The 55962-nt window shown below is 41.4% G+C and carries 51 protein-coding genes; 26 read left to right on the top strand and 25 right to left on the bottom strand.

Going from position 1 to position 55962, the window contains the following annotated elements:
- Positions 1 to 145: 145 nt before the first annotated feature.
- Positions 146 to 1378, bottom strand: a complete 1233-nt coding sequence (gene tyrS / locus B2727_RS09010) for a tyrosine--tRNA ligase (protein ID WP_096089485.1) — start codon at positions 1376 to 1378, stop codon at positions 146 to 148.
- Positions 1379 to 1439: 61 nt separating this feature from the next.
- Between tyrS and B2727_RS09005 the strand changes: the two genes are divergently transcribed.
- Positions 1440 to 2573 (top strand): anhydro-N-acetylmuramic acid kinase, encoded by a 1134-nt coding sequence (locus B2727_RS09005; protein ID WP_033134280.1) that lies wholly within the window; start codon positions 1440 to 1442, stop codon positions 2571 to 2573.
- Positions 2574 to 2622: 49 nt separating this feature from the next.
- Here B2727_RS09005 and erpA read toward each other — a convergent pair whose 3' ends face one another.
- The 5 genes from erpA to B2727_RS08980 all read right to left on the bottom strand — a co-directional run bounded on the left by erpA (position 2623) and on the right by B2727_RS08980 (position 7805).
- The gene (gene erpA / locus B2727_RS09000; protein ID WP_004656878.1) at positions 2623 to 2958 is read right to left on the bottom strand and encodes an iron-sulfur cluster insertion protein ErpA; all 336 of its coding nucleotides are present in this window, start codon (positions 2956 to 2958) and stop codon (positions 2623 to 2625) included.
- A gap of 122 nt (positions 2959 to 3080) precedes the next feature.
- On the bottom strand, positions 3081 to 4085 hold the full coding sequence (locus B2727_RS08995; RefSeq protein ID WP_004803366.1) for a putative solute-binding protein: 1005 nt from the start codon (positions 4083 to 4085) through the stop codon (positions 3081 to 3083).
- A gap of 289 nt (positions 4086 to 4374) precedes the next feature.
- Positions 4375 to 5382, bottom strand: coding sequence for a putative solute-binding protein (locus B2727_RS08990; protein WP_004803364.1), 1008 nt, complete (start codon positions 5380 to 5382; stop codon positions 4375 to 4377).
- Between the two features lie 216 nt (positions 5383 to 5598).
- Positions 5599 to 6600 carry a putative solute-binding protein gene (locus B2727_RS08985; protein ID WP_005201754.1) on the bottom strand — a complete coding sequence of 334 codons (1002 nt, stop codon included), beginning with the start codon at positions 6598 to 6600 and terminating at the stop codon, positions 5599 to 5601.
- Positions 6601 to 6797: 197 nt separating this feature from the next.
- Positions 6798 to 7805, bottom strand: a complete 1008-nt coding sequence (locus B2727_RS08980; RefSeq protein ID WP_033134279.1) for a putative solute-binding protein — start codon at positions 7803 to 7805, stop codon at positions 6798 to 6800.
- A 212-nt stretch (positions 7806 to 8017) separates the two neighbouring features.
- On the opposite strand from B2727_RS08980, the gene abc-f reads away from it, so the two are divergent.
- From abc-f to B2727_RS08960, 4 genes are all read left to right on the top strand, one after another.
- Positions 8018 to 9946: a ribosomal protection-like ABC-F family protein gene (abc-f, locus tag B2727_RS08975; RefSeq protein WP_033134282.1), complete on the top strand. Its 1929-nt coding sequence runs from the start codon at positions 8018 to 8020 to the stop codon at positions 9944 to 9946.
- Positions 9947 to 10288: 342 nt separating this feature from the next.
- Positions 10289 to 10846 (top strand): VTT domain-containing protein, encoded by a 558-nt coding sequence (locus tag B2727_RS08970; protein WP_005146304.1) that lies wholly within the window; start codon positions 10289 to 10291, stop codon positions 10844 to 10846.
- 243 nt (positions 10847 to 11089) lie between these two features.
- Positions 11090 to 12247 (top strand): PepSY-associated TM helix domain-containing protein, encoded by a 1158-nt coding sequence (locus B2727_RS08965; protein ID WP_033134278.1) that lies wholly within the window; start codon positions 11090 to 11092, stop codon positions 12245 to 12247.
- The gene (locus tag B2727_RS08960; RefSeq protein ID WP_164467934.1) at positions 12231 to 12407 is read left to right on the top strand and encodes a hypothetical protein; all 177 of its coding nucleotides are present in this window, start codon (positions 12231 to 12233) and stop codon (positions 12405 to 12407) included. The genes B2727_RS08965 and B2727_RS08960 overlap by 17 nt, the downstream gene beginning before the upstream one ends.
- 32 nt (positions 12408 to 12439) lie before the next feature.
- Here the strand turns inward: B2727_RS08960 and gyrB are convergent, their stop codons facing one another.
- From gyrB to dnaA, 4 genes are all read right to left on the bottom strand, one after another.
- Positions 12440 to 14908, bottom strand: a complete 2469-nt coding sequence (gyrB, locus tag B2727_RS08955) for a DNA topoisomerase (ATP-hydrolyzing) subunit B (RefSeq protein ID WP_033134277.1) — start codon at positions 14906 to 14908, stop codon at positions 12440 to 12442.
- A gap of 46 nt (positions 14909 to 14954) precedes the next feature.
- Positions 14955 to 16037 carry a DNA replication/repair protein RecF gene (gene recF / locus B2727_RS08950; protein WP_033134276.1) on the bottom strand — a complete coding sequence of 361 codons (1083 nt, stop codon included), beginning with the start codon at positions 16035 to 16037 and terminating at the stop codon, positions 14955 to 14957.
- A 23-nt stretch (positions 16038 to 16060) separates the two neighbouring features.
- Entirely contained in the window at positions 16061 to 17209 is a 1149-nt protein-coding gene (dnaN, locus tag B2727_RS08945) for a DNA polymerase III subunit beta (RefSeq protein WP_005201768.1), read from the bottom strand.
- Between the two features lie 90 nt (positions 17210 to 17299).
- Complete coding sequence (gene dnaA / locus B2727_RS08940) at positions 17300 to 18697, bottom strand: chromosomal replication initiator protein DnaA (RefSeq protein WP_004803339.1); 1398 nt, start codon at positions 18695 to 18697, stop codon at positions 17300 to 17302.
- 669 nt (positions 18698 to 19366) lie between these two features.
- Here dnaA and rpmH point away from each other — a divergent pair.
- The 5 genes from rpmH to mnmE all read left to right on the top strand — a co-directional run bounded on the left by rpmH (position 19367) and on the right by mnmE (position 23490).
- Positions 19367 to 19501, top strand: coding sequence for a 50S ribosomal protein L34 (gene rpmH, locus B2727_RS08935; protein ID WP_000831329.1), 135 nt, complete (start codon positions 19367 to 19369; stop codon positions 19499 to 19501).
- Positions 19502 to 19528: 27 nt separating this feature from the next.
- On the top strand, positions 19529 to 19924 hold the full coding sequence (gene rnpA / locus B2727_RS08930; RefSeq protein WP_004656857.1) for a ribonuclease P protein component: 396 nt from the start codon (positions 19529 to 19531) through the stop codon (positions 19922 to 19924).
- 9 nt (positions 19925 to 19933) lie between these two features.
- Complete coding sequence (gene yidD / locus B2727_RS08925; RefSeq protein WP_004803336.1) at positions 19934 to 20257, top strand: membrane protein insertion efficiency factor YidD; 324 nt, start codon at positions 19934 to 19936, stop codon at positions 20255 to 20257.
- A gap of 2 nt (positions 20258 to 20259) precedes the next feature.
- The gene (gene yidC / locus B2727_RS08920; RefSeq protein WP_004803334.1) at positions 20260 to 22020 is read left to right on the top strand and encodes a membrane protein insertase YidC; all 1761 of its coding nucleotides are present in this window, start codon (positions 20260 to 20262) and stop codon (positions 22018 to 22020) included.
- A 114-nt stretch (positions 22021 to 22134) separates the two neighbouring features.
- The gene (gene mnmE, locus B2727_RS08915; RefSeq protein WP_005186269.1) at positions 22135 to 23490 is read left to right on the top strand and encodes a tRNA uridine-5-carboxymethylaminomethyl(34) synthesis GTPase MnmE; all 1356 of its coding nucleotides are present in this window, start codon (positions 22135 to 22137) and stop codon (positions 23488 to 23490) included.
- 58 nt (positions 23491 to 23548) lie between these two features.
- Here the strand turns inward: mnmE and B2727_RS08910 are convergent, their stop codons facing one another.
- A complete protein-coding gene (locus tag B2727_RS08910) occupies positions 23549 to 24736 on the bottom strand; it encodes a PilT/PilU family type 4a pilus ATPase (RefSeq protein ID WP_005201774.1) in 1188 nt (395 codons plus the stop codon).
- A gap of 434 nt (positions 24737 to 25170) precedes the next feature.
- On the opposite strand from B2727_RS08910, the gene B2727_RS08905 reads away from it, so the two are divergent.
- Positions 25171 to 25869 (top strand): DsbC family protein, encoded by a 699-nt coding sequence (locus B2727_RS08905; protein WP_033134275.1) that lies wholly within the window; start codon positions 25171 to 25173, stop codon positions 25867 to 25869.
- Positions 25870 to 25924: 55 nt separating this feature from the next.
- On the opposite strand, the gene B2727_RS08900 is transcribed toward B2727_RS08905, so the two are convergent.
- The 3 genes from B2727_RS08900 to guaD form a co-directional block, all read right to left on the bottom strand.
- Entirely contained in the window at positions 25925 to 26176 is a 252-nt protein-coding gene (locus B2727_RS08900) for a GlsB/YeaQ/YmgE family stress response membrane protein (protein WP_004656846.1), read from the bottom strand.
- A 228-nt stretch (positions 26177 to 26404) separates the two neighbouring features.
- Positions 26405 to 26935 (bottom strand): hypoxanthine phosphoribosyltransferase, encoded by a 531-nt coding sequence (hpt, locus tag B2727_RS08895; RefSeq protein WP_004803306.1) that lies wholly within the window; start codon positions 26933 to 26935, stop codon positions 26405 to 26407.
- A gap of 212 nt (positions 26936 to 27147) precedes the next feature.
- On the bottom strand, positions 27148 to 28476 hold the full coding sequence (gene guaD / locus B2727_RS08890) for a guanine deaminase (protein WP_033134274.1): 1329 nt from the start codon (positions 28474 to 28476) through the stop codon (positions 27148 to 27150).
- A gap of 139 nt (positions 28477 to 28615) precedes the next feature.
- Between guaD and B2727_RS08885 the strand changes: the two genes are divergently transcribed.
- Positions 28616 to 29242, top strand: coding sequence for a nucleotidyltransferase family protein (locus B2727_RS08885; protein ID WP_033134273.1), 627 nt, complete (start codon positions 28616 to 28618; stop codon positions 29240 to 29242).
- 24 nt (positions 29243 to 29266) lie between these two features.
- Here B2727_RS08885 and B2727_RS08880 read toward each other — a convergent pair whose 3' ends face one another.
- Positions 29267 to 30223 carry a TerC family protein gene (locus B2727_RS08880; protein WP_033134272.1) on the bottom strand — a complete coding sequence of 319 codons (957 nt, stop codon included), beginning with the start codon at positions 30221 to 30223 and terminating at the stop codon, positions 29267 to 29269.
- Between the two features lie 398 nt (positions 30224 to 30621).
- On the opposite strand from B2727_RS08880, the gene B2727_RS08875 reads away from it, so the two are divergent.
- Positions 30622 to 31818 (top strand): low temperature requirement protein A, encoded by a 1197-nt coding sequence (locus tag B2727_RS08875; protein ID WP_033134271.1) that lies wholly within the window; start codon positions 30622 to 30624, stop codon positions 31816 to 31818.
- Between the two features lie 62 nt (positions 31819 to 31880).
- On the opposite strand, the gene B2727_RS08870 is transcribed toward B2727_RS08875, so the two are convergent.
- A complete protein-coding gene (locus B2727_RS08870) occupies positions 31881 to 32798 on the bottom strand; it encodes a LysR family transcriptional regulator (protein WP_004803298.1) in 918 nt (305 codons plus the stop codon).
- 105 nt (positions 32799 to 32903) lie between these two features.
- On the opposite strand from B2727_RS08870, the gene B2727_RS08865 reads away from it, so the two are divergent.
- The 4 genes from B2727_RS08865 to B2727_RS08850 are packed head-to-tail and all read left to right on the top strand — an operon-like array spanning position 32904 to position 36724.
- A complete protein-coding gene (locus B2727_RS08865) occupies positions 32904 to 34136 on the top strand; it encodes an acyl-CoA dehydrogenase family protein (RefSeq protein WP_033134281.1) in 1233 nt (410 codons plus the stop codon).
- Between the two features lie 11 nt (positions 34137 to 34147).
- Positions 34148 to 35269: a phosphotransferase family protein gene (locus tag B2727_RS08860; RefSeq protein WP_033134270.1), complete on the top strand. Its 1122-nt coding sequence runs from the start codon at positions 34148 to 34150 to the stop codon at positions 35267 to 35269.
- Positions 35266 to 35964: a histidine phosphatase family protein gene (locus B2727_RS08855; RefSeq protein ID WP_033134269.1), complete on the top strand. Its 699-nt coding sequence runs from the start codon at positions 35266 to 35268 to the stop codon at positions 35962 to 35964. The genes B2727_RS08860 and B2727_RS08855 overlap by 4 nt, the downstream gene beginning before the upstream one ends.
- Before the next feature lie 16 nt (positions 35965 to 35980).
- Positions 35981 to 36724 (top strand): SDR family oxidoreductase, encoded by a 744-nt coding sequence (locus B2727_RS08850; RefSeq protein ID WP_004803292.1) that lies wholly within the window; start codon positions 35981 to 35983, stop codon positions 36722 to 36724.
- Positions 36725 to 36969: 245 nt separating this feature from the next.
- Here the strand turns inward: B2727_RS08850 and mpl are convergent, their stop codons facing one another.
- The gene (mpl, locus tag B2727_RS08845; RefSeq protein ID WP_033134268.1) at positions 36970 to 38331 is read right to left on the bottom strand and encodes a UDP-N-acetylmuramate:L-alanyl-gamma-D-glutamyl-meso-diaminopimelate ligase; all 1362 of its coding nucleotides are present in this window, start codon (positions 38329 to 38331) and stop codon (positions 36970 to 36972) included.
- A gap of 222 nt (positions 38332 to 38553) precedes the next feature.
- On the opposite strand from mpl, the gene B2727_RS08840 reads away from it, so the two are divergent.
- The 4 genes from B2727_RS08840 (at position 38554) to B2727_RS08825 (ending at position 42584) form a co-directional block, all read left to right on the top strand.
- A complete protein-coding gene (locus B2727_RS08840) occupies positions 38554 to 38907 on the top strand; it encodes a DMT family protein (protein ID WP_033134267.1) in 354 nt (117 codons plus the stop codon).
- A 136-nt stretch (positions 38908 to 39043) separates the two neighbouring features.
- The gene (gene purE / locus B2727_RS08835) at positions 39044 to 39556 is read left to right on the top strand and encodes a 5-(carboxyamino)imidazole ribonucleotide mutase (RefSeq protein WP_033134266.1); all 513 of its coding nucleotides are present in this window, start codon (positions 39044 to 39046) and stop codon (positions 39554 to 39556) included.
- Between the two features lie 11 nt (positions 39557 to 39567).
- The gene (locus B2727_RS08830; RefSeq protein ID WP_033134265.1) at positions 39568 to 40689 is read left to right on the top strand and encodes a 5-(carboxyamino)imidazole ribonucleotide synthase; all 1122 of its coding nucleotides are present in this window, start codon (positions 39568 to 39570) and stop codon (positions 40687 to 40689) included.
- A 596-nt stretch (positions 40690 to 41285) separates the two neighbouring features.
- Positions 41286 to 42584: a lytic murein transglycosylase gene (locus B2727_RS08825; protein ID WP_033134264.1), complete on the top strand. Its 1299-nt coding sequence runs from the start codon at positions 41286 to 41288 to the stop codon at positions 42582 to 42584.
- Positions 42585 to 42635: 51 nt separating this feature from the next.
- Here B2727_RS08825 and B2727_RS08820 read toward each other — a convergent pair whose 3' ends face one another.
- The 5 genes from B2727_RS08820 to B2727_RS08800 all read right to left on the bottom strand — a co-directional run bounded on the left by B2727_RS08820 (position 42636) and on the right by B2727_RS08800 (position 47037).
- Complete coding sequence (locus B2727_RS08820) at positions 42636 to 43019, bottom strand: hypothetical protein (protein ID WP_162180594.1); 384 nt, start codon at positions 43017 to 43019, stop codon at positions 42636 to 42638.
- 109 nt (positions 43020 to 43128) lie between these two features.
- Positions 43129 to 44037, bottom strand: a complete 909-nt coding sequence (locus B2727_RS08815) for a matrixin family metalloprotease (RefSeq protein ID WP_033134263.1) — start codon at positions 44035 to 44037, stop codon at positions 43129 to 43131.
- 385 nt (positions 44038 to 44422) lie between these two features.
- A complete protein-coding gene (locus B2727_RS08810; RefSeq protein WP_033134262.1) occupies positions 44423 to 45334 on the bottom strand; it encodes a matrixin family metalloprotease in 912 nt (303 codons plus the stop codon).
- A gap of 381 nt (positions 45335 to 45715) precedes the next feature.
- The gene (locus B2727_RS08805) at positions 45716 to 46624 is read right to left on the bottom strand and encodes a matrixin family metalloprotease (RefSeq protein WP_005201806.1); all 909 of its coding nucleotides are present in this window, start codon (positions 46622 to 46624) and stop codon (positions 45716 to 45718) included.
- Entirely contained in the window at positions 46621 to 47037 is a 417-nt protein-coding gene (locus B2727_RS08800) for a hypothetical protein (protein ID WP_033134261.1), read from the bottom strand. Before B2727_RS08800 ends, B2727_RS08805 begins: the two co-directional genes overlap by 4 nt.
- 201 nt (positions 47038 to 47238) lie before the next feature.
- Between B2727_RS08800 and B2727_RS08795 the strand changes: the two genes are divergently transcribed.
- Complete coding sequence (locus B2727_RS08795) at positions 47239 to 48117, top strand: MBL fold metallo-hydrolase (RefSeq protein WP_033134260.1); 879 nt, start codon at positions 47239 to 47241, stop codon at positions 48115 to 48117.
- Positions 48118 to 48279: 162 nt separating this feature from the next.
- Here the strand turns inward: B2727_RS08795 and dnaK are convergent, their stop codons facing one another.
- The 3 genes from dnaK to B2727_RS08780 all read right to left on the bottom strand — a co-directional run bounded on the left by dnaK (position 48280) and on the right by B2727_RS08780 (position 51973).
- A complete protein-coding gene (gene dnaK / locus B2727_RS08790; RefSeq protein WP_005201812.1) occupies positions 48280 to 50223 on the bottom strand; it encodes a molecular chaperone DnaK in 1944 nt (647 codons plus the stop codon).
- 151 nt (positions 50224 to 50374) lie between these two features.
- A complete protein-coding gene (grpE, locus tag B2727_RS08785; RefSeq protein ID WP_004803267.1) occupies positions 50375 to 50920 on the bottom strand; it encodes a nucleotide exchange factor GrpE in 546 nt (181 codons plus the stop codon).
- Between the two features lie 159 nt (positions 50921 to 51079).
- Positions 51080 to 51973, bottom strand: a complete 894-nt coding sequence (locus B2727_RS08780; protein ID WP_033134259.1) for a LysR family transcriptional regulator — start codon at positions 51971 to 51973, stop codon at positions 51080 to 51082.
- Between the two features lie 107 nt (positions 51974 to 52080).
- On the opposite strand from B2727_RS08780, the gene B2727_RS08775 reads away from it, so the two are divergent.
- The 4 genes from B2727_RS08775 to B2727_RS08760 all read left to right on the top strand — a co-directional run bounded on the left by B2727_RS08775 (position 52081) and on the right by B2727_RS08760 (position 55685).
- Positions 52081 to 52935: an MBL fold metallo-hydrolase gene (locus B2727_RS08775; protein WP_033134258.1), complete on the top strand. Its 855-nt coding sequence runs from the start codon at positions 52081 to 52083 to the stop codon at positions 52933 to 52935.
- 388 nt (positions 52936 to 53323) lie between these two features.
- Positions 53324 to 53563, top strand: a complete 240-nt coding sequence (locus tag B2727_RS08770; protein WP_005201819.1) for a hypothetical protein — start codon at positions 53324 to 53326, stop codon at positions 53561 to 53563.
- Between the two features lie 360 nt (positions 53564 to 53923).
- A complete protein-coding gene (locus tag B2727_RS08765) occupies positions 53924 to 54994 on the top strand; it encodes an alpha/beta hydrolase (RefSeq protein ID WP_201772401.1) in 1071 nt (356 codons plus the stop codon).
- A 133-nt stretch (positions 54995 to 55127) separates the two neighbouring features.
- The gene (locus tag B2727_RS08760; RefSeq protein ID WP_005201825.1) at positions 55128 to 55685 is read left to right on the top strand and encodes a peptidylprolyl isomerase; all 558 of its coding nucleotides are present in this window, start codon (positions 55128 to 55130) and stop codon (positions 55683 to 55685) included.
- Positions 55686 to 55962: the final 277 nt, after the last annotated feature.

Raw genomic sequence — 55962 nt, 5'->3', positions numbered from 1 at the left:
TTTCACATCCAACACAACCCCCTTTTTTATTATTTTCTTTTGCATGTTTCTTTTTTCTACAAAATCAGTGTTTTCGTTGTTTTTATCAGCTATTTACGTATAAAAAGCAGGCTCATGGCCTGCTTTTTATTATTTTCATTTCGATTTAGTCAGTGAAAGTCACTCGTGCAATGGCTTTTTTACCTGATTGAATGATTAAAGTGACATTCTCTTTTACAGAGTAGCTCATATCAACCACATTCCAGTCAACTTTTACTGCACCACGACCCACGGCGTCTTTCGCTGCTGCTGCATTCGGGTTTAAGCCTGCAACACGAAGAATGGTTGCAATAAATAACTCACCACCAAACTCGCCACGAGAAATGGTCACTTCTGGGGTATCTTCTGGTACTTCGCCTTCAGTTACACGGTTACCTGCACTCTTATGTGCATTTTCCGCTGCTTCTGCATCATGGAAACGTTCAACCAACTCAAGCGCCAAGATACGTTTGATTTCCTGTGGGTTACGACCCGCTGCCATTTCATCAAGCAGTACTTTGATTTCATCAAGTGACTTGAAGCTCAATAGATCAAAATAACGTTCAATCAAGCTATCTGGCATCGACAAGATTTTTTGGTACATCGCACCGGGAGTGTCAAATACACCAATATAGTTGCCCAAAGATTTAGACATCTTATTCACGCCATCAAGACCTTCAAGAATCGGCACAGTAATACACACTTGCGATTCTTGACCGTAACGACCTTGTAGGGTACGACCCATTAACAAGTTAAAGGTCTGGTCTGTCCCACCTAACTCGACATCTGCCTCAAGTGCAATCGAGTCATAGCCTTGTACCAATGGATACAAGAACTCATGAATTGCAATCGGTTGATGGTTATTATAGCGCTTAGTAAAGTCATCACGTTCTAACATACGTGATACAGTTTGCTGGCTCGCCAATTGAATTAAATCAGCTGCTGTTCTTTGATTAAACCATTCCGAGTTAAAACGAATTTTGGTTTTATTTGGATCTAAGATTTTAAAAACTTGTTCTTGATAGGTTTTCGCGTTGGCTTCAACTTGCTCACGAGACAACGGCGGACGTGTTGCGCTTTTCCCAGACGGGTCACCAATCATGGCCGTATAGTCACCAATCAAGAAAGTAACTTCATGTCCCAAATCTTGGAAGGTTTTTAATTTATTAATTAGAACCGTATGTCCTAAGTGTAAATCAGGAGCCGTAGGGTCAAAGCCTGCTTTTACACGGAGTGGACGATTCTCTTTCAATTTTTTCAGTAAATCTTCGTCAGAGATAATCTCGTGCGTGCCTCGTTGAATGAGAGCAAGCTGTTCTTCGGCTGGCAAGAAATTTGACATCACAAAACCTAAACACATCAGTTATTCAATTTGTGCGATATACTAACATTTTTTCAGCATCTTGCAGGATAAGTTGTATATGAGCGCGATCTATATTGGTGTAATGACAGGCACGAGCATGGATGGTGTTGATATTGTTGCAACTTCATTCGACCCTTTAACGCTGCATGCCACGCTGACTGTGCCTTTTGAACTTGAATTACGCGATGAGTTGATGGCATTGACACTGCCTGATGACAATGAAATTGATCGTATGGGTAAAGCTGATGTTGCTTTAGCGCAAATGATTGGGCACGGCATTAATGAACTGATTGAAAAGAATAATTTAGATCGCACTCAAATTAAAGCCATCGGTTCACATGGACAAACCATTCGCCATCGTCCTGAGCATGGTTTTACCTTACAAATTGGTGATCCCAATATCATTACCGAAATCACGCAACTGCCTGTAGTGTCTGATTTCCGTCGTCGTGATATGGCAGCAGGTGGCCAAGGTGCGCCTTTGGTACCCGCCTTCCATCAAGCCTTATTCCTACATGACAGTATCCACCGTGTCATTTTAAATTTAGGCGGTATTGCAAACGTCAGTATGCTGCCTGCAAATAATTTAAACGGCGTATATGGCTTTGATACAGGCCCTGCCAATATTTTGATGGATGCTTGGTGTCATCGCCACACTGGACATCCTTATGATGAAAATGGCGACTGGGCGGCATATGGCAATCCAATTCGTTCTTTATTGGATCGTCTACAGAATCATGAATTTTTTGCCAAAGAACCACCGAAGAGCACAGGTCGCGAAGACTTTAATTTAGAATGGTTGGATGAGCAGCTCAGCGATTGGCGCAATGATCTGGAATATGATGAACTGGAAGATACGCCAGAGAATGTTCAAGCGACCTTAATGAAACTCACCACACGTGCGATTAAAAAAGCAATTTATCGTAGCAAGGAATGGATGCCGACAGGTGAAATCTATGTCTGTGGTGGCGGTGCCTATAACTCACATTTACTTGAACAACTCCGTTGGCGCCTACGTAAACATAATTGGTCAGTGCAAACCACGGATGCGCTTGGTCTAGCACCAACTTGGGTAGAGGCAACTGCTTTTGCGTGGTTGGCTATGCGCTTTGTACAACAACTGAGTGGCAATTTACCTGCGGTGACGGGTGCAGCAGGTGATCGTATCCTCGGAACAATAACCACGGTATAAAACAAAAAAGCTTCTCAATTGGAGAAGCTTTTTTTACATCAAAAATCGGTTAGATCGAGAACGATGAACCACAACCGCAAGTGGTGGTCGCATTCGGGTTTTGAACTACAAAACGAGAGCCTTCAAGTCCTTCCAAATAATCGACCACTGACCCAACAAGATATTGATAACTGAGGGAGTCAACCAGCATTTTAACGTCGCCATTCATAAATTCAGCATCATCTTCATTGATGCTTTCAGCGAAATTAAAGCCATAAGAGAAGCCTGAACAACCACCGCCTGTTACATAAACACGTAACATAAGATCGTTATTGCCTTCACTTTCGCGTAGTTGGCGAACTTTGTTAGCAGCACTATCTGACAATTCTAGAGCTTGGGCGTTCATGATGGATATTCCTCAGACTTCAATACGTCTTTAATAAATAAAAGACCTGATATTCAGTATAGCATACTCAATATCGGGTCTGTATTTGAAGTTTAAAGTGCTGTTAAAGACTTTTTATATGATTATTTGTAGTTCTCATCCTGTAAACCGCACTCAAAGTTTTTGGCATCTTCACGGCAACGGAATTGCCATAACAATTTCATCATGCGCTTGTCATAAATTCCTTTAGCGGTCAGATTAATACGTGCTTCACGCATTAATTTTTGATAGCCTGGTTTGTCAGAAGCAGGAACTTCCATCCAATATTTTTGTGGAATGTCTGCTTTCATTTTTCCAAGAATGGTAAATGCCCGTGGTAATTGTGCTTTCACCCATTCTCTTGACTTTTGGCCAAAACCAGCAGGGAATTTATCCGGATGAATGATTAAATTACCAGTTACTTGTAAAATTGGGTAATTCACAATCGCGCCTTTGGTTCCCAAGCCCTTATACAGTTCTAAAGGTTTGAACGCTGCCGCTGGCGCACCAATAATATCCACCTGACCATTGTTAAACTTCGCACCAAAGTTGGTGATATCTGAACTGACCGCTTGTGCACCGACTTGTGACGCCATAATTTTTTGGGCTTCGTCATAATCTAAAACGGCGATTTTCTTACCTGCCGCCTTGGCAACTGTATTGATATTACGGTCATTCACCAATAAATAGGCATCACCCACAGGAATAACACCAACCACCTCATATTTTCCATTCACCATCGCTTTGGCAAAGGTTGGGCTGGCTAAACCCTGCATCACTTTAACGGCCAATTTAAGGTCGGTAATCGCCCCGATTGCATCCAATGAACCCGTAAATTGGTTAAACTGACGACCACGCATTCCTGTGATACTCACGCCATCACATTTTCCTGCTTTAAAGTCTTCTGCAATGACCGCTTCATTGGTTCCAACTTTAAGCTCAATATCAGCGCCCCAAGTTTTTGCAGCGAGTTGATAATCCTTCATTAATGCATAAACATCGCCACTTTTGCCCACGATATCAAATACACAAATTGTTTGTTTTGCCTGAGTGCCTGCAGAGACCGCGGCGATCCCAGTCGCAAGTAATAAAGTTTTAAACCATTGCATGTTATTTTTCCTTTGCATCTATGCTGATTGTTGTTGCATCCCATCCAAAATCAAAAGACTGGCGGTATATCTCTAAATAGGGTTTACCAATGAATCATTGTTTTTAATACAGTCATGTTTAATCGTCCTGATTGAAACATCTTTTAAATCTTCAAGATTCCATTTGGTTTTTATATCTTTATATAATTACGATCTTTGCACATCAAGACAATGGCTTAAATGACATCTGCAAAAAAACAAAAAGCCTAGATAAATCTAGGCTTTAGGTCTTGATTATGGCGATTCAGGATTATTCACCTGGTAATGCACATTCAAAGTTTGCTTTGTCTACTGAACAACGTGCTTTCTTCAATACAGACATCATGCTTGCATCGTAAATACCACGTTTAGTCAGATCCATACGACCATCACGTAATAATTTTTGATATTTCAAGTTGTCTTCAGCACTCAAGTTCATTTTGTATTTAGCTGGAATTTCAGCTTCATAACGTTTGATCATAGCGAATGCTTTTGGAAGTTGCTTCACAAAGTAATCACGAGATTTTTGACCAAAGCCAGCAGGGAATTTCTCTGGACGAAGAACAAGATCCGCAGTCACTTGAAGTACTGGGAAGTTAAACATTGCACCATTTGAACCTAAGCCTTTGCTTAATTCTAATGGTTTGTAAGCATAAGCAGGTGCACCGACCATATCGACTTGGCCATTATTAAATTTAGCAGCAAAGTTAGAAATATCAGAAAGTACCGCTTGCGCGCCTACACGTTGAACCATGATTTTTTGTGCATCGTCATAACCCAATACCGCGAATTTTTTACCCGCTGCCTTTTCAATTGAGTTAATGCTCTTGTCACGTACGAAAATGTAAGCAGCGCCTAATGGTGCAATACCGCCGATTTCATATTTGTTACCACCCAAATTAGTGGTCATTTTGGCTGCATTACGTGCATCCAATACATAAGTAATCGCACGTTGTGCAACTTCATTGCTCGGTGCACCGCCCAATGAATCGACTGAACCTGCAAATTTGTTATATGGACGAGCACGCATTGCTGTCATCGCAACAGCAGCACATTTGCCCGCTTTAAAGTTATTGTCTGCAACCTGTTCATCCGTGATTGCAAGTAAGTTGACATCAGCGCCCCAGCCTTTCGCTGCGAGTGCCCAGTCTTGCATCATTTTGTATGATTCACCTGACTTTCCTAATAAGTCGAATACACACACATCTATTGCTGCTTGAGTAGAAGCAGACACACCAAAGATCGAAGTTGCTGCAAGAGCAAGTGCAATTTTTTTCATATTTTTCATCCTTTCACAAACTTTATGTTTGTCTCCTTGTTCGAAGCAAATATTAATCATGTTTTTTGAAAAAAAATAGAGCTTATACTCTATTTTTATGACTAGATTGTTTACTTTTTACCCTCTTTTATCTATTTCTATTATTTTCATAGGCAATTTTGTTATATATACCTAATTTTATGTATAGATTTAGATCTATTCAGTTATTCTCCTTTTTTATTCACCACTCAAAGTACACTCAAAGTTGGTCCGTTCAACCGTACAACGGGCACGCTTCAGCACATTCATCATACTCGCATCATATACGCCTTGCTTGGTTAAATTCATGCGTCCATCCCGTAACATTTTTTGATACCGGGTTTTATCTTCATTGGTCAAAGTAATCTTTTTGGCATTCATCCCTGCTTCTAAACGTTGCACCATGGCAAAGTTACTTGGCAGTTTATTCACGAACCATTGTCTAGACTGGGTTCCAAAACCACTTGGGAATTGTGCAGGACGAATAATCAGGTCACCGGTAATATTCACCACAGGGAAATTAAACAATGCCCCATTGGCCAAGCCTTTACTGATTTCTAAAGGTTTATAGGCATAGGCAGGCGCTGCAATCACATCCACCTGTCCGCTATTAAATTTTTTCACAAAATCAGAAATATCCGATGGTACCGCTACCAAATCGATGCTTTCTACAATGGCCTTCTGCGCTTGGTCATAATGTAAATAAGCGAATTTTTTGCCTTTGGCTTTTTCAATGGTATCGATCTTTTTGTCACGTACAAAAATATAAGCCAACCCAACTTGAATAATACCAGCAACTTCAAATTTCTCGCCGTTCATCGTTGCCGTTAAACGATGCTGATTACGTTTATCCAGTACATAGGTAATCGCCTTTTGCGCAATGGCATTGCTGGTCACAGCCCCAACTGCATCAACTGAACCTGCAAATTTATTATATTTACGGGCACGCATCGACGTCATATAGACCCCATCACACTTGCCTGCATCAAAATCTTTTTCCGCTTTTTCTTCGTCTTGATAAGGAATCAGTTCAACATCGCCCTGCCATGTTTTAGAAGCCAGCTTCCATTCCTCAATCAGTTTATAAGACTCCCCAGCCTTACCCAATAAATCAAAAACACAAATTTGTTGTTTTGCCTGTACAGGAGTGCTCATGACAAATAGAGCTGTAGCACTCAATGCCCAAAGTCCTTTTTTCATCTTGTTTTCCCTTACTTTGCTATTTTTGCACAATTTTCCATCAGCGCTTATTCAATATAGTCAGATTTTGACCAAAAGAATAGCGCTTTTATATACATATGTCGGGTTTTCATCTGTTTTACCCATCTGCATCACAGAATCAAATTCAGAGAGGGCTAGACATGAGTCAACGAGAAAACATGCTCTGTTATCCCGATTTACTCTCCGCCCAAACTACATTCAAAATTGGTTCGGTCGACCGTACAGCGCGCGCGTTTCAGTACACTCATCATGCTGGCATCGTAAATACCACGTTTGGTCAATCCCATACGTGCTTCACGCAAGATTTGCTGATAACGGGTTTTATCCTCGTTACTGAGGTTGATTTTATATTTGGCAGGTAATTCTGATTCAAGACGCTGGATCAGTGCGAAATTGGTATTCAGACGGCTTAGAAACCACGCTCGAGAGTTCTGTCCAAAATTGCTGGAGAATTTTTCAGGACGGATAATTAAGTCCATGGTCATGTTCACCGCCGGGAACGTAATAATCGCGCCCTCATTTCCCAATCCCTTTGACAATTCTAAAGGCTTATAGGCATAGGCAGGTGCCGCCATAATATCGGCCTGACCAGTATTAAACTTTTTGGCGATATCAGAGATATCTGCAAGTACGGCTTGTCCACCTAGGCTTTTCACCACGATCTTTTGTGCTTCGTCATAGCCAAGCACTGCAAATTTTTTCCCTTTGATTTGCTCAATAGTATTCATCTTCTTGTCTTTGACAAAGATATAGGCCAAGCCAATTTGTGAAATCCCTGCAACTTCATAGTTTTCATTATCAACGGTACTGAGCAAACGGCGTTGATTACGCTTATCCAAAGCAAAACTAATCGCTTTCTGTGCAATCGCATAGCTTGGTACCGCCCCAATCGCATCAATCGAACCTGCAAATTTGTTATAACGGCGCGCACGCATCGAAGTCATATAGACGCCATCACATTTGCCTTGTTCAAAGTCATTTTCTGCCAGCGCTTCATTCTGATAGCTGATCAGAAAGGTATCACCACGCCATGCTTTAGCAGCCAAGGCCCACTCTTCCATGGCCTTATAGGCTTCTCCTGATTTCCCCAACAAATCAAAAACACAAATTTTGGTCGCTGCATGTGTTTCTGTATAGCTCCCCAACACCAGCATTGCCCCCAATGCAAGAATTCCCTTGTTCATCCTTAAATCCTATGCTGCTACTTTTAATCTTGTTGCTTATTTTTCATATAATTTAAATAATAATCTGATTCGCGTCACAAAAATAGAGCTTTTACTCTATTTTATCATTGGTTGATCAGCTCAATTCGAACAACTTGATCTTAAATATAAAAATTTGCATTCATGGGCGATCACCTTAAAATGCAGCTATCTATTCGCTATTTTGCATGCTCATGATCCAATTTGACCAAGTTTCATTACGCCGTGGTGGGCGAGTTTTATTCCAAAAAGCTTCAATGCAGCTTCATCCAGGCTGGAAAATTGGTCTTACAGGCGTGAATGGTGCAGGTAAATCGACTCTATTCGCTGCATTCTTAGGAGACTTGGTTGCAGATGAGGGCAATCTGACCCGCCCCGCGGTCTGGACTGTGGCGCATATGGCGCAAGAAATTAAAGCCTTGGAAATGCCAGCAATTGATTTTGTTTTGTCTGGTGATGAAGAATATTGGGACATTCAAGAAAAATTAGCGCATCCTGATCAACTCAGTAATGATGATTTAGCTCGACTGCATGGCCGTTTCGATGAGATCCATGGTTATGCAGCGCCTGCCAAAGCAGCACAATTGATGGCAGGTCTGGGCTTTCTCGATCATCAATTAAAATTAAATGTCGCCAGCTTCTCGGGCGGGTGGCGCATGCGTTTGAACTTGGCGCGTACCCTTATGAGCCGTTCAGACCTGCTATTACTGGATGAACCGACTAACCATTTGGACTTGGATGCGATCTTGTGGTTAGAAGACTGGCTCAAAGCTTATGAAGGCACATTGGTCTTGATTTCACATGATCGTGATTTCCTCGATGCCATTACCGATCATATTCTGCATATCGAAAATCAAGAATTAACTTTATATACTGGTAACTATTCAACCTTTGAAACGACCCGTAGTGAACGCTTAGCGCAACAACAACAAGCCTTTGAAAAGCAGCAAGAAACGCGTGCGCATCTACAAAAGTTTATTGACCGCTTTAAAGCCAAGGCCACCAAAGCCCGCCAAGCACAAAGCCGAATTAAGCAGCTTGAGCGTATGCAACAATTGGCACCTGCACATATTGATACCCCATTTACCTTTAGCTTCCGTGAACCGACCAAAATGAGTTCGCCTTTGCTTAGCTTAGATGCAGCCACAATTGGTTACGGCGATAAAATCATTGCTGAAAAGATTCGTCTGCAAATCACTCCAAGTTCACGTATCGGCTTATTGGGGATGAATGGTGCAGGTAAATCAACGCTGATCAAAACTTTGGTCGGAGATCTGCCACTACTGGCGGGTGAACGTAAAGCCTCTGAACTACTCAATATTGGGTACTTTGCTCAGCATCAAATGGATGCTTTGGATGCCCATGCCAGCCCAATGCTGCAATTGGGACGTATTGCCGACAAGCACATCAGTGAAGCTGCTCTACGTGCCTTTTTAGGCAGTTTTGGCTTTAGTGGCGAACGTATGGATACGCCATGTGAGAGCTTCTCTGGTGGTGAACGTGCACGTCTGGCGCTGGCACTGATCGTATGGCAACGTCCCAATGTCTTGATTCTGGACGAACCAACCAACCATTTAGACTTGGATATGCGTCTGGCACTGACCATGGCGCTACAAGACTTTGATGGTGCAGTGGTACTGGTTTCACATGAACGCCAATTGATTGCCAGTGTCTGTGATGACTTGTTATTAGTGCATGCAGGTCAATGCACAGAATTTGCAGGTGATCTACAAGACTACGCCAAATGGTTACGTGAAGCGCGCCAACAACAGATCAATGCACAAAATGCATCACAACAGCAAAGTACAACCACCCAAGCCCCTGCCGTAAAAGTAGATAAGGAAGCACAACGTAAAGAAGCAGCTCGTCGCCGTGAAATGACGCGTCCAATTCGTAAAAACATCGAAAAAGTCGAAGCTCAAATTGAAAAGGTTCAACCACGCTTAGCTGAGATTGAACATGCTTTAGCGGATAGTGCCTTGTATGAGGCTGAGCGCAAAAATGATTTGATCAAGCTAATGAATGAGCAAAATGAGCTCAAAGCGAAATTAGAACAGCATGAAGAACAGCTTTTAGAGCTGATGATGGAACTTGAAGAGCTGGAAAGCTCTTTTGCAGATTAAGCTGCCAGCTGATTCATACACAGCTCTGTTTGAGTGTGTATGAATCACAACGTTTAAGGTCATTTATTTAAACAGAAGCATCCCATTTATGGCCTTAAAAGATGCTTTGGATACTTAAAAACACTATGAATAGCATGAAAAATGTCATGAATTTGTCGAGAATTTAAGATAAGGTAAAAATTGGAATTTTCTGAGAAAATTGAGCTTTAGGCTCAGGCTCGATATACTCAGCTGCCACTGTTGTAAATTTATAAGTGACGAATGAATCCTGAGGGTTAAATTCATTTCACATTTTTTGTACTTTAATTTGGTGAGTACTCTATTTTGGATCATACAAACTGAATGAATTCTTTAGATTTTATTTTTAATTTTGAACATATTCTACCAGTCTTAGTTCAAGAATATGGCTTATGGATTTATTTTATCCTTTTTCTGATTATTTTTTCAGAAACCGCTTTTGTTTTTATGTTCTTCTTACCCGGAGACAGTCTGTTACTCACTGTTGGTGCATTATGCTCTGTGGTTGAAATCATGCATCTTGGTTATATGATCAGCTTACTGTTCTTTGCAGCAGCACTGGGCTATATGGTGAATTACCATATAGGCCGTCATTTTGGCGATCGTATTTTCAATGTTAAATCACGCTTTATTAAGCAAGAATATTTGCAAAAAACCAATGTGTTTTTCTTAAAGCACGGGGGGAAAACCATCCTATTGGCTCGTTTTATTCCGTTTGCCCGTTCATTTGCGCCCTTAGCAGCAGGTTCAAGCAACATGAATTATAGCCATTTCGTTGTGTATAACATCTTGGGTGCATTACTGTGGATCAGCGTGTTGGTGACTGCTGGATACTTGTTTGGTCATGCGTTGATTCAAGTGAGTGACTTTGTCGAAAATTAACAAGCTCTTTTGCTGACAGCAATCTGATTATTCATTCATTTCAAGCTTAAATAGATCATTGATAGGTAGGCGATTTCATCGACTACCTTTTTTTAATCATTTTATTCAGTCTAAGGTTTCACGTGGAACGTAAAAAACAATAGTAAATAATAATGAAAATAATTATCAATAAAAATAAAATCAGCTTATAAAAAATCTAATCACCAAGGAATCCATGTGCAAAGCCGCATGGGAAAATCAGTTATGAAGCAAACAGCAACTGCCATTAAAAAAACCAACTCGCGCTGGTTTCGCATTAACTTATGGATTCATCGCTGGGTCAGCTTGGTGATTGTAGTGCCCTTTGCAATTTTATCCATCACTGGGGTTATTCTGATTTTCCATGAAGAGATTGATCATGCACTTGGGGTCGAGCCTACGGCTCTACATTCTTCTTTACAACAGCAACGACCGCTAGCGGACTCAATCGCGACCGCACAGAGAACCTACCCTACCGAGCAGATTATCAGTACAGGCTATGACCCCGAGCATCATCCTGGTGTACTCCTTATCGGGATGGCGAAACCTGAACAAAGCTTTGAACAAGCACGTTGGCTGTTTGCAGATATTGGTTCTGCAACGCTGATTGATCGACCAAATGAACGAGATACTTTGACTGGCTTCTTACTGGAACTGCATGCCAACTGGTTTCTAGGTTTTATTGGACAATTGATTGGGGCACTGATTGCTTTGTTAGTGTTCTTATCTTTGGTTTCTGGCTTGGTGGTCTATGCGCCTTATGTGAAAAAATTCTTTTTGGGCATTCTTCGTTTTAACAAGGGACAACGTCTATTACAGCTCGACCTACATAATTTAATTGGCTCTGCAATCCTCGGTTGGGCCTTGGTAGTGACCTTAACTGGATTTCTACTGGGTTTTGGTACGGTTGCAATTGGAGTTTGGCAAATGACTGAACTGAAAGCCCTGCAAGACAAATATCAGCATGCCCGTGTGATTCATCCAAATTTAAGCATTGATCAGGTCTATGCGGCCGCTCAGAAAGGTCAAACAGATTGGCACCCCACCAGTGTGTTCTACCCAAAAACAGAATACGCCACCCAAGGTCACTATATGGTGTTACTGCAAGGCAATGAGGGCTTAAAAGAGAAGATGCTAAAAGTCGCCTTGGTCAATGCAGAAACAGGACAAGTGGATACGGTTGAAGAATTACCCACCTATCTGAAAGCCATCTTACTGTCACAACCACTGCATTTTGGCAATTACGGTGGTATGCCCCTCAAGATCTTATGGAGTCTATGTACCTTACTCACCTTATTTATCACTTTAAATGGCGCATGGTTATGGTGGGCAAAACGCCAACAAAAAGGCTTAAAAGGAATCAACAATGCAACTGTGGAATAAGTTAAGTATCGTATGGCTGTTGGCTTTATGCAGTATTTTAGGAATTGTTGGCATGCTGCTGATGGATGGTATTGCAGATGTTATTTTTTTGATCATCACCCTGCTGCCCTTGTTAGTTGCAGGATGGAGAGCTTATCTTTTACAGCGCGGTAAAAGATAAGCTCTTTTATTGGGTATTAATGCCTAAACTAATTAAGCATCAATATCTGCATTTAAGGCATTTTCTTCAATGAAGGCACGACGCGGTTCTACATCATCACCCATCAAGCATGAGAACATACGATCAGCTTCAATCGCATCATCAATGGTCACTTGCAACATATTACGGTTTTCAGGATCCATCGTGGTTTCCCAAAGCTGCTCTGCGTTCATCTCACCCAAACCTTTATAGCGTTGGATCATCATACCGCGACGTGAGTCTTGTAAAATGTGCTGCCATACTTGATGGAAGCTCGTGACCTGAATACGGCGATCACCTTTTTGCAGATAAGCCCCGTCTTCCAGCAACTTGAACCAGCTCTTCGAGTTCTTCAGTAAACGCGCATACTCAGCAGAATTTAACAGACCAGCATCTAATAGATACGAATGCGGTAAGTTATGCACGTAGACGGTGACGCGTGGCCAATAATGTGCTGATTTCTCGCCCTGCGCATTTTCACGCTCAAACGCTTCTAATGTAATCTCGGGACGTAGGCTTGGTTGTAATTTTTCAATTGCAGCACGTAATTGCTCTGCCCATGTTTCAACATAGTCGCGTTCATGGTTGTGATCTGTTTTAAATGCATCAAGCTCAAGTAAACCATCCAACAAACTTGCAGGATAACGTTGAGTCAGGCGTTGTAAGCTTTTTTGTGACACTTGATAGTCGGCAATAACACTGGCTAATGCAGCCCCATTAATCGCAGGTGCCTCAGCGCTGACATGTAATGCAAGTTCATCAATCGCATTGGAAATCAAGAAGGTTTCCAGTGCATCATTGTCTTTCATGTACTGCTCATGCTTACCTTTCTTCAACTTATACAATGGCGGCTGTGCAATATAGATATAGCCACGCTCAACCAATTCTGGCATTTGACGGAAGAAGAAGGTCAATAACAAAGTACGAATATGTGAACCATCCACGTCCGCATCGGTCATGATGATGATTTTGTGATAACGTAATTTGTCTGGATTATATTCTTCCCGACCAATACCACAGCCCAAAGCGGTAATTAAAGTACCGACTTCTTGGCTTGAAATCATCTTGTCAAAACGCGCACGTTCTACGTTTAGAATTTTACCTTTCAACGGTAAAATTGCCTGCATTTTACGGTTACGACCTTGTTTGGCACTACCGCCCGCAGAGTCACCCTCGACCAGATACAGTTCAGACAATGCAGGATCTTTTTCCTGACAGTCTGCCAATTTACCCGGTAAACCGGCGATGTCTAGAGCACTCTTACGACGGGTCATTTCACGTGCTTTACGTGCTGCGTCACGCGCACGTGCTGCATCAATAATCTTGCCTGCAATCGATTTTGCGGCTTGTGGATTTTCCAGCAAATAAGCTGAAAACTCTTTGTTCATTGCCTGCTCTACTGCAGGTTTCACTTCACTCGACACCAATTTTTCTTTGGTTTGTGATGAGAATTTTGGATCTGGCACTTTCACTGAAATAATTGCAGTTAAGCCTTCACGCGCATCATCACCTGTGACAGCAACTTTTTCTTTCTTAAGAATATTTTCACTTTCAAGATACTGGTTTAAACCACGAGTTAACGCAGCACGGAAACCTGCAAGGTGTGTACCACCATCTTTTTGTGGAATATTATTGGTAAAGCAACGAACGTTTTCTTGGTAACTCTCATTCCATTGCAATGCAACTTCAACGGCAATACCACTATCCGTATCAGCGGTGAAATGGAAAATCTCATTTAAATGGGTTTTACCTTCGTTAATGTATTTAACGAATTCAGATAAACCGCCTTCATAATCATAAACATGTTCGAAGTTTACACGTTCATCACGCAATACAATTCGCACGCCTGCGTTTAGAAAAGACAGTTCTCTTAAACGGCGAGCCAAAATATCGACATTAAAAATGGTTTGGCTAAAGGTGAGTTCACTCGGCCAGAAACGAACCGTTGTACCCGATGTATCGGTTTCACCTACAACTTTTAATGAATATTGCGGATCACCATGCGCGTATTCTTGTTCATGGATTTGGCCAGCACGGTGAATGGTCAAATGCAATTTTTTAGATAGGGCATTTACAACTGAGACACCTACACCGTGTAAACCACCCGACACCTTATAACTGTTGTCATCGAATTTACCACCTGCATGCAGAATCGTCAGAATCACCTCTGCCGCTGACACCCCTTCTTCTGGGTGAATATCGGTTGGAATTCCACGACCATTATCCGAGACACTCACCGATTCATCTTCATGAATCGTCACGATAATCTCGTCACAGTGTCCTGCTAAAGCTTCATCGATGGCGTTATCCACCACCTCAAACACCATATGGTGTAAACCTGTACCGTCATCGGTGTCACCGATATACATGCCAGGGCGTTTACGAACCGCGTCTAATCCACGTAATACTTTAATACTAGAGGAATCATAAGCCTTTTCATTTGTTTGTTCTGTTTGAGAGACTGATTGAGACTCTGAACTCATGGTTACTCCCTAGTAATATTGATCTATTGAAAGATGAAAAATAAAATTATGGTGCAGCAAGACTGACTTGACCGTGAACAACGTGGAATAATTGAAAAGAAATCGACAAATCCTGTAAGTGTTTTAATACCGACACATGGTCCAAGGTGGTCATAAAAACTTGACTTCCCAACTGACTCAATCGCTCAATTAAACGTTGTTGTGCAGTCTCATCTAACTCTGCTGTCAGATCATCTAATAATACCACAGTTTCCTTGTTACTCGCATGCAGCATTGCAATTTGTGACAGTTTTAATGCCATGATTAACAACTTTTTTTGCCCGCGAGAGAGCACATCATCGGCATTACCAAACGGCGTTTTTAAACGTAAATCAGCGCGATGCGGACCGTACTCGGTATAACGTCGATCGAGGTCTTTTTGATGCTGCTGAACCAAGTCCTGCAATAGACCTTGCTCAGGATGAAAACCCGGATTGTATTCCAGTTCAATCTCAAGATTAGGTAGAAGTTGCTTTAAATCCTCATGGAAAAACTGGTTCCATTGCTCAACAATACTGACCCGTTGCGAATGCAGCATTTCACCATAATCACTGAGCATTTTATTCCAAGGCTCTAAATCAGCCAAAGTCAGATTGCGCCGTGTCTTGAGCAAACTATTGCGTTGTTTGAGTGCCCGAGAATAATATTGCCATGCAAAATAAAACTCAGGTTCCACGTGGAACATTAACCAATCTAATAACTGTCGCCGAGGCTTTGCACCATGGTCAATAATATCAGTACTCTGTGGATCGATATGCTGTAAAGGCAATAATTTTGCCAGTTGACCTTGAGTCGCAATAGTATCGCCATTGACCTTAATCACCTGTTCGCCCGAAGCCAACTTTTGCATACCAATACGCTCACTGGCAGATTGTGCAAATACAATTGCATCCCCTGCATCATATTGGATGTAATGTTTTGGAATATGGGTACGAAATGAACGACCTGTTGCCAGTAAATGTATGGACTCGAGAACTGAAGTTTTTCCAGAACCATTTGCGCCGTAAAAAATATTAAACGGTTGCAACTCATGGAGTGCAACCGTCTTTAAATTACGTACACGTTCGATATTTAAACGCGTGATTTGCATGCTTTAAAACTCAAATCTCGCCATTAAACTCGCATTGGCATCACGACATAGGTTTGATCAGGATGCGCTGGATCTTGAACAAGCACCGATTGATTGGCTTCACTCATGCTCATTTTCACATCATCACCATCCAGTACACCCAACACTTCAAGAATATATTGTGCATTAAATGACATTTCTAGAGGGGCATCTTGATATTGAATTGCAATATCTTCTACCGCTTCATCCTGTTCTGGGTTATTGGCACGCAACTGCAATGAATCTTGATTAAAATTCAAGAAAACACCACGAAGTTTTTCATTACTTAAAATAGCAACACGCTGCAACGACTGTTTAAACACATCATGTGCAATAAACACATGCTTATCCCCATTTTTTGGAATGACACGGCGATAATCAGGGAATTTCCCATCAATTAACTTCGTCGTGAAACGAACCGTAATATCACCCTGCTCTTTATCACGGCTTGGCGTATTAATGGTGACGTTCAACAATTCACGTCCAATCAATAAGGTCAATTGTTCATCTTCAAGACTCAGTAAACGTTGTAATTCACCTACGGCTTTACGCGGAACAATGGCCTGCATCGGCGCTGCTGCTGTTGAAGAAGCCAACACCTCACACAAGGCTAAACGATGTCCATCAGTGGTTACTGTACGTAATTGATTTTGATCAATTTCCAACAATGTACCCGTCAGATAAAAACGGACATCTTGTACAGCCATAGCAAAAGCTGTTTTTTCAAATAATCGCTTCAATTCGCGCTGCGTGACCTGAACTTGTGTACCCTGACTATTTTCAGTAGTTAACAATGGATAATCTTCCGCAGGAAGTGTACCCAAAACGAAACGGCTATTGCCCGATTTTAAAATACAACGTTGATCTTCAGTAATTTGCAGATCAATCAAGGCTGCTGTCGGAAGAGATTTACAAATTTCGACCAGTTTACGCGCAGGAACCGTGGTTTCACCCGCTTCCAAGCAAGCACCTTCTGCTAACGTAGTGCTGGCAACCAATTCAACTTCCAAGTCAGAACCTGTAATGGTTAAAGCCTGTTGTGTGGTTTGAATTTTAACGTTTGAAAGAATATTCAAGGTATGACGGCGTTCAACAGCCCCCACCACATGGGATAAAACATTGACTAAACTTTCTTTAGCGATTTTCAAACGCACGATTTTATTCCTCTTACAACAGAAGCCGATATGAATGTTAGCAGTGTACTATGCTGCACTTAAAAATAGTTTGCAACTCTGAAAAATAGATTAACTTTGTAACAAGCGCAGTAAATTTTTATAGTCTTCATTAAAAATAGGGTCTTCTTCACGCAAGCTGACCACTTTTTCACAGGCATGCATCACTGTACTGTGGTCACGACCACCAAAAGCCATGCCAATTTCCGGGAAACTATCCCCAGTTAATTCACGTGCCAAACCCATGGCCAATTGACGTGGGCGTGCATAAATACGGGTACGTTTTGGACCAATCAACTCTTTTAATGGAATTCGGAAGTATTCACTCACCACCCGCTGGATATTTTCCACGCTAATGGTACGTGCACGAATCGCCAAAACATCTTTTAACGACTCGCGTACGACATCTAGGTCAATGACAGTACCTTTGAAACGTGAAATCGCCACCACTTTATTCAGAGCACCTTCAAGCTCTCGCACATTGGCAACCACTTGTTGTGCAATAAACAAAGCACAGTTTCTAGGTAAATCAACACCACTATTTTCAGCTTTTTTCAGCAAAATCTCGATACGGGTTTCGATATCTGGTGGTTCAACCCCCACAGATAAACCCCATGAAAAGCGAGAAACTAAACGTGGATCAAGTTCAGTCAATTCTTTTGGATAACGATCTGAGGTTAAAATAATTTGTTTAGATTCATCCAATAAAGCATTGAATGTATAGAAGAATTCAACAAGACTTGCTTCTTTTCCTGCGAGCAAATGAATATCATCCACCAACAATAAATCTAAAGAACGACAATTTTTCTTAAACTCTTCAACCTTACCTTTTTGTAATGAACTGACAAAGTCCTGTACAAAACTTTCCGAAGTCATATACATCACACGTGCATTTGGCTTGGCTTGTAATAGCGCATTGCCCACGGCCTGCATTAAATGGGTTTTACCCAGACCTGTTGGACCATACAAAAATAAAGGGTTGTGTTGCGAAGCGCCTAACTGCGTTAAAACTTTACGGCAGGTTTCAGCAGCCATTTGGTTAGAACGGCCTTCAACAAACAAAGAGAAGGTAAATAATGGATTGAGTTGTCTTTTCTTCGGTATTTTAGTGACATTTTGACTGGGTTGAACCAAGTCAGATTCTTTTTTTACTTTTGTTGGAACAGCAACAGGCGCACTACTCAACGCTGCTGTTGTGGTTGCAGGTTGCTCATTAGAAGACAAAATTGTCCCAGGACGTGAATCAACCAGAATTTCAACCTGACGAACTCGGCCTTCCGACAATTGTTCCGCAAGAATAGAGATCAGTTCTAAATGGTTATCTTGAATATAACGCGTCCAATAGGGGTTCGGTGCGTATAAACGCATCACACCATCAACCTCTTCAGCAACCAAAGGACGAATCCACATCGCAAAGACGTTATCAGATAGCTCTTGTCGCAAGCGAGTTAAGCAGTCTGTCCAGAGCATGTGCATCCCCTATATATCCATTTTTTAAATTCAAAAATAAAAAACCGTCACCCCTCATCTTTCAAAGGGGTCGCCATTCTAACCAAGTTATCCACATCTGTCAGGACAATTTATGGGACTTTTGCTGAAAAAGACAGCATTCGTTTATAAATTTAAATTTAAAACCACATGTGCATAACTTTTTGCACAAGCTGTGGATAGTTTTAAGCTCAAAGTTATCCACAAACTATAAAATTGATAAAAACATGCTTATCCACAGCATAACTTTATGTTTATTCATGAAAAAACATCACTTTCCACAGAATAAATGCGCCCTAATAAGAATAAATTTAAATTTTAAAATTTGAATTTACTTATAGGGTTCACTCGAATTGTGGATAACTGAGCATATCGAAATTTAAATTCAAAATCCAAGAATTAAATTTAAATCAGAAGATGGATTGTTGATAAGCTTGTTTGTAAGCTGTGAATATAGACGAATACTGATATTATTTAAATAGATAGCTTGTGTATATTTTTTGTTTTCAATAAAAGCATATAACTTCGAGCAGTTTTATTGCTTCAAAACAGAACAAAGAAAATGTAAAGTTTTTGATTTTTCATTGACAGCGTAAACATTGCGCAATAAAATCGCGGACCTTTATAGAAAGATCATTTTGGAGTTTCGAAATGAAACGTACTTTCCAACCATCTGAATTAAAGCGTAAACGCGTTCATGGTTTCCGCGCTCGTATGGCTACTAAAGCAGGTCGTCAAGTTTTAGCTCGTCGTCGTGCAAAAGGTCGTCATAGCTTAACTGTTTAATACTGTTAAGCTGACCAGACTTGGGTGATGACACTTTACAGTTTCGGCACTGAATCTCGTATTCGTTGTGCCGCTGATTATAAAAGTGTATTTGATGGTGCGCTTTTTAAAGTGCATCAGCCCCATTTCCTTTTTTTAGCAAAATTAACCGAACAGCCGAAAAGCCGTTTGGGTATTGTCGTTGCTAAAAAAAAGGTGCGTCGTGCACATGAACGAAATCGAATAAAACGTCTTGCTCGGGAGAGCTTTCGTTTACATCAAGCGCAATTTAATGCTGATATCGATATTGTGGTGATGCCTAAAGTAGGTATAGAAGCAATCGCAAATCAAGAATTACATCAACAATTAGATTTTGCTTGGCAAAAATTACAACGCTTAGCAAAGAAGCATTCCAAAGTCGTTGTGACATCCCTCCAAAATTAGAGATCTCCAATGGTACGTTTACTGCATTGGTTGATAAGATGTTACCAAATCGCAATTAGTCCATTATTGGGTCCTCGTTGTCGCTATATTCCCACTTGTTCGCAATATGCAATCGAAGCCTTGCAGACACATGGCGCGGTCAAAGGTGTATGGTTATCGACTAAGCGAATTTGCCGTTGTCATCCTTGGGGTGGGTCAGGCTATGATCCTGTGCCTCGTAAAGCACTTCGTTTTATTTCGTTTCATCAAATAGATTCTCAAATGCATCACGTTGCTGTACCCTTTCGTGATCGTTTATTCAAGCAAAATCTCTCTAACCATTTGGGATTATAGATATGCAACAATGGGCCAGATTTGCAATTCTTGGAGCCATGTTTGTTACCGCATATTTGCTTATTTTGGCTTGGCAAAAAGATTATGGTCATGCTGCACCAGCACCGCAACAACAAGCGGCTGCTGTGACTGCACATGAAGTATCTGCAGATTTGCCAAATGCTCAAAATGCAACAGCGGCTTCAGACTTGCCACAAGCAAATGTGACTGCATCACAAGCCACAGAACATAATACATCTGTGAGTCAGCAACTGATTTCAGTACAAACTGATCTTTATCACCTGTGGATCAATCCTAAAGGTGGTGATATCGTCCGTATTGAATTGTTAAGCCATGATGAAAGCAAAGACAGCGACAAACCGTTTGTCATGCTGGAAAGCGATGCGAAACGTACTTACGTCGCTCAATCTGGTTTAATTGGTTTAAATGGACCAGATAGCAGCCGTGGCGGTCGTCCAATGTATGATGTTGAAAAAACAGCATACACATTGGCAGATGCGAAAAGCGTTGCGTCGAAAGATGGTAAAACACAGCAAGTGTTGACTGTGCCGTTGGTATTTAAAACACCTGAAGGTGTGGAAGTGATCAAATCGTTCACCTTCACGCAAGGCGATTACCCAATTACCGTTAAACATCAAGTCATTAACCGCAGTCAGCAAAGCTGGCAAGGTCAAATGTTTGGTCAATTAAAGCGTGATAATTCGGATGACCCAGGTAAGTCTTCACAAGGTATTTTCACCCTGGGTACTTATCTTGGTGGCGCTTGGGGTACACCAGATGCGCATTATAACAAGTTAAAATTTACCAACTTTAATGACGAAAAATTAAATGTTGAAGCCAAAGGCGGCTGGGTTGCCATGGTTCAGCATTATTTTGTGAGCGCATGGATTCCTGGGAACTTAAAACTCACTCAGGCCGATGGTCAGCCATATAATGCAAAATTAGAGTCACGTCAGTCTACGGACGGCATGAATATCATGGGCTTCACTTCTCCAGTGATCAATGTACCTGCAGGTACATCAATGGAAGTGGATGCTAAACTGTATTCAGGTCCAAAAATCCAATCTGAACTCAAAGACTTAGCTGCTGGTTTAAACCAAACTGTTGATTATGGTTGGTTATGGCCAATTGCGAAATTATTGTTCTTGGGCTTGCAATTCTTCCATAACATTATTGGTAACTGGGGCTGGTCAATTATCTTATTGACGATCTTGGTGAAGTTGATTTTATGGCCACTTTCTTCAAAAAGTTATCGTTCGATGGCGAAAATGCGTGTGATTGCACCAGAAATGCAACGCATGAAAGAAGAATTTGGTGAAGACCGCATGCGTTTCTCGCAAGAAATGATGGCATTATACAAGCGTGAACAAGTCAACCCATTGTCTGGTTGCTTACCGTTGCTATTACAAATGCCGATTTTCTTAGCCTTGTATTGGGTATTGATGGAATCAGTTGAACTCCGTCATGCACCGTGGTTAGGCTGGATTCAAGATTTATCTGCGATGGATCCATGGTTTATCTTGCCGTTGATCATGGGTGTGACCATGTTCGTTCAGCAAATGTTGAACCCACAACCGACTGATCCAATGCAGGCAAAAGTGTTCCGTATCATGCCAATCATGTTTACGGTATTCATGTTGTTCTTCCCTGCGGGCTTAGTGCTTTACTGGATCGTCAACAACAGTATTACCATTTTGCAACAATGGTTTATTAACAAAGGTGTCGAAAAAGACCGTCTCAACAAGGTTGAGCCGAGCGCTTAAGTTCGAACTTTTACTGAATAAATCCGCTTAAGATGGTAATCTTAGGCGGATTTTTCTTTGTCTGTATTGAGTGGTTGAACCCAACAACCCTTGCGTTTTTTAGGTGAATTTAACATGCAACATCAAACCACAATTGCTGCGATTGCTACCCCATTAGGTCGTGGTGGTGTGGGGGTGATTCGACTCTCTGGACCAAAAGCTTATGCCATAGCAGAGCAACTGACCCAGAAAAAGCTCCCTGCGGCACGCATGGCAGGTTTCCGTCAGTTTTGTGATGCCGATGGCTCGGTGATGGATGAAGGCATTGTATTGTGTTTTCCAAACCCGCACTCCTTTACTGGGGAAGATGTGGTGGAGTTACAAGGTCATGGTGGTCCAGTCATTCAGAATGCGCTATTAGCACGTTTACTGGATTTGGGCGCAACTGCTGCAAAGGCGGGTGAGTTTTCCATGCGTGCCTTTGAAAATGGCAAAATGGATCTGGTGCAAGCAGAAGCAATTGCCGATTTGATTGATGCGACATCACAGGCAGCAGCACGTTCGGCGGTTCGTTCTTTACAAGGTGCATTTTCAACCAAAATTAATACGGTTTTAGAAAAGCTGATTCACTTACGTTTGCATGTTGAAGCCGCGATTGATTTCCCAGAAGAAGAGATTGATTTCTTGGCTGACGGTAAGATTTTGGCTTTGTTGGACGATGTACAAGACTCGGTTCAAGCGGTACAGCAATCTGCGCGCCAAGGCCAATTGCTACGTGAAGGTTTACAGGTGGTGATTGCTGGTAAGCCGAACGCGGGTAAATCCAGCCTGTTAAACGCACTCGCAGGCCATGAGCGTGCCATTGTGACTGATATTGCAGGTACTACTCGTGATGTACTACATGAAAAGATCAGTTTAAATGGCTTGCCGATTACCCTAACTGATACTGCAGGTTTACGTGAAACCGGTGATATCGTTGAGCAAGAGGGGATTCGTCGTGCGATTAAGGAAATCGAGCAGGCAGATTTATTGCTGTTGGTTTATGACTTAAATCAGGGTGATGAACCTTTGCAATTGGCGCATGAATATTTTGCAGAGCATTTAGAGCCAAAACGTTTGCTATTGATTGGCAATAAATGCGATTTAACAGGTCAAGATGCCACGTTAAGCGATTATCAGGGCTTTCGTCATATCAGCGTTTCTGCAAAACAAGATATGGGGGTTCAAGCGCTCATAGATGCGATTACAGCGCATGCTGGCTTTCAGCCTGAAGAAGATACCTTTATTGCCAGAACACGCCATTTAGACGCAATGAAGCGTACTCAGCGCTATCTTGCAGAAGCACGTGAGCAACTCGTTGTGTTTAATGCAGGTGAACTGGTGGCTGAATCATTGCGTCTAGCACAAAATGCACTGGGTGAAATCACAGGTGATTTCAGTGCCGATGACTTACTTGGTAAGATTTTTGGTTCGTTCTGTATTGGTAAATAATGAATTAAATCAAACATTAATGGCTTGGGTTGTGTTGCAATCCAAGCCATTTTTTCTATCACTGATCTTCAGTTTGTTGCTCTTCTTCAGGCTTTTCTTCTTGTACCACATTTAACGCAGTCATCATTGCAACGGGTGCGCCTTCTTGGCGAGTACTTTTCAGCTTGATCTGTAAACGCAATTCATTGACTGAATCGGCATTGCGTAAGGCTTCATCATAGCTAATCGCGCCTTCGTTATACAGCTCAAATAAGGCTTGGTCGAAGGTTTGCATCCCCAGCTCACGCGATTTGCTCATAATCTCTTTCAGTGCATGGAATTGCCCTTTGAGAATGTTGTCGGCAATCAATGGGGTATTCAATAAAATTTCAATTGCAGCACGACGACCTTTGCCATCTTGGGTACGAACCAGACGTTGCGAAATAATCCCTTTCATGTTGGATGATAGATCCATCAGCAACTGATTGCGACGTTCTTCTGGGAAAAAGTTAATAATTCGATCCAGTGCTTGGTTGGCATTATTGGCGTGTAGGGTACCTAAGCAAAGATGACCTGTTTCCGCAAAGGCAATTGCATGTTCCATGGTTTCAGTATCACGGATTTCACCAATCAGAATCACATCAGGTGCCTGACGTAGTGTGTTTTTCAAGGCGTGGTGCCATGAATGACAATCAACCCCCACTTCACGATGGGTAATCATCGATTTTTTGTGTTTATGCACGTATTCCACTGGGTCTTCAACGGTAATGATATGTCCCGCTGAGTTTTCATTACGATGGTCAATCATGGCAGCCAAAGAGGTGGATTTACCTGAACCGGTCCCCCCAACAACCAACACCAGACCACGCTTTTCCATAATCACATTTTTCAAAGATTCTGGCAGTTTCAGCTTTTGAAAGGTTGGAATTTCTGAGGTAATGGTACGAATCACCATACCAATTTGCAGCTGTTGTTTAAACACATTGACACGGAAACGGGAAACATTGGGCACATTGATTGCGAAATTACATTCCCATTCTGTTTCAAATTCTTGGCGCTGTTTTTCATTCATCAAACTATAGGCAAATAGCTTGGTTTTATCTGCGGTGAGTGCCTGTTGCCCCAATGGACGCATCAGGCCTTGCAATTTAATGCTCGGTGGAAAATCAGCGGTGATAAATAAATCGGATCCCCCATATTCCACTACTTTACTAAGCATATGAAACATAAAGGTTTTGGCTTCTTCTAATAGTTCCGCGTTATACATTGAGCTACCTAAATTTTTACAATGAAGCGAAGTTCATTGCTGTAATACGATGACAATCATCCCGATAGGGAAACATTTTTTTGTTTCTTGAAAATGAATAATGATAGATCAAGGCGACTCGATTTAGGCCATTTTATTCCATCATCTTCACGGTGTTGCTGAATGATGCGAATTATTCCAAAAAGCGAGGTGCTGATCTATGTACTTTTTAAAATTATTAAATAATTATCAATGTGATGGACCTAAATTGTCAGTTTTTTACTGAATCGATCGCTTGCAGCGCGTGTATGGGTGGATATGAACAGAATAAACGGATGTTCCACGTGAAACATCGCATGAATTGGTGGAGTTTTGGTTGTTACTGAGTAAGCTGGGCTGTTGAGCGGCTTGAGACTGATTACAATAGCCGCTGATTTTTGAATTGAGTGTCAGACATGTTAAAAAAAATTGGGATGTTCTCATTATTGAGCTGTGTGTCAGCGATGAGTTTTGCCAACGTAGACAGCTTAAAAAGCAATTTAAATAAGCAATATCCCAATATCCAAGTCAGCAACATCCAACCTACAGAAATGACTGGTTTATATAGTGCCAGTCTGGATAATCAGATTATTTATTTGGATGAAAGTGCACAACATATGTTTGTAGGTTCAATGGTGCGCCTAAAAGATCAAAAGAACCTCACCAAGGATTTAGTGATCCAACAAAATTCGATTGACTGGAAACAACTGCCTTTTAAGGATGCGATTAAAACGGTTAAAGGCAATGGTAAGCGTGAGTTAGCGGTGTTTTCGGACCCAAATTGTTCATATTGTAAAAAATTAGAAGCTGAACTGGACAAGCTGACCGATGTGACGATTTATACCTTTATCTATGCTTTAAAGCCACAATCGATTGCAGTGTCAAAATCGGTTTGGTGTGATGCCAATCCAGCTTATGCATGGAAAAATTTGCTCCAAAAGAATCTGCAACCGAAAGAAAAAAGTTGTGCCAACCCGATTGAGCGTAACCTTGAACTCGGTCGTAAACTTGCTGTGGATGCCACGCCAACCTTGATTTTCTCAAATGGTTTGAAAATGGTCGGTGGACGCAGTGCTGAAGAAATTCAGATGATTTGGAAAGAGCTCGGACTCTAAATGAAAAAGCTCCCCAATCATCGTTTAAAATGAATGGGGAGCCTTCTGAAGGGATTTAACTTTTTTTGGTGATGAGTTTATAAAGGAATAAAATAATCACCGCACCCAAGACAGACGCAATAAAACCAGCTGCCGAATTTTCAGCATATAAGCCAAGTAAACGTCCACCGTAAGTAGCGAGTAATGAACCTGCGATACCCAATAAGGTCGTGACAATAAAGCCAGCTTTGTCATCACCTGGATGTATTGCACGTGCAATTAAACCAGCAAAAAAACCAACAACAATGGCTACAATCAGAGACCACATTATCTTTTCTCCTTGTTTTAAAAGCGGTATTTCTTATTATCCTGCTTGATTCGAGCGTACTTTGTCTGTAGTGGATTGCCTATTTATGTCGTATTTTTGTGCACTCTTTAGCAGGCTTTGTTTAATCACACAGCATAAAAAAGGTGCCCTAAGGCACCTGAGTCGGCATTATGATCAGCCCATGACAGTTGTCATCGGTATTGATGCAATGCCAGTAAGGTTGAGTCATTAAAGACCGATTTCACCAATAAATGGCAGGTGGCGGTACTTTTGATCGAAATCTAAACCATAACCGACAATAAAGCGATCTTCGACTTCAAAACCGAGAAATTTAACTTCTAACGGAATTTCACGGCGTGATGGTTTACTGACCAGAGTACACAGTTCAATCGAGTTCGGGTTACGTGTTTTCAGCATTTCAACCACTTTGCTTAAAGTGTTGCCAGAGTCGATAATGTCTTCCACCACCAGTACATCTTTACCGTGAATTTCACCATCCAGATCTTTTAGGATCTTGACGTCTCTTGATGAAACAGTGGTGCCATTGACGTAGCTAGAAACAGTCATAAAATCGAGTTCGTGTGGCTTTTCAATGGCACGGCATAGGTCGGCCATAAAAATAACTGAACCACGTAACAGGCCAATCAATACCAGTTCTTTATCACTTTGAGCATAGTGTGCATTGATCTTTTCGCCCAGTTCTTTGACTTTGGCTTGAATCTCTTCACTTGAAATCATAATGCGCATTGCAATGGTCATCGGTAGATTCCTAAAACTTAAAAACGGGAAAATAAAAAAGGTGTTGACCTGCAACACCTCGAAATCTTGAGCTAATCCGCCAATTTTAAAACAAAATCACCTTTCATGCACCTTTTGATGATGAAGAATATGTTTCATTTTGAGCAGATGCACGGTCACGTTTTAACAGAACAGCGCATCCAACGGCGAATATGATCCAACCAAGTTTTTGTTTATTTAAACGTTTCGCTTTGGCTGTAGGCTTTTTGTCCATAGATATAGGTTGCCTCAATATTTCGGTCATCGCCCATGGTGAATAAGGCGAATAGGCTGTCATCAACCGATTTTGAACGGGACTGACGCAGTTGCTGCAATGCGGTCGGTTTCAGGTTCAGTACCACAAAATCAGCTTCTTTGCCGAGATTGAAATTACCGAGCTTGTCATCCAGATGCAAGGCTTTTGCTCCACCTAAGGTTGCATGATAGAGCGACTCAAACGCAGAAAGTTTATCACCTTGTAGCTGTTGAACCTTGTACGCTTCATTGACGGTTTGCAATAAGCTAAACGAGGTCCCTGCCCCAACGTCGGTGCCAAGGCCGACTTTAACCTGCTGTTGCCAAGTTTTGTTCAATGGGAATAAACCGCTACCCAAGAATAGGTTTGAGGTTGGACAGAAGGCAATTGCAGAATCAGTCTCATGCATGCATTTCCATTCAGCATCTTCTAAGTGGACACAGTGTGCGAATACCGAGCGCTGGCCAGTTAAACCATAGTGATGATAGACATCCAGATAGCTCTTTTGCTCAGGGAACAAATCTTTGACCCAAGCAATCTCATCTTTATTTTCACTCAAATGGGTATGCACATAGACATCTGGGAATTGTGCTTTGAGTTGGCCTGCTTTTTCGAGTTGTTCTGGGGTGGAGGTCGGCGCAAAACGTGGGGTAATTGCATACAGTGCACGACCTTGGCCATGCCACTTCTCAATTAATGCTTTAGAATCGTTATAGCCGCTGTCTGCGGTGTCACACAAGGCTTCGGGTGCATGACGATCCATCATGACTTTACCCGCGATTAAGCGCATTTGGTGCTGTGCTGCGGCCTCGAATAAGGCATCCACCGATTCAGGATGTACCGTACAGAATACCAATGCTGTGGTGGTGCCATTTTTGAGTAGTTCATTGACAAAGAATTGCGCAATTTCTTTCGCATAGGCTTGGTCTTTGAACTGGATTTCAGTTGGGAAGGTATAGGTGTTTAACCAGCTTAAAAGTTGCTCGCCGTAGGCCCCGACCATTTCGGTTTGTGGAAAGTGAATATGGGTATCGATCATGCCCGGAATGATCAACTGTTCTGGATAATGCTGAATTTCAACGTTTGCAGGAAGATGGGCTTGAGCGTCGTTCCACGTGCCAAACCAGCGAATTTTGCCTTGTTCAGTGATCATGACACCATCTTCGAGATAACGCACTTGATCGGCAATTTCAGCAGCTTGGGAAACGGTTTTTTGAATATCTAAGAAGCGACCACGAATCACCGTGATTGGAGTAGCCAAAGTCATAACAACCTACAATTTTACTTTTTTCGGTTGATTGTACCTGATTTTGCCAAAGTTACTGGATTATTCGTCTAATTCATCGGCTTAAAAGGTATATAAATGTGACTCATAATTTAAAGCAACTCAGTTTGGGGAAATCGAAATGTATGCCTTATCTGGGGGAAACGCAGAGACAGAGCAAAGCAATCGAAGCAGACTGTTTGATCTGATTATGCAGTCCCCTGCCTTGTATGGGATGTTGCAGCAATTGGCTCGATTACATCCTGCAGCTTATTTAAGTGCGGGTGTGCTTCGGAATACCGTATGGGCACATTTACATGGTCAAAGCTTTGACTTGAACAATTGCGATATAGATGTGATTTATCATGATGCAATGCAAACAGATGAGCGTTTGCAAAAACAATTGCAGCAAGATTTAGAGCGTATCTTTCCTGAACAACAATGGGATGTGGTGAATCAGGCCTTGGTACATACTTGGTATCGTCAGGACAATGCAGCAAACATTCAACCTCTAGTATCGCTTGAACATGCCTTGTCGCTATGGCCAGACACAGCAACGGCGATTGCGGTCAGGTTAAACTGCGTTGGAGAACTGGAACTGATCGCACCCTTTGGCCTGCATGATTTATTTGCATTGAGATTGCGTTGGAATTCAGCATTGGTCAGCTATGACACATTTAAACAACGGCTTGAGTCCAAACAGTGGTTACAGCAATGGCCTAAATTGCAATTAGTTGATGATGCTCAAATAAAAAAGGGCCTTCATTGAAGACCCTTTTGATATGCTTTGCGTTTATTGTTCTTGGTGTTTGTTATGACGTAACGAGAGATAAGCCGTGATGCTCAACACCAGTACGATAAAGCCTAACGAGATCCAGATTGGCATGTGGAATACATCGAGCAATAACATTTTTGCACCAATGAACAATAAGATGATGCCCAAACCATACGGTAAGTAGTGCATTTTGCTTGCAGCGCCTGCCAATAAGAAGAACATCGCACGTAAGCCCAAAATCGCCATTAAGTTTGCGGTTAACACAATGAACGGGTCACTGGTCACAGCGAAAATCGCAGGAATAGAATCCACTGCAAAAATCACATCAGATGCTTCTACCAAGATTAACACCAAGAACAAAGGCGTTGCCCATAACACACCGTTCTGACGAACGAAGAACTTATTTCCTTCTAACTGTGGGGTAATCCGCATGTGTTTGCGTAACCATTTCAGGATTTTGATATCTTCAATATTGGTGTCTTCTTCATCCTGCCCTTTCAGGAACTTAAAGCCTGTGTAGACGAGGAACGCACCGAAGATATACAGCACCCAAGAGAACTCTTGTACGAACCAAGCACCAATAAAGATAAAGATGGTTCTTAAAATGATTGCACCGAGTACGCCGTAAAGCAGGATTTTACGCTGGAATGCAGGAGGGATTGCAAAAGCCGCAAAAATCATCAGCCAGACAAAGACGTTATCAATTGCCAGCGATTTTTCCAGTAAATAACCCGCAAAGTATTCCATGGTTTTTTGGTTGGCGATGGTTGCGCCAACGGTTTGTTGTAGGTACAACCACAAACCACCACCAAAGATCATGGCAACGGTGACCCACGCAATACTCCAGTAAGCCGCTTGTCTGATGGGTACATCTTGGTTTTGTTTTTGTTTAAAGCCTAAAAAGTCGACCAGTAGCATGACCGTTACGATTCCGAAGAACGCAACGTACAGCCATAAATTACCGATAGTTTCCATCACAACTCCCTATCTGGCAAATGGACATAAAAAAACCTTGACCAGTTGCCAGATGAATTAAATAAAACATCTGTTTCAACATGATCAAGGTCTTGCCTACATCACGATCGTTTGTGATGCTCAGAGTCCGACTTTTTGCAAAGTGTAATGACGAAACTCTGACACCTAAATTGTTCAGTTTCACAACCTAGGCTTGGAGGAGGCTACTCCCCTTGTCAAATTCTGTTATGGATGATGACATCCAAAGATAGGCATAGAATTACATAAATAATCGATTTAAGCAAACTTTGCATGCATAAATTTTAAACATTATTTTTATCTGGGTGAGATAGGAAAATTCCTCAACTTGGATTAATTTAAACTCGAATTGCTTAGTAACGTGATGAGAATAAAAACAGATGAGTCCTGCAAAAATTCAAGATAAATCCCGAAAGGTATTAGCACCGCGTGATCCAACCGAAGCCCACCGAGCCGCGACACCCCTAGAATTGTTATTTGACCTGATTTTTGTGGTTGCGATTGCAACCGCAGGACAACAACTCCACCATGCGATCATTGAAGCTCATTTATGGCATGCTTTACCGACCTATGTGATGGTGTTTTTTGCCTTGTGGTGGGCATGGATGAATTTCACCTGGTTTGCCTCCGCCTATGACAATGATGACACGCTGTATCGCTGCTTGACCTTTGTGCAAATCGTCGGCTCATTGGTGATGGCGGCGGGCATCCCTGCAGTGTTTCAAGAACATAATTTCGATGTGATTATCATTGGTTATGTGATTATGCGTTTGGCTTTAGTGACTCAATGGATCCGTGTCGCCAAGCATGATCCTGAACGGAGGGTAACGGCTTATCGCTATGCTATTGGCATTGTCTTGGTGCAGTTGGGATGGTTAATTGGAAATTTCAGCGCCATTCATATGACGCCTTTGCTATTCCTTATTCTGGTTTTGGCTGAACTCGCTGTACCGCTGTATGCTGAAAAGTATGCGGTAACGCCTTGGCATCCACATCATATTGTTGAGCGTTATGCATTACTCACTATCATCGTGTTGGGAGAGTCGATTATTGGCAGTTTTGCCGCAACGCAGGAAGCTTTTTCCAATCATGATGTCAATTTCAAAGAAATCTTTTTGGTGATTGGCGGACTGTTGATGATGTTTGCCATGTGGTGGGTCTATTTTGACCGCAGTCATCATCACCATCAACGTCGTGGAGTACAGCCCTTTTTATGGGGCTATGGTCATTTTTTTATCTTTATCAGTATTGCGGTCTTAGGCGCTGCTTTAGCCGCAGCGGTTGATGTTTCAACTCAACATGCCCACATTTCCAGCCAAATGATGGGATGGCTGATCGCTGCCTGTCTGGCGATTTATAGCACCTATATTTGGTTGTTTTACGAGGCCTTTGATTTATCTGGATGGCGACGTTGGCTCTATCCAATCACCATTTTGATCCTTTTCACGATTCCTTTATTTTTTGCCGATATTGGTTATATCGTTTTTGTGATGGCAGTGGTTTATATCCTGCGTCTTGTCATTGCTAAACTGTATTTGAACAATTGTAATGATAAGCGCATGGCTGCAAGCACATAATCAAAGCACTGCTATCGCGTAGATTGCGAGAACAAGCGAGAAACGAGATATACGCGCTTGTTTTAAGCAAAGATTTTTAGAATTTCTGTGCGTAAGAATTGATGGCGTGAATTATGTTTCACCTGCTCATGCCAATACATGCCCATATTGATTTTAGGGAGCTCTATGGGCAGTGCATGAATCTTCAGATTCTCCGCATAATGCAGATGTTTGAGAATACTTTGCGGAATGGTCAAGATCGCCTTCGGATATTGAGCCAAGACTTGCAGTGCCGTTGCATAATGTTGGCAACGCAGAAAAATCTGCCGTGACAGTTGCTGCCGATTAAGATAAATATCTTCCAGTAATAAGCCTGTGCGCCGTGACGATACCCCAATGTGCGGTGAAGATAAATACAGCGATAAATCCATGTCTTGCTGTTGGGTACAGACTACAAAATGGTCTTCCATCAGGTTTTCAAACTGTAAATGATCCTGATGTGGTTGCACCAGATCAATGACAAAATCAATTTGTTGGGCGGAGAGATCTGCCAACATGTTTTTACGATCCAGCTTGGAACTCAAAAATTGGATATCCAGATTCAATTGGGCAAAATGATGAACCAGTTGCGGAAAAATAATCGGTTCGATTTCATCGTGAATGGCAATTTTCAGGCTTTGCAGCATGCTCGGCATAAAGTCCTGCTGGGGCACTGCAATCTGTTGAATCGCCAGTAATGCCGTTTGAATCGGCTGATAAATTTGCTCGGCATAGGGCGTTGGCAGCATCTTTTGCCCGCTACGCACAAATAGATCATCTCTGAGTTGTGTGCGTAAGCGCTGTAAAGCATGGCTGACCGCAGATTGGCTGATACAGAGCAGTTGTGCGGCTTTGGAAATGCTTTTTTGCTCAAAAATGGCAATAAACAGTGGATACAGATTGATATCGATGCGATGAAAATGCGCCACTTCCAGTGGGTTAGTATTATGAATCTGATTCATAGTTTTGCATAAAATTAAATCATTTCATTCATAATAAATTTTCACTTATGGTGATGTAAAGCTGCGAATCAATATTCGCCACATTTTACATTGAGGGAAATGATGATGTTTGCATTGTCTGAACGCGCACAGGATTTTATTGCACGAACTAAAGCCTTTATCCAACAAGAAATTGAACCGATTGAAAAGACATTCTGGGATGAAGTACATCATCGCAATGTTGATGGCGATTGGACCAAATGGCAATGGCCCGCCCAACTAGAACAATTGAAAAGCAAAGCCAAAGCTGTGGGCTTATGGAATATGTTCTTACCTGATACCGAACTCGGTGCAGGGCTATCGGTTCAGGAATATGCGCATATTGCTGAACTCACAGGACGTAGCTTACTTGCACCCACGGTATTTAACTGTAACGCGCCTGATAGCGGCAATATGGAAGTGTTATGGCGCTATGGTAGCGATGAGCAAAAACAACAATGGCTACAGCCCTTGCTTGCTGGTGAAATTCGTTCCGTATTTTGTATGACAGAACCTGCAGTGGCGTCCAGTGATGCCACCAATATGCAGGCCACGGCAGTGATTGAGGGCGATGAGATCGTTTTGAATGGCCGTAAATGGTGGTCATCTGGTTTGGGAGATCCCAATGCCAAAGTGATTATCTTTATGGCTTATACCCCTGACCCAAGCAAAGACCGTCATCATCAACATTCAATGGTATTGGTGCCGATTGACACGCAAGGCGTGACGATTGAAAGGATGTTGCCTGTGTTTGGTGATTACGATGCACCGCATGGGCATGGACAGGTCAGTTTTGACCATGTGCGTGTACCCGTCAGCAGCTTTATTGGCGGCGCAGGACAAGGTTTTGAAATTGCCCAAGGCCGTTTAGGGCCAGGACGCATTCATCACTGTATGCGTTGTATTGGTGCGGCAGAGAAAGCGCTGGAGCTGATGATTGATCGTGGTATGTCACGCAAAGCTTTTGGCAAAGAAATCCTGAAATTGGGCGGTAATTTAGAGCGTGTTGCAGATGCACGTGTGCAGATTGATCAAGCGCGATTATTAACGCTATATGCCGCTTATAAGATGGACACCTTAGGCAATATGGCGGCACTGACAGAGATTTCTGCAATCAAAGTGGTGGCACCGACGGTATTGCAGCATGTGGTGGATATGGCAATCCAGATTCACGGCGGCGAAGGCGTTTCACGTGATACGCCACTGACCGCTTTTTTCAATCAAGCGCGTAGTTTACGTTTGGCCGATGGACCTGATGAAGTCCATAAAGGCATGATTGCCAAATTAGAACTGAAAAAACGTGGCTATGGTCGTTCATAAGGATAAAACAAATGGCAGTGATTGATGTCGGTGGTCAGGTTCGTCATGGTGAAGAACTGGACATTGTAGCGGTTGAAACATGGTTAAAAAACCAAGGTGTGGATCTGCAAGGACAGGCGCAAGTGACCCAATATTCGGGTGGTGCATCGAATTGGACCTATCGGGTGCAGTATGACAATGCAGACCTGATCTTGCGTCGCCCACCTAAAGGCACCAAAGCCAAATCTGCGCATGATATGGCGCGTGAATACAATGTGCAGAAGCATCTTGCGCCGTTCTACCCTGTCCTGCCTGAAATGATTGCGTTGTGTCAAGATGAGAGCGTGATCGGTTGCGATTTCTATGTGATGAAGCGGATTGAAGGCATTATTCCGCGCGCTAATTTACCCAAAGAATTACAGTTGGATGAGCCACAGGTACGGCAGCTGTGTCTAAATGTGCTGGATAAATTGATTGAACTGCATCAAGTACCTTATCAAGGTACAGCACTGGAACAATTGGGCAAAGGTGAAGGCTATTGCCGCCGTCAGGTCGAAGGTTGGGATGCGCGTTACAGTAAAGCACTGACGCCGAATGTGCCTGATTTTGCTTTTGTGCGTGAGTGGTTACGAGAACATATCCCTGCCGATGCTAAAACTTGTGTGATTCATAATGATTGGCGTTTTGATAATGTTATTTTAGATCCACAACAACCGACTCAAGTGATTGGGGTACTGGACTGGGAAATGGCGACACTGGGTGATCCATTGATGGATTTGGGCAGTGCACTCGCCTACTGGATTCAAGAGGATGATGATGCCTTGATGAAATCCAGCCGCCGCCAACCCACCAATTTAAAAGGCATGCTGACACGACAACAAGTAGTCGATTATTATCTGGAAAAAACAGGTTTACAGCCTGATAACTGGGCATTTTATGAAGTGTTTGGTTTGTTCCGCTTAGCGGTGATTGCTCAACAGATCTATTATCGTTATTACCATCAGCAAACCGATAATCCAGCCTTTAAAGATTTTTGGATCATGATTCATGCCTTACATATTCGGGCTTTAAAACTGATTGCGCAAAACAATCCGCAAGCACGGCCATTGATTGCTGAATATGGTTCAAAACTACAGGATATTTTAAAACGATGACCACAATTTATTTGGTGCGACATGGGCAGGCGTCATTTGGTGCGGCAAGTTATGACCAGCTTTCTGCTAAAGGTGAACAGCAGGCGCAGGTCGTCGGTGATTTTTTTAAACAGACCCTAAAGCAAACACCGTTGATTGTGGCAGGTTCGATGCAACGTCATCAGCAAACAGCACAATTGGCCTTATCCCAAAGTTTTCAGGATGCAGCGATTCAAACAGAGTCAGTATGGAATGAGTTTGATCATCAACAGGTGTTTGCACAATACGAACCACGTTTTAATCAACCTGAATTGCTGAAACAGGATGTTGAGCTGGTCGCCAATCCACGTGCTTATCTCGCCAAAATCTTTGATGGCGCGATTGATCGTTGGATTGGAGAGCAATATGACCATGAATATCATGAGACATGGTTAGGCTTTCAATCGCGTGTAGAAAGTGCATTGCACAGTTTGTGTCAGCAGATTGATGCCACGCAACCGCGTCAGGCGGTGGTATTTAGTTCTGGTGGAGTCATTTCTGTGGCGGTCGGTCAGGTATTAGGTCTGAATGCTAAACAGATTTTTGCACTGAATTGGTCGATTGCCAATGCCAGTATTACCACGTTGCGTTGGGCGGATGGTCGTTTGCAATTACTCAGTTTCAATGAGCATCATTATTTGAAAGCACATGATGCGGAACTTCTCACATGGATTTAAAAAATAGGTGGCAGGCATGGCAAAGACGATTTTAATTACAGGGGCAAGTTCGGGCTTGGGCGCAGGTATGGCACGTGAATTTGCTGCCAAAGGCTACAATCTTGCACTGTGTGCACGACGTTTAGAGCGTTTAGAAGCCTTACAACAACAGTTGCAAAGCCAGTTTTCGATTCAGGTCAAGATTAAAACCCTTGATGTGACCCATTATGATGATGTGTTTACGGTATTCCATGCTTTTCAGCAAGAATTTGGAACGATTGACCGAATTATTGTCAATGCTGGTGTGGGCGATGGCCGCCGTATCGGTAAGGGGCATTTTGAGGTGAATCGTGCTACCGCTGAAACCAATTTTATTTCGGCACTGGCGCAGTGTGAAGCCGCGGTTGAAATCTTTAGAGCACAAAATAAAGGGCATTTGGTGGTGATTTCTTCGATGAGTGCGATGCGTGGTTTACCGAAGCATTTGTCGACTTATGCGGCCAGTAAAGCCGCAGTGGCGCATTTGGCAGAGGGTATTCGTGCCGAGTTGTTGAATACGCCAATTAAAGTCTCAACGATTTTCCCGGGTTATATTCGTACCGAGTTGAATGAGGGTGCGAAGAAATTACCGTTTGAAGTGGATGAGAAAACGGGAAGTAAGGCTTTGGTGAAAGCGATTGAGAAGGAACCTGTGAAGGCTTATGTGCCGCAGTGGCCGTGGTTGCCAATGGGAATTGCAATGAAGATTTTGCCGTTGAAATTGGTAAATAAATTGAGTTGATTGCCATTAAAATGAATCGGAGATATCTCTATTTGGCAAGTTTTCACAGCCTCATATAGGCTGAATAGTCGAGTTGTTTGGGTATAGGCGTTTCCTTACTTTTCAAAGATGAAAAGTAACAAAAATCTTTTGTTGGACTGATGGTATATCCCTATACCACAGTCCAACGGGCGGCATCCATGCCGCCTGTCACGATAGTGAATACTGTAACAAGATTAGATTATGAAAGTAGGCTATGAGCTAGATTACGACAAAGCTGTAATTAACTTTTGGTGTAAACCACCAAAACCACCATTGGACATGATCACCACAGCATCGCCCTCACCTGCTTCATTAACCACACGGGCAATGATGTCATCTAAAGAGCGACTGACTTCAGCTTTGTTTGATGATGCTGAGATCACAGGTTGTAGATCCCAATCCAAGCCTTCTGGCTGATACCAAATCACTTCATCAGCTAAACGTGCTGAATGTGCCAAACCATCTTTGTGGCTGCCCATACGCATGGTGTTAGAACGTGGTTCAATGATCGCCCACAGCTTACGTTCGCCTAGACGTTTACGTGCGCCGTCGAGTGTGGTTTCAATCGCAGTTGGGTGGTGGGCAAAGTCATCATAGACTTCGATGCCACGCACAGTGCCTAACAGCTCCATACGGCGTTTAACACCACCAAAGTTGGATAATGCTTCACACGCCTGTTCAAGGCTGACACCCACATGTTGTGCAGCCGCAATGGTTGCTAAAGCATTGGCAACACTGTGTTGCCCTGTCATGTTCCATTTCACTTCACCAATCACTTTGCCGTGTTCAAGCACTTTAAAGTGACTGCCATCGGCACTGATCAACTCAGCAGATAAAGCTGCTTGATCATTTGGCTCTAGACTGGTACGAATCACTGGTGTCCAGCAACCCTGCTGCAAGACTTCATCAATATTGGTTTCAGTAATGGGCGCAATAATACGACCTTCACTCGGAATGGTACGGACTAAATGATGGAACTGTTTTTGAATCGCAGCAAGATCATCGAAAATGTCGGCGTGATCAAATTCAAGGTTGTTTAAAATCGCGGTTTTAGGGTGATAGTGAACAAACTTAGAACGTTTATCGAAGAACGCAGAATCATATTCATCTGCTTCTACACAGAAATATTTGCCACCACCTAAACGTGCGCTTTCACTAAAACCAAGCGGTACACCACCGATCAAAAAGCCAGGATTTAAGCCTGCTTGATCAAGTACCCAAGCCAGCATGGTGGTAGTGGTGGTTTTACCATGTGTACCCGCGACACCAAGCACATGTTTGCCTTGTAACACATGGTCTGCCAAAAACTGTGGACCAGAAATATAAGGAAGGCCTTCATTCAGCATGTATTCAATCGCATCAATACCACGTTTCATGGCATTGCCGACAATCACAAGATCAGGATGCGGTTGCAAGTGGCTACGGTCATAGCCCTGCATTAATTCAATACCTGCATTTTCCAGTTGAGTCGACATTGGTGGATAAACATTGGCATCTGAACCTGTGACTTTATGTCCTAAATCTCGTGCTAATAGAGCCAAAGACCCCATAAATGTGCCACAAATACCCAAAATATGCAGATGCATAACGCGCCTTCTCCACTGCTTTTCATACAGCACTGATATCGTGTGTATGATTGTCGTTATCAATAAAAATCAAACGCAACGATAGCAAGGCTTGCATGGAAAAGATAGTCAAAATTCGTTGTTGTTGTTTAGTTCTAATTGCACAGATGAATGCTAAAATTTCAGCGTTTTTACAAGCATTTCACCTCTGCTGTTCAACCTTTATCTGGATAAAAGTACATTATGTTGAGCCCTACTCTTTTAGCGTTATGTTTGTTGATTATTTCCAACTGTTTTATGACTTTGGCGTGGTATGGGCATCTGAAAATTCTGCATGATGCGCCCATTTGGCAGGCGATCTTATTTAGCTGGTGTATTGCCTTGCTGGAATACAGTTTTATGATTCCTGCCACCAAGTTGTTCAACCAGCATGGCTGGAGTCTGGGTGAAATGAAAATTACCCAGGAAGTGGTGACCTTAATGGTGTTTGTGCCCTTTATGATTTTTGTGTTTAAACAACCCTTCAAACTCGATTACATCTGGGCGATGCTGTGTTTAATGGGCTGTGTCTACTTTGTTTTTAGAAATCAAAGCTAATTTTTCGAGGCGTCAGTTAACGCGTTCTTTTGTTGGGGATGCCTGAAAAAACCGCTATAATATTTGCCAATTTATTCCCTCGTGCTTGGCGTAAGTCGAGATATTTGTCTATTTTTATCATGTTTTGGAAAAGCCAATGAATGCGGTCGCAACAGATAGCCAACCTTTAGTCGGAATTATCATGGGTTCTCAATCAGATTGGGCAACACTTGAACATACCGCTAACATGCTCAAACAGTTGGGTGTTCCTTTTGAAGCTGAAGTGGTTTCTGCGCATCGTACGCCAGATCGTTTATTTGAATATGCTGAAACAGCTCGTGAACGTGGTATTCAGGTAATTATTGCAGGTGCTGGTGGTGCTGCACATTTACCAGGTATGTGTGCTGCTAAAACTGATTTACCTGTATTGGGTGTACCAGTTAAATCATCGATTTTGAATGGCGTTGATTCATTGCTTTCGATTGTACAAATGCCAGCAGGTATCGCCGTAGGTACTTTGGCAATTGGTCAGGCAGGTGCGACGAATGCTGCAATTTTGGCGGCACAGATTTTAGGTTTAACTCGTCCAGACATCGCTAAAAATGTGGCTGACTTCCGTACTGCACAAACCGAAAAAGTGTCGAATAATAATATCCCTGGTCAAGTGTAACGGGGCTGAACATGAATAAAACGATTGGCATTTTTGGTGGTGGGCAGCTAGGCCGGATGATGGCACAAGCAGCGTTACCACTTAATATTCAATGCACCTTCTTTGAAGCAGAAACAGATTGCCCTGCTGCGATTTTGGGTCCAGTTTTTTCGAGCCAAACGGTACAGGGATTACAGGATTTTATTGCAAGCGCGGATGTATTTAGTCTTGAGTTCGAAAATACGCCTGTTGCAGATGTGGATGTTTTAACACAAAGCAAAACCCTGCACCCTCCTCGCCTTGCTTTGGCAACTGCACAAAATCGTTTGGCTGAAAAACGGTTGTTTGATGAGCTGAGCATTCCTGTTGCGCCGTATCGTGCTGTGGATAGCTTAGAGAGCTTAAAACAAGCGGTATCGGATCTTGGATTACCCATCGTATTGAAAACCGTAACGGGTGGTTATGATGGTAAAGGTCAATTCGTTTTACGCACTGAAGATCAAATTGAGACCGCTTGGGCTGAATTAGGTCCTGCAAAAAGCTTGGTTGCAGAAAGTTTTGTCAAATTTAGCCGCGAAGTATCGATTATTGCGGTACGTGGGCAAAATGGTGATGTGAAAACTTGGGCTTTGGCTGAGAATCACCATCATAATGGTATCTTGTCACACTCAATCGTACCTGCACCAAATAGCGCTGATTTACAGCCTGTTGCGCAAGACTATATTACCCGTTTACTGAAGCACTTAGATTATGTGGGTGTTCTCACACTTGAACTATTTGTCACAGAACAAGGTTTATGTGCTAATGAAATGGCGTGTCGTGTGCATAACTCAGGTCACTGGTCGATTGAAGGTGCGATTTGCTCGCAATTTGAAAACCATATCCGTGCCGTTGCAGGCTTACCATTGGGTGCAACTGAAGTCATTCGCCCAAGTGTGATGATCAATATTATTGGTCAGCATCCCAACTCAGAAGATGTTTTGGCACTGAATGGCGCACATTTACACCTCTATAATAAGTCTGAGCGTACTGGCCGTAAGTTGGGACATATTACTTTAATGCCAAATCATTCAGATGATTTAACCGATTTATGCCGCCAATTGGCGAAAATATTACCTGTTCCATTGGCATTAACCGATGATATGAGCATCTAAACTTATCCACAATTCCTAAAAAAGGCGATCTTTGGATCGCTTTTTTAATTCTAGAATACTTTTAAATTTAAAAAAATAAACATTAGGGTGCTGTGGATAAATTATTTCAGGTATTTTGAATTTAAAATTGCGTTGTTTATTTGAATTTAAATGAAAGTGGATAAGTCGTTTTGCGTTTTTAAATTCAAAATAGACATCCCGTTTTAAATTTAAAAATAAGGTGATAATAGGTTTTTAAATTTAAATGATAAGATGTGGATATCTATTGCTTCTATAATAATATAAGAAATAAAAGCTTATTGTTTTCTTGGCGTTCTGTTTGAATCACGTACCGTTTAACTCGAAGAAATGAATTTAAAGGTGGATAAGTTTTTTAAATTTAAAAGATCGAGTTATCCAGTATTGTATTTTTGAATTTAAATTAGGTTTGTTGATAACTTTTAAATTTAAAATAAAGTCTGAATTATGAATTTAAAAGCAGTGTTTTAAATTTAAAACTCGCCAAATGAATTCAAAGTTACGTTTCCAAACTATACATCTTCATATAGCGTGTTAAGGTGGAGAGGAAATTTAAATTCAAAAGTTTTGGTTCAGTCATGAAACGTCATTTTTCTTTTTTTCTAGGCACTGCCTTATTTACTTTTTTCAATCAGGCGCATGCCGAGCTTGTGATTAACGGTGCAACAGTTTCGACACCCGCCACAACAGCGACTGTTGTCAGTAGTAATTATACGCCAAATTCCAATTTTCAGGGCTGTATTGCCAATTTGCGTTCGCAGGCAATCGCATCGGGTGTATCAGCCGCCACCTATGATCGCTATACGCAAAATTTAACGCCTGATTATTCCGTGATTGATAAATTAAATTATCAGCCTGAATTTTCGACACCGATCTGGGATTATTTGTCTGGCCTTGTGGATAACGAGCGTGTACAAGCAGGGCAGCAAAAACTTACTCAACATCGTGCCGTTTTGAACCGAGTTGAGCAGGCCTATGGTGTACCTGCTGAAACCGTTGTAGCCGTATGGGGCGTCGAAAGTAACTATGGCGATATTTCAGGTAAATATCCTTTATTACAGGCATTGGGTACTTTGAGCTGTGAAGGTCGCCGTCAAAGTTATTTCCGTGGCGAGTTTTTTGCCACCATGCGTATTTTACAACGTGGTGATTTAACCCAAGACCAACTTTATGGTTCATGGGCTGGTGCATTTGGCCATACTCAGTTTATGCCATCAACATATGAGCGCTTAGCCGTAGATTTTGATGGTGATGGTCGTCGTGATTTGGTTTCAAGTACCACCGATGCCTTAGCTTCAACCGCTAACTTCTTAAAACGGGCAGGGTGGCAAACTGGCATGCCATGGGGTTTTGAAGTCAAAATTCCACAAGGGATGTCGATCTCTGGTGAAAGTCGTCGTAATAAGAAAGCACTAAATAGCTGGATTGCACAAGGGGTAACCCGTGCTGATGGTACTGCATTGATTCAAGGCAATTTATCGGGTAGTACGCCAGCGGGACTGATTTCACCAGCGGGTGCTAATGGTCCATTATTCCTGGTATTTAAAAACTTCGATGCCATTTATAGTTATAACGCGGCTGAAAGCTATGGTTTAGCCATTGCACATTTATCCGATCGTTTACGTGGTGGTACGCCATTTTTAACCGCTTGGCCAACCGATGATGCAGGGACATCGCGTGCAGAACGTCGTGAAATTCAACAGTTTTTAGTGCAGCGTGGTTATGATATTGGTGCAGTCGATGGATTGATTGGCGATAAAAGCCGTCAGGCCATTCGCCAAGAACAGAGCCGTCTCGGTTTAAACCAGACTGGACGTGCAGGGCAGCAGATTTTACGTGCGTTCCGTCAGGAACAGGCCAAGCAAATGATGAAATAAATTTGAACTCGATAATTAAAAAAGGTCTGCCCATGGGCAGACCTTTTTTAATTAAGGGGCAGCATCTAATTTAACGGCTTCTAAAATATCAAAAATTACCGCTGTGACATCTTGGCTTAAATCACGATCATTAAAGATTTCATAAGCGGTGATAGTGACATCGGTATCACTTGGTAATTGTTTTTGTTCTTCTTCAATCAAGTGCTCGATAGGCAATAGCGTTTGTTTGATTTCAAGATGCAACACTTCATCATAAGCAAGATTTTCATCTTCAAGCTCTAACTCTTGCTCATTGAAATAAGGAATTAAGATGGCATGGAGATAAGGGCTAATATCTTGAATATTCAAGAGTTCGATATCACGAGTCTGTTCAATCGTACTGATGTGGTCGTTCACTTCAATTAAGATATGATAATAACTCATGCTGATCTCCATTAAGGCTAAGATGATGTTTTATCATCACAATAACATGAATAAATCAAAACAATCGACCCATTCTTGTTATTGCTTAGCAGATCATCTTATATCGACCTATTATGTTCGATTAATCCGCTAAACCTAATAGCTTTAGATCAGTCTCAGTCAGTTGAAAATCTTTTGCATCCTGATCTTTAATCCGTGGATACATCAAAGATCTTGGATCACGGGTATGTTTTAGACCCAAAGCATGACCAAATTCGTGTGCTAAGGTTAAACGTAAGTCATCAGTTGATGAAAATTCATAAATAAAAATCTGTTTTCCATCAAATTGACCTTTGTGTAGCACTTCAGGCTTAAAAGTCTCATTAAACTCGTTTACAGAAGCACTTAACTGTTGATGGACTTGTTTCGATTTTTCAGCCTTTTCCTGAGTTTGCTGGACTTTATGGTTGTATTCAGTGATCTTTGCCTGCAATTTCTGGGCTTGTTGCTGCAACTGTTGTTGCTGTTTTTGCAGTGCAGTGAACAATGCTTTATTGCTGCTGTCTGCCTTATATTGCGCTAAGCCTTGCTGATATTGTTGGGCCTGATTTTCGTAGGCTTTCTTTTGTAGTTCAAGTTGAGCATTGCTTTCTGCTAAATCAGCATTGGTTCTCTGCAATTTCTCATTTCTATTCAACCAATTCTGTTGTTCTTGCTCAAGTTGACTCAAACTTTCAGCACGTTTCATGCTACGAATTTGACGTTGGTCAAAAACCAGATTAATCACAAAATCTGCGTCAGGATCATACACAAAATATTTTTGCCCCGTGTTCTTTTCCCAAATTGCAGCAGCCTGTTGGCTTAATTCGATCATTTGTTGTTGATCGATGTTCAAACGCGGGTCAAGTTCAGCAATACGATAGCGTAAAGGTTGTTCTGTGTTATAGCGAACTTGCGACTGTGCTGGAGCAGTCGAGCTAATTTTAGCAAAAGTCGACACTGGGGCTAGCAAGGTAAAACATGCAGCCATAAGGAGAGATAAAAGACGCATAATAGGAGATAAAGCTTGAAAGAGGTCACATTTTAGTCAAAAAAAACCAGTAGTCAAATTGATAGAAGATCGTTCAATTTATGAGTTTTAACGATATTTCTGGAAAATGAATAAAAATACATTTGTAGACATATTGGTAAAAAATCGTGCAAAAAAAACAAGATTTGTTTATTAAATGATCTAAAACCAATGCGAGAACAACTGTTTATTTTTTATTTTTAATGCATTAAATCTTTAATAGATGATCAGAGTAAGCTGCAAAAATATTTTTTACATCTTAAAAAAATACATTCTATTTCACATAAAATATTTATTTATTTGTACAAAAACTATACTTAGAGTCTAGTCAATGTTAATTCTTGTAAAGAAAAACCTGCTGTTGCTATCAATAAATGGCTTTTACCAAATCCTTATCAGAATCAGTGAGTGCAAATTGCTGGAAGTTTTGTTTTTGAATTACAGGGTACATCAGTGAGCGTGGATCATTTGTATGCTCTAAACCGAGTGCATGACCAAATTCATGTGCTAAGGTCAAGCGCAGATCATTGGTAGAAGAAAATTCATAGATCAGAATTTGTTTACCGTTGAAGTGTCCTTTATGGAATAAATGTGGTTGAAAAACCTGATTAAATTGGCTTGCCGATGCAACCAGTTGTTGATTGGTTTGATTTAGATTCTGAATGCGTTGATTGAGCTGCTGTGTACGTTGATTATGTTCTTGAACTTCACGTTGCAACATTAAAGACTGTTGTTCTAAAGCCTTCTGCCTTTGTGAAAATTGTTGAGCTAAATCTTTAGAAGTAGAACGGGTTTGGTTGAAACGCAAAACCTCAGTATTGTATTGCTGGAATTGGAGGTTGAGTTGTGCCTGTTTGCTGGCGATTAAAGCAGTCATTCTTTGAATTTCCTCTTTGACTTGCTGTAATTGTAGATTTTGATTTTCCCACTGTTGTTGTTGTTGCTTCAGTTGATCTAGGTCTTGTAAACGATCTGTGCTACGTTGTTGACGTTCATCAAAGATTAAATTAATGCTGAATTCAGCTTGTGGATCATAAATAAAGTTTTGTTGTCCTGTTTCTTGTTCCCAAAGCTTGGCTGCTTGCTGGGTGAGTTCGAGGACTTGTTGTTGACTTAAATTAAAACGTGGATCAATGTCGGCAATACGATAATGCACTATTTTTTTTGTGGCTTGGTGCTGATGTCCATCCGTATGATTGATATTTGCTTGAGCACTGCTGAACTGAGGTAGGCCCACACTCAAACAAGCAATAAAGAATGCTAGATAATGAACTCGCATGCTGAAATCCCCCCAAATAAAACTTATTTTTCATCATTATTTTGTGGGCGTCAAAATGCTATGTATTTAATAAATAAAACTAAAAAATGTGATTTTGTTCTAATAAATAAAAAATTGAATCGAGTGATTTGCACAATAAAAAAATGAAGAACATGTGTGTTTTTTGATCGTAAGTTAAAAAATATCAACGGATTAAATTGATAATGGCAAAAAATCCTTGAGCAGAGAGCGAAAAAATGGCCAATTGTTAACTTTTGTAAAATTTATCCAAAGTTGAAAAGTTTTTTACTTTATAGTTAAAAATTGCTGGATTGTGACATTTATAGTCCATCCAATTTGAGTCGTTTTTTCGAGAGATCAGACCATAACAATGTGTTGGGACTATCTTGCTAATAAAAGAGAGAGGTCTGCTTGGGTCAAACGGAAATGCGCGGTATCTTGATCTTTCATAATAGGATGCATGAGTGCTTGTGGATCATCAGCATGTTGTAGCCCCAATGCATGGCCAAACTCATGTGCGATGGTTAAACGTAAGTCATCTGTTGATTCAAATTCGTAAATTAATATTTGTTTGCCATTAAATAAGCCCTTATGAAATAAATGGGGTTTAAAGCGTTGCTTATATTGACTGACGGAGGCATTGAGCTGCTGGTCTAAAGCATTGAGTTCATCAACCTGCTGATTTAACTGCATGATTCTCTGATTATATTGAGCAATTTCTTGTTGTAATGTTTGCACATTCTGCTCTAAATCCCGCTGCCGTTGCTGAAAATATTCTGGGTTGGCAAAAGAACTGGGATGCTGTCGTGCATTTTGTTGTTCTTGATTATAGTGCTGTATTTGCTGATTCAGTTGTTGCTGTTTTAAGTCGAGAAGATGTTTACTGCTCAGGATTTCCTGTTCAATCTGATCAAGCTGCCGCTTTTTTTCTACCCAGTGTTGTTGATTGGATTCAAGTTGGTTGAGGTGTTCTCTGCGTTGTTCGCTTTCCATTTGACGCTCATCATAAATCAGGTGAATCGCGAGCTGCGCATGAGGATCGTAAACAAAATAATCTTGCCCAGTGCCATCTTTCCAGATTTGTGTCGCTTGTTTGCTAATGGTTTTGACTTGCTCGATACTGAGTTTAAAACGAGGGTCAACTTCGGCAATACGATAGCGTAGGCGTGTATCCAGTGGACTGGCGATACGGTCTGTCAGCGAGTTAAATTTAAGCTGAGGGTGTTGGCGGGTTTGATAGCCTGACCAAAGTAAAAAGAGTACCAATACAAGAAGGAGGAAGAATTTCATTCGTTATTTTTGGAAAATAGAGGTTGATATAGGCTTGGCACCACTAAGAATCCCCATATGAGGGTGGTGAAGATATTACCTAGCTCATAAAAAATGGCGCCAAAACCAGATATGAATGTCGAAGCATAGCTTGGTAAAAGATAAATAAGTAACAGTGGGAAAAAACTATAGACGTAAAGCTTTCTTGCCCATTGTTTAAATAAAAGTAAGCCGATGAATACAATAACAAAACCAAGCATAAGTATGCCTGAGATGACAAGTTCCCAGTTCTGAGGATCTCTTGATACGAGTTCGCTTATTGCAATGGATGTTTCATTGTAAGCATCAAATATTGAGCTTATGAGAAAACTAAGCAGTGAAAATATAAGCATTAATCTAAATCTAGTTTTGCTAATGACAGGATCTATTTTCATCTTTAATCTAAGTATCATTTTTTTAATACTTGGGATTATACCGAAAATAATTTCATGTGTATCAAGCCAATATTATTGTATTAAACTCGATTTGCTTAAGGTTTAGGTTTAGTATTTTATGTGGGGTTAACTCATACACGGGTTATATGGTGGGTAAGACAATTCATTCTGACAATTAGAATAAAATGCAAAGGAATATGCATGCTGAAATATCTACTCAAAGCGCCTGAGGCTGCATGGGCGGTGGTTTCGCCCGCACCAGCAAAGGCAGAAAATCTAAAAATTAAATATTTGGGGACTGCAGGGTTTATTCTGTCTGATAATAATCGAACCTTAGTGCTTGATCCTTTTATTAGCCGTCCAAGTCTTTGGCAGACCTTTACTCAACCTTTATCTAGCGATCCAGCATTGGTCAAACACTATATCCCTGATGCAGATGAGGTACTGATTGGCCATGCACATTATGACCATATTCTGGATGCTGCAGAAGTGTGTAAACAAACAGGCGCTCGCTTGATTGGTTCACAAGCCAGTGTGATGTATGGACGTTCTGCAGGCTTGCCTGAGCAACAGATGCAAGCCACACAGGGCAGGGAGGTGATTCACTGCGGTTCTTGGCAAGTGATTGGCTTGCCTTCAATCCATGGCAAAGCCTTGTTTGGTCGTGTTCCATTGCCAGGAGATATGACCGTACCACCACCGTATCCACCAAAATTTCATCAGTTACGACATGGTTTGGTGTTGAACTGGTGGATTGATACAGGCCAGCTGCGCGTTGTTCACATTGATTCCGCCGATTTTATCGAGCAAGAGTTGCAGGGCAAACAAGCTGATATCGTGTGTCTGTGTGCGATTGGGCGTAAATATCGTCCAAACTATGTCAAAGATGTGGTGCGACTACTGAAACCGAAATACATTATTCCATGTCACTGGGATAGCATGGTGACGCCGATTGATGACGTTCCTCAGTTGTTGCCAGGAGTGAATATTCCTGAGTTTATTGAAGAAATAAAAGCCTGTGGTGTAATACCTTTGTTTATGCCGATTTTGGGTGAGCTGTATTTTGAGCAATCTAAATAGCCACTTTCTATACATTGGTTTTAATTCATTGTTCGCAGTCCAACAGGGGGGTCTCCATGCCGCCTCTATAATAGTGAAAACTAATTTGAGTTTAAGTATTGATTATAAAAATTTAATGCAAAAAAAACCGCGCTTTCGCGCGGTCTTTTCTAAAGAGACAAATTATTTTTTGTCATCTTTAACTTCTGTGAACTCAGCATCTACAACGCCATCGTCCGCTTTTTGTTGTTGACCCGCATCACCACCTTGGAATGCATTTGGATCAAAACCTTCTGCGCCGCCAGCACCTTGTGCTTGTTCATAAGCACGTTGAGTGATTGGCATCAAGATGTTTTGTAAAGCTTCAGTTTTCGCTTTGATGTCTTCAACATCATTTTCTTTCGTTGCTGCTTCAAGCTCAGAAACCGCAGTTGTGATCGCAGTTTTTTCATCTTCAGTGACTTTATCACCAAGATCTTTAACTGCTTTCGTCGAGCTAGAAACAAGCGCATCTGCTTCGTTACGTGCTTTTGCTAACTCTTCAAACTTACGATCTTCTTCAGCATTCGCTTCAGCATCTTTAATCATTGCTTCGATTTCAGCATCAGACAAACCTGAGTTTGCTTTAATCTGGATCGATTGCTCTTTACCCGTGCTCTTATCTTTAGCCGATACTTTCAAGATACCGTCAGCATTGATGTCGAACGATACTTCAATTTGCGGTACACCACGTGGAGCAGGTGGGATATCGCCTAATTGGAAGTTACCCAACAATTTGTTTTGTTGAGCCATTTTACGTTCGCCTTGGAACACTGAAATGTCTACAGCAGGTTGGTTATCAGCAGCAGTCGAGAATACTTGAGATTTCTTCGCAGGAATCGTCGTGTTTTTCTCAATAATCGCTGTTAATACGCCACCCATGGTTTCGATACCAAGTGTTAACGGTGTTACGTCTAATAAAAGTACGTCAGTTTTGTCACCAGACAATACCGCACCTTGAATCGCAGCACCAATCGCAACCGCTTCGTCCGGGTTCACGTCTTTACGTGGTTCTTTACCGAAGAATTCTTGTACTTTTTGTTGTACAAGTGGCATACGAGACTGACCGCCTACCAAGATCACGTCAGAGATGTCAGACGTCGAAAGACCCGCATCTTTAAGTGCAATACGGCAAGGCTCAATCGTACGAGCAACTAAGTCAGCAACCAAACCTTCAAGTTTTGCACGTGTTACGTTGATCACTAAGTGTTTAGGACCAGTCGCATCAGCAGTGATGTATGGAAGGTTGATTTCAGTTGCATTCGAAGAAGAAAGCTCGATTTTTGCTTTTTCAGCAGCTTCTTTCAAACGTTGTAACGCAAGTGGATCATTTTTCAAGTTCACACTTTGTTCTTTCTTGAACTCTTCAACCAAGAATTCAATTAATGCATTATCAAAGTCTTCACCACCAAGGAAAGTATCACCATTTGTTGATAACACTTCGATTTGTTGGTCGCCATCAAGGTCAGCGATTTCAATGATTGATACGTCGAATGTACCACCACCTAAGTCATACACCGCAACTTTACGGTCGCCTTCTTTTTTGTCCATACCGAACGCAAGTGCCGCAGCAGTTGGTTCGTTAATGATACGTTTAACATCAAGACCTGCAATTTTACCCGCATCTTTAGTTGCTTGACGTTGCGCATCGTTAAAGTAAGCAGGAACAGTAATCACTGCTTCAGTTACGGTTTCACCTAAATAGTCTTCTGCAGTTTTTTTCATCTTTTTCAAGATTTCAGCAGAGATCTGTTGAGGTGCTAATTTTTTATCGTTTACTTCAACCCAAGCATCGCCATTGTCTGCTTTGATGATTTTGTAAGGCACAAGACCGATGTCTTTTTGTACCGCTTGATCTTCGTAGCGACGACCGATTAAACGCTTGATTGCGAATAATGTATTTTTCGGGTTAGTTACCGCTTGACGTTTCGCACTTTGACCAACAAGGATCTCGCCATCTTTATATGCAATGATCGATGGAGTTGTACGCGCGCCTTCAGCGTTTTCAATTACTTTTACTTTATCGCCTTCAAGTACAGCAACACATGAGTTGGTAGTACCTAAGTCAATACCAATAATTTTTGCCATTGTTTGTGTTCCTCTAAAATTTTGTTGCAATGTTTTGCTTGTTATTCGATATGAGAGTCAATTGGTATTTTTCAAGCATTTTTATGAAAAAAAATCAAAAAACTCTCAGATTCGTACCCTTTTGAGCAAATAAACGCTTTGCTCACGTAGATTATTGACCTACCATCACCATCGCTGGGCGAAGTAAACGACCATTTAAGGTATAGCCTTTCTGTAAAACAGTACCAATTTGATTGGCTTTGGCATTCGGGTCGATACCTACGGCTTGGTGTAAATCCGCATTGAAACCATTTTGGGTATCTGCTTCGACTACGCCAAACTTCTCAAGCGTGGTGAGTAGTGATTTCAAAGTCAGCTTAATCCCTTCAAGTACAGGTGTTTCTTCTTCACCCGCAGCCTGAATTGCACGTTCTAGGTTATCGACAGAATCCAATAATTCTTTCGCAAATTTTTCCAGCACAGTCTCTTTATGCTTTTCAGACTCACGTTGAATACGTTCAACACTCTTTTGTGCTTCATAAACAGCATTGGCTGTACGTGCTTTTTCGAGTTTTAAGCTTTCTTCGAGTTTGGTGATTTGAGCTTGTAAATCTTCAACGCTAAGCTCGTTTGCTTGCTCTACACCTTCAGCTTGAGTTTGTTCAGTTTGTTGCTCATTTTGAATGTCTTGAGCTTGCTCATTGTGCTCATTAGCCATTGATGATCTCCGTTGAAAAAAGTTCTTAAACATGTACAGTCCTTCTGGCGTGAATGCTCATAGGGTTAAACCCGAACTGCCACATCTTGGTCATTCATAGATAGGGATGAAGTATGGGCAACGCGACAAAATTCAAGCGTTCAGGTCGATTTAAATCTTTTAATTTTGCTGATTTAAGTAAAAATTTAAGTTTTCAATCACAAAAGCAATAAATTCTTGGGTGATTTTCGGTAAATGTTGTCTGGATGCATAAACCAAAGATAAGGTGAGATCAGGTGCCGAAAAATCGGTAAACACCTGTTGCAAACGTTGTTGAGCAATATCTTTACGTACCAGCAACGTTGGCAGCATCGCAATCCCTTGGGCTTTAAGGCACATTTGATAAAGTGCAATCACATCATTGCTTTTAAACGTAACATTTAATGGATAGTTCTGGGGTTGCTGATCTGTATCAAATAAGGTCCAGTATTGGTTATGTGTGTGATGGGCGATGCATTCATGTTGAATGAGTTGACTGGGATGTAACAGGGGAGTGTGGTCTTGTAAGTAATGTGGGTGTGCGCAAAAGGTGGATTCAATTTGACAGACTGGGCGGGCAATTAGTCCATCTGCAACTTTCTGGGTAATCCTCAAAGCAAGATCAACATGAGCATCCATTAAGTCAACAGTATTCTCTGTGAGATACACATCAAAATGAATCTGTGGATAGCGTTTTTTAAATTGCTTAATACATTCATTCACACCAAGTTGAAATAAAAATAAGCCACAGGTAAAGCGGATGGTGCCACTGTGCTGTTCTGGCGCGGCTAAGCCTTCTAATAGTTGTTGCTGTTGTAAAATATTCTCGCAATAGACCAGCGCTTTCTCACCAGCAGGGGTGAGTGAAACTTTACGCGTATTGCGTTGAAACAGACGCGTTGAAAAAGTTTGTTCGAGATGGTCTAAGTAACGGGAGACCATCGCTTTAGAATAATCGAGATGTTCAGCAGCTTTGCTGAGATTGCCTTGATGTGCAATACAAACAAAGACTTGAATGGCTTTTAATGTGTCCATCGTTATTATCATTGTTGCAAGATATGCAACATTTTATCTTAGTTTAGAGTGTTTATTCAGCAATAATTGCAATTTAAAGTGTCTCTTATCAGATTGGAGACGATAAGATGAATACCAAACCTTATATTATTGCTTTATCAACTTTGGCAGCAACATCTGCTGCTTTTGCACAAGACTTAAAAATCCAGAACTTTTTGGCTCAACCTGAACACTTTGGTGTGACTTCAACCTTGATTGAAGGTGATAAAGAAGTGTTATTGGTGAATGCGCAATTTTCTAAATCGGAAGCATTGCGTATTGCCGCTGATATTTTAGATAGCGGTAAAACCTTAAAAACCATTTTTGTCAGCTATGGCGATCCAGACTTCTATTTTGGTTTAGATGTGTTTAAGCAATACTTCCCGAACATGCAGGTGATTGCGACCCCTGAAACGGTGAAGCATATTCAGGATACGCAAGCACTGAAAGTACAGTACTGGGGACCAAAAATGGGTGCCAATGCACCGAGCAAAATTATTGTTCCGCAAGCGTATACGGCTAAAACCTTAAAATTAGAAAATGAAAATATCGAAATCAAAGGTAAGAAAGAACTGACTTATTTATGGATTCCGAGTGCCAAAGCAGTTGTCGGTGGTATTCCAGTATCATCGGGTATTCATCTGTGGACTGCGGATACTCCAACAGCCAAAGATCGTGCAGAAGTGGTACAGACTTTAGAGAGTATCAAAGCCTTAAATCCACAAGTGGTGGTGCCTGCACATATGAAAGTAGGCGCAGCGGAAGGTCTTGATGCGGTGAATTTCTCAATTGACTATTTAAAGCAGTATGAAAAAGCGGTAAAAGCCAGCAAAAATTCAGCTGAATTAATTGGAATTATGCAAAAACAGTATCCAACTTTAGGCGAGTCAAGCAGTTTAGAGTTGGGCGCCAAAGTGGTGAAAGGCGAGATGCAATGGCCTTAAACCAAGCTAAATAAATGGAAAAACCGTGATCAGGAGTCACGGTTTTTTTATGGCTGCTACATTTATTTTTAATCAAAATTACGCAATTGTAATCTTTTAAGCAGATTGTACGGTGTTTCTATGAATTATAAAAAAATAAGATAATCGCTTTTTCACTAAAAAAATAAAAATAAAACCCGTGAAATTACTTTAACTCTAATGCTTTAGCGATTTTGAATGTTTTTTTAATATGTGAAATATGAAAAGAGTTGATTTAAGAAAAATTGCAAAATAGAGCGGCTTACATAACAAACTGCAACTAATCCGCATCACGACCGAGAAAAAAATTGTGAATCATAGGCATCGCAAAGACAACTTTGCTTTTTGTCATAATGAAAGGAAATACGAAATGAAAAAGTTAGCATTGATTTCTGCGGTTGTAGCCGGTGTTGCATTAACAGCTGTAGGTTGCTCAACTCAAGGTGGTTTAGACGCGTCTGGCTCAGCTCAAACAACAGGTGCAAGCCCAGCAGGCGTACAAGGTGGTGTTGGCGTACAAGGTGGTTCATCAGTTGATGTTCAATCTGGTGGTGCTTCTGCTGATGTATCTGGCTCAGTTTCTGGTTCAGCAGGTACGACCGCTCAATAATTTTTTAGTATGAAGTTAGCTTCGCATGAGATTAAACACACGATGCCGCATGCAATCTTACTAATGTACTGCTATACATTGCGCGAAGTTAACTTAATTCATAAAACTGACACTTTTAGAGTGCTATAAACTAGAACGAATTCATTCGTTCTAGTTTTATCGTTTTAACAATCTCATGTTAAAACAGCATTTAATTGACATAAAAAATAGCTGTGAATAAGCACTATGGATAATGACTTTTTGATAGTGGCCCTTTAGCGTACGACATATTTTTCAAATCTTGAACTTGATCTAAGACTTTAGAAAAGCATATAGTCGAAGACAACAAGAATTATGGACAGAGCGAAGAAGGGGACAGAAGTGACAGCATTACCTCAAAAAATTCAAACAATTTTAGACAAAGGGCAAGGCCCTGCTGCACGAGCGCTAGATAAGCTCCCTAAAATTGTTCAAGAGTCTCTCGCTAAGCTTCTCGCTTATCCACACCAATATCCAGATTTAGATTCTTTTACTAAATGTTTGATGGCCGTCCAAATTAAGCAAGGGCGCATTGGCTTTATTGGTGATGATCCAATTGAGTCTCGCCGTCAGTTTGATGCGCAAATGTTGGCAATTATTAATAAACCAACATCGATTGAATCTGTTGAGGATATTCGTCTCCCTTTACAAAGTGGTACGGTCTTTGCCAGACATTATCATCCTGCACCGAATAAGAAATTGCCGATCATTGTGTTCTATCATGGTGGTGGTTTTGTGGTGGGCGGTTTGGATACCCATGATGAAGCCTGCCGTCTGATTGCCAAATATGCAAAAGTACAGGTCTTAAGTATTGATTATCCACTTGCACCAGAAGCATCACCACAACTGCTGATCAAATCATGTGAAGATGCACTGGCGTGGGTATATCAAAATCGCCGTCAATTGAAAATCTATAAGAATCGTATTGCGGTTGCAGGTGATAGTGCAGGGGGCAATATTAGTACTGTGGTTGCACAGCACTCTGTTGGTAAAGCCTATGCACCACAAGCACAATTATTGATTTATCCCGTGGTTGACTTCAAAAGCCGCCATCCTTCGTTCTATGCCTATGGAGAGGGCTTGGTGCTGACCAGTAAAGATGTGGATTATGTGACTGACTATTATGCAACACAGCATGATGTTGCATTAGATGATCCGTTGATCTCACCAACCTATGGCAGTCTTAGAAAGTTGGCGCCTGCTTATGTGATTACAGCAGGGCATGATCTATTGCATGATGAAGGTGCAATCTATAGTCATAAGCTCAGACAAAACGGGGTAAAAGTACAATACGTGGATTACCCTGATCAAACCCATGGCTTTATTAACCTCACGCCAGTCTCAAGCAAGGCAAAACGCAATACCATTGAAGTTGCCAAAAACTTTAGAAAATTTTGGGACAAACATTGTTAATAAAGTCCGAGCCGATGTTTCACGTGAAACATCGGTTTTTTGTTTTAAAGATAACAAATAGAAATAGCAAAATAGAATCAGCAAAACTAAGATGAGCGTTCACAACAAATTAATGATCAAGCCGAGAAAAGCAATGATGAAAAAGTTGTTCATGACAACAGGTTTAATTTTGGCAAGCAGCCATTTATTTGCAAATACCATGGTTGATATGAAAACCAGTATGGGCAACATCGAAATTGAACTTTTTGATGATAAAGCACCTGTGTCGGCAAAAAACTTTGAAAGCTATGTAAAAAGCAACTTCTATACAGGCACGATCTTCCATCGTGTGATTCCTGGCTTTATGGTGCAGGGCGGTGGTTTAGATGCCAATATGATTGAGAAGACAACTAAAGCACCAATCGTGAATGAGTCTGGGAACGGTTTGAAGAACACCCGCGGTACTTTAGCCATGGCACGTACCAGTAACCCGAACTCTGCAAGCAGCCAATTCTTTATTAATGTCGCAGATAATAACTTCTTAAATAAGTCACCGATGGATGCAGGTTACGCCGTATTTGGTAAAGTAACTAAAGGCATGGATATTGTCGATAAGATTGTAAATGTACCAACGGCAAACTATGGGATGCATCAAAATGTACCGAAACAACCCATTAAAATTATCAGCGTACAGATAAAGAACAGTAAGTAAAAAACAAAGCAGAAATATGTATAGAATATTTCTGCTTTAATTTTATATGCTTACGAGAATTGTGCTGCTTTGTTGAACATGTTTGTGTGTAAAAAAAGAACACTTGATAAAACAAGGGTTTAAAAAGACTTGCACACTAAAAAAAATCTCCTATAATGCACTCATCCCGACGCGATGAAGCAAAAATAACTTAGCTTTAACTGGTTAAGTTGTTAAATATTTATTGCGTTAATTTACCGCTGACGAGGTGGTAAAGAGATCATTAAGAGAATAGAAG

The sequence above is a fragment of the Acinetobacter sp. UBA991 genome (assembly GCF_002292065.1).
GTDB lineage: Bacteria > Pseudomonadota > Gammaproteobacteria > Pseudomonadales > Moraxellaceae > Acinetobacter > Acinetobacter higginsii.
This window is presented reverse-complemented; position numbering and strand designations above follow the sequence as displayed.

Excerpts from the sequence above, each read along its gene's own strand:
- B2727_RS08990 (WP_004803364.1), bottom strand. The coding sequence starts at position 5,382 with ATGAAAAAAATTGCACTTGCTCTTGCAGCAACTTCGATCTTTGGTGTG.
- guaD (WP_033134274.1), bottom strand. The coding sequence starts at position 28,476 with ATGACTTTGGCTACTCCAATCACGGTGATTCGTGGTCGCTTCTTAGAT.
- B2727_RS08815 (WP_033134263.1), bottom strand. The coding sequence starts at position 44,037 with ATGCGTCTTTTATCTCTCCTTATGGCTGCATGTTTTACCTTGCTAGCC.
- B2727_RS08810 (WP_033134262.1), bottom strand. The coding sequence starts at position 45,334 with ATGCGAGTTCATTATCTAGCATTCTTTATTGCTTGTTTGAGTGTGGGC.
- B2727_RS08820 (WP_162180594.1), bottom strand. The coding sequence starts at position 43,019 with ATGGAGATCAGCATGAGTTATTATCATATCTTAATTGAAGTGAACGAC.
- B2727_RS08855 (WP_033134269.1), top strand. The coding sequence starts at position 35,266 with ATGACCACAATTTATTTGGTGCGACATGGGCAGGCGTCATTTGGTGCG.
- B2727_RS08910 (WP_005201774.1), bottom strand. The coding sequence starts at position 24,736 with ATGTATAACGCGGAACTATTAGAAGAAGCCAAAACCTTTATGTTTCAT.
- B2727_RS08980 (WP_033134279.1), bottom strand. The coding sequence starts at position 7,805 with ATGAACAAGGGAATTCTTGCATTGGGGGCAATGCTGGTGTTGGGGAGC.
- mpl (WP_033134268.1), bottom strand. The coding sequence starts at position 38,331 with ATGCATCTGCATATTTTGGGTATTTGTGGCACATTTATGGGGTCTTTG.
- recF (WP_033134276.1), bottom strand. The coding sequence starts at position 16,037 with ATGCAAATCACGCGTTTAAATATCGAACGTGTACGTAATTTAAAGACG.
- B2727_RS08880 (WP_033134272.1), bottom strand. The coding sequence starts at position 30,223 with ATGGAAACTATCGGTAATTTATGGCTGTACGTTGCGTTCTTCGGAATC.
- rnpA (WP_004656857.1), top strand. The coding sequence starts at position 19,529 with ATGACACTTTACAGTTTCGGCACTGAATCTCGTATTCGTTGTGCCGCT.
- yidD (WP_004803336.1), top strand. The coding sequence starts at position 19,934 with ATGGTACGTTTACTGCATTGGTTGATAAGATGTTACCAAATCGCAATT.
- B2727_RS08760 (WP_005201825.1), top strand. The coding sequence starts at position 55,128 with ATGATGAAAAAGTTGTTCATGACAACAGGTTTAATTTTGGCAAGCAGC.
- gyrB (WP_033134277.1), bottom strand. The coding sequence starts at position 14,908 with ATGAGTTCAGAGTCTCAATCAGTCTCTCAAACAGAACAAACAAATGAA.
- B2727_RS08985 (WP_005201754.1), bottom strand. The coding sequence starts at position 6,600 with ATGAAAAAAGGACTTTGGGCATTGAGTGCTACAGCTCTATTTGTCATG.
- B2727_RS08870 (WP_004803298.1), bottom strand. The coding sequence starts at position 32,798 with ATGAATCAGATTCATAATACTAACCCACTGGAAGTGGCGCATTTTCAT.
- B2727_RS08905 (WP_033134275.1), top strand. The coding sequence starts at position 25,171 with ATGTTAAAAAAAATTGGGATGTTCTCATTATTGAGCTGTGTGTCAGCG.
- abc-f (WP_033134282.1), top strand. The coding sequence starts at position 8,018 with ATGATCCAATTTGACCAAGTTTCATTACGCCGTGGTGGGCGAGTTTTA.
- B2727_RS08780 (WP_033134259.1), bottom strand. The coding sequence starts at position 51,973 with ATGGACACATTAAAAGCCATTCAAGTCTTTGTTTGTATTGCACATCAA.
- B2727_RS08875 (WP_033134271.1), top strand. The coding sequence starts at position 30,622 with ATGAGTCCTGCAAAAATTCAAGATAAATCCCGAAAGGTATTAGCACCG.
- purE (WP_033134266.1), top strand. The coding sequence starts at position 39,044 with ATGAATGCGGTCGCAACAGATAGCCAACCTTTAGTCGGAATTATCATG.
- B2727_RS08960 (WP_164467934.1), top strand. The coding sequence starts at position 12,231 with ATGCAACTGTGGAATAAGTTAAGTATCGTATGGCTGTTGGCTTTATGC.
- B2727_RS08970 (WP_005146304.1), top strand. The coding sequence starts at position 10,289 with ATGAATTCTTTAGATTTTATTTTTAATTTTGAACATATTCTACCAGTC.
- B2727_RS08850 (WP_004803292.1), top strand. The coding sequence starts at position 35,981 with ATGGCAAAGACGATTTTAATTACAGGGGCAAGTTCGGGCTTGGGCGCA.
- B2727_RS08965 (WP_033134278.1), top strand. The coding sequence starts at position 11,090 with ATGAAGCAAACAGCAACTGCCATTAAAAAAACCAACTCGCGCTGGTTT.
- B2727_RS08825 (WP_033134264.1), top strand. The coding sequence starts at position 41,286 with ATGAAACGTCATTTTTCTTTTTTTCTAGGCACTGCCTTATTTACTTTT.
- dnaA (WP_004803339.1), bottom strand. The coding sequence starts at position 18,697 with ATGCTCTGGACAGACTGCTTAACTCGCTTGCGACAAGAGCTATCTGAT.
- grpE (WP_004803267.1), bottom strand. The coding sequence starts at position 50,920 with ATGGCTAATGAGCACAATGAGCAAGCTCAAGACATTCAAAATGAGCAA.
- hpt (WP_004803306.1), bottom strand. The coding sequence starts at position 26,935 with ATGACCATTGCAATGCGCATTATGATTTCAAGTGAAGAGATTCAAGCC.
- B2727_RS09005 (WP_033134280.1), top strand. The coding sequence starts at position 1,440 with ATGAGCGCGATCTATATTGGTGTAATGACAGGCACGAGCATGGATGGT.
- yidC (WP_004803334.1), top strand. The coding sequence starts at position 20,260 with ATGCAACAATGGGCCAGATTTGCAATTCTTGGAGCCATGTTTGTTACC.
- B2727_RS08805 (WP_005201806.1), bottom strand. The coding sequence starts at position 46,624 with ATGAAATTCTTCCTCCTTCTTGTATTGGTACTCTTTTTACTTTGGTCA.
- tyrS (WP_096089485.1), bottom strand. The coding sequence starts at position 1,378 with ATGTGTTTAGGTTTTGTGATGTCAAATTTCTTGCCAGCCGAAGAACAG.
- mnmE (WP_005186269.1), top strand. The coding sequence starts at position 22,135 with ATGCAACATCAAACCACAATTGCTGCGATTGCTACCCCATTAGGTCGT.
- B2727_RS08860 (WP_033134270.1), top strand. The coding sequence starts at position 34,148 with ATGGCAGTGATTGATGTCGGTGGTCAGGTTCGTCATGGTGAAGAACTG.
- erpA (WP_004656878.1), bottom strand. The coding sequence starts at position 2,958 with ATGAACGCCCAAGCTCTAGAATTGTCAGATAGTGCTGCTAACAAAGTT.
- B2727_RS08830 (WP_033134265.1), top strand. The coding sequence starts at position 39,568 with ATGAATAAAACGATTGGCATTTTTGGTGGTGGGCAGCTAGGCCGGATG.
- B2727_RS08770 (WP_005201819.1), top strand. The coding sequence starts at position 53,324 with ATGAAAAAGTTAGCATTGATTTCTGCGGTTGTAGCCGGTGTTGCATTA.
- B2727_RS08995 (WP_004803366.1), bottom strand. The coding sequence starts at position 4,085 with ATGCAATGGTTTAAAACTTTATTACTTGCGACTGGGATCGCCGCGGTC.
- rpmH (WP_000831329.1), top strand. The coding sequence starts at position 19,367 with ATGAAACGTACTTTCCAACCATCTGAATTAAAGCGTAAACGCGTTCAT.
- B2727_RS08775 (WP_033134258.1), top strand. The coding sequence starts at position 52,081 with ATGAATACCAAACCTTATATTATTGCTTTATCAACTTTGGCAGCAACA.
- B2727_RS08885 (WP_033134273.1), top strand. The coding sequence starts at position 28,616 with ATGTATGCCTTATCTGGGGGAAACGCAGAGACAGAGCAAAGCAATCGA.
- B2727_RS08865 (WP_033134281.1), top strand. The coding sequence starts at position 32,904 with ATGTTTGCATTGTCTGAACGCGCACAGGATTTTATTGCACGAACTAAA.
- dnaK (WP_005201812.1), bottom strand. The coding sequence starts at position 50,223 with ATGGCAAAAATTATTGGTATTGACTTAGGTACTACCAACTCATGTGTT.
- B2727_RS08900 (WP_004656846.1), bottom strand. The coding sequence starts at position 26,176 with ATGTGGTCTCTGATTGTAGCCATTGTTGTTGGTTTTTTTGCTGGTTTA.
- B2727_RS08800 (WP_033134261.1), bottom strand. The coding sequence starts at position 47,037 with ATGAAAATAGATCCTGTCATTAGCAAAACTAGATTTAGATTAATGCTT.
- B2727_RS08795 (WP_033134260.1), top strand. The coding sequence starts at position 47,239 with ATGCTGAAATATCTACTCAAAGCGCCTGAGGCTGCATGGGCGGTGGTT.
- B2727_RS08840 (WP_033134267.1), top strand. The coding sequence starts at position 38,554 with ATGTTGAGCCCTACTCTTTTAGCGTTATGTTTGTTGATTATTTCCAAC.